Source organism: Paenibacillus sp. V4I5 (assembly GCF_030817255.1).
Classification (GTDB): Bacteria; Bacillota; Bacilli; order Paenibacillales; family NBRC-103111; genus Paenibacillus_E.
Genome location: NZ_JAUSZB010000002.1, coordinates 3,287,155 through 3,344,825, shown reverse-complemented (window position 1 = coordinate 3,344,825; position 57,671 = coordinate 3,287,155). Strand labels below are relative to the sequence as shown.

Genomic DNA, 57,671 nt, shown 5'->3' with positions numbered 1-57,671 from the left:
GAGGTGGATGTGGCTGCCCTGCTGCCTACAGCGGACGCGGCTATCGCGATGGACACTACGAATGCAGCAATCGCAAATACGAACTTTGATACCAAAACGAGTTCAACAACTGGTATATACAACATTTTGTCCAGCCATACAGTCAAAAGACAGGCCTACTATAAATTTAACGTGGCTGCAGTTTCGGACAGTGCATACAAGTATTATTTGCAGGTTTCTGCAAAACGGGGGAGTGGCGCAAATGACGTGGACACACCTTTACAAGTGTTCGCTCAGAACGATATTACATGGCAGGAAGCAGCAATTACTTGGAATACAGCGCCCCAAACGGATCTGTCTCAATTAGCTCAACTCGGGCAAATTATAGTAACTCAGCATAATACGATATCCAAGCCGGCACTATATACGGTAGACGTGACTGACTATGTAAGACAGCACTTATCGGATGGTGCAGTATCCTTCGTTGTTGGTGATTCACAAGGCTTAGGCAGATCGGTTAATGTGTATTCCAAAGAAACGACGGCATCCAATCCTAAGCCGCAGCTGGTGGTGAAGCGAGTGGTTCAAGGCGATAATACACCGCCTACTTGGCCGTCAAACGCTGTCTTAAAGTCTAGTAATTTGGGAACGGACTTTGTCCAATTAACCTGGCCAGCAGCTACAGATGATACCTTGGTAACCAACTATTTGGTCTATCAAAATGACTCCGTAATTTCTACCGTTTATGGCAGTACGTATTATAACGTCGAAGGATTAACGCCAAATACGAGCTATACTTTTAAGATCATCGCAGGAGACGCGGCTGGGAACTATTCCTCAACGCCATTGACCTACAGCGCGACAACGTTAACTTCTCCTGTTACTCCCCTGCAGGTTGTGGAAGTTAATGCTAGCAGCAGCGATGGGAATGTTGAGAGCAATACACTGGATAACAATTTATACAGCCGTTGGTCAGCTTCTGGCGATGGTCAATATGTGATGTTTGACTTAGGACAAACGAAGAGTATTGGGTACGTGGGGATAGCTTTTTATAAAGGAGATCAACGTTCTACCCTAATCGATATTCAAACTTCAAATGACGCTACAACATGGACGAATGTATTTAGTGGCAGCAGCCGCGCGAGTACGGTTAACATGCAGGCATTTGATTTCCCGGACACTAATGCTCGCTTCTTAAGAGTTGTAGGACATGGTAATTCGGATGGCAGTACTTTTACCAGCTTAACGGAAGTGATGATTTATGCACCTTACGTATCAGGAGATACACCGGTTGCGATTGTTCCGAATATTACGCCTACAGCTCCTCCAGGCACAGTTCCTTTCACGAAGGCTGGCTTGACGAAACCAGATGGTTCCGAGCATGCCATGCATACACCTAACGCAGTAACAGGGAATACCATCAATGTGGTAGATTATGGCGCCGACCCAGCGGATAATGAACAAGATGATCGGATAGCTATTCAGAATGCCATCAATGCTGCCGCTTTCGGCGACGAAGTCTTTTTACCGAATGGTGTATATAATTTAAAAACATCGCCTGACGGGTTTATTAACATAAAACTCAAATCCGGAGTGAATGTAAGGGGAGAAAGCCAAACAGGCACCCTTTTGAAATCAAGTATTGACGACGTCAAGAATAGTTCAGTTTTGAAATCATCCAATCAACACGATATTGTCGTTTCGAACCTGACAGTAACCTCAACTTGGAATCGTACATTTTCCTTAGAGCATGCTACGAATAATCCAGAGGCCGGGGGACCCGACAGTATGATTGCCATTGCGAATTATGGCGAGAATCCATCCTATAACGTGACCATTGATCAGGTTACTGTTGAACGGTTTAGACGAATGGCGATTCGGATTGAGAACAGCCATGATATTGTAGTTCGCAGCAGTACATTCCGTAATGCAACCGATCTCGGTGGCGGCGGAGCAGGCTATGGAACATCCATTCAAGGAATGCCGAAGGTCGATAGGCTCGGTTTCGATAATGATACGTATTGGAATGTGGTGGAAGATTCTACGTTTGAAGGGCCGTATTTGCGTCATGGTTCCCTCATCCAAAATGTAGCGCACAATAACGTTCTGAGAAATAATCATTATACCAATACCAAATTGGATGCTATTGATCTTCATGGTGAGCTCGAGTACCTGAATGAAGTTCACGGGAATACGATCGAAAACATTTTCACCGGCGGGGGCATAGGGCTTGGAAACACAGGCGGTACAGCGCCAAGCAACCACAGCAAAACGGGGCCGAATAACTACATTCATGACAATGTCATTCGAAATTCACGTGAAGGCATTGTCGTTACGATGGGGACGCCAGACACATTGATCGAGCACAACACAATTGAAAACACGACAACGGTCAATAACGGCGTTGGGATCAACATTTTAAACGGACCAGGTACTCGGATCATCAATAATCTAATTCGCAATAATACAGCCAATAATTACTGGGGAATTCTGCTCGAACACGACAATGGTGACCAAAATGCCAATAGTGTGGGACAGGGAGATCCTCAAAATGTACAAATTACAGGAAATACGCTAACAGGAAATACGAATGGTATTCAGCTGCAAGCAGGCTCAAATATTACGGTCAGTAAGAACTTTTTAAATAATATCGGGACTAATTATGAAAAAGCAGCTGGTGTGACGGCTACGGAAATATGGCCTTCGAACGACAATACCTTAAGCAATTTAACACTCAGTGCAGGTATATTAAGTCCTGCATTTGATGCAGCTGTAATCGAATATACGTCAAATGTGTCTAATGAGATAGATCAAATCAATATCCATCCAACGGCGGCAGACAGTCAAGCGAAGATAACGGTGAACGGAGCATTAGTCGTTAGCGGAGAGGCTTCCAGTGACATTCAGCTAAATGTGGGCGAAAATAGGATCGATATTGTTGTTACGGCCGAAGATCATTCAACAAAGACATATCAACTGACAGTAACTCGGTTGTTATCAAACAATGCGAATTTAAGCAGCTTGACGATTAGTGAGGGAACATTAAGTCCGGTATTCGGAGCGAATGTAACAGCATACACGACATCGGTGTCAAATGGAACTAGTAAGATCACCGTCACGCCAACAGTCGCAGATAGTCGGGCAAAGGTAACAGTAAACGGAGCATTAGTTGCAAGTGGAGCAGCATCTGATGTTATTCACTTGAAAAAGGGTGAGAACACGATTGAAATTCAAGTGACGGCTGAGGATATCTCGACTAAAGCATACAATCTTATTGTGTTGAGAGGCATCGACAAGGATAAAGACGAAGACAAGGACAAATAAAGCTATTAACTGATAAGAGTCGGTGAGGATTCCCTCCCGACTCTTCTTTTTTAACATTTATTTTCCTGTTAAAAAAGGATAACGCTTACCCTTGCAGAAACATTGAAAGGAATGGATTGAGGGGAGAGCAGAGTAAGCTATGTTAATAGAAAAGTTATTTTTGAACATCCTTATCGTCCTTGCTCCTGTCTTATTACAAAACGTCTTTGGAGAGCGATGGCGCAACGATCCGTCACCGATTGTGATGGGCTTACTTTATGGAACAGCCTCCTCACTTTGCTTATTATTTTCTTACTATGAACTTGATTTGTTTTGGGACTTACGCTATGTTCCCCTTGTCATTTCAAGTATTTATTGGGGGCCCTTAGCAGGTGTTATTAATTATATTATGATATTGCTGATGCGTACGTATCTTGGTGGAGATGCGCTTTTATTTGGCTATATTAGCATGACACTCAGTTTTATCATCCCCTTTATAGCTTCTTACAAAATCAAAGGATTAACTGGAAGCTCACGAATAAAGGCAGCAATATTGGTTTCACTAAGTCCGTTGCTGGTTATGCTGCTCATTTTAATGAGCTATGTGTCTCTTTATAAAGGCTTTGAAACGTTTGATCTTGCTATTATTCCTGCTATAATCTCTTTTGGCCTACTCCTAGTTTTAGGAACCTGGTTATCATCCTTGCTGCAAGAAATACATGAAGAACGATTTAAAATGAAAGTTCAAATTCAAAAAGCGGAAAAAATGAAAACACTAGGCGAGTTAGCTGCATCCATTGCACATGAGGTTCGTAATCCTTTAACGGTTGTTCAAGGGTTTCTGCAGCTTATGCGTCCGAACGAGCAAGGGAAGAATCAACAATACCTGAATATTGCAATGGAGGAATTAGCAAGGGCAGAATCGATTATTAATGATTATTTAAATTTTTCCAAGCCGAAACTAACCAAATTAGAATCTTTTTCATTTTCTGATGTATTAAACAACATTATTGTGCTTCTAACGCCAATGGCGATGAAGAATGGTGTTGAGATTACGGACAGTCTTGAGGATCATATTTATATCTTTTCGGATCGTGGACAATTGCAGCAAGCCTTGGTGAATGTGATTAAAAATGCCATTGAAGCGACGCCCGCCAAAGGAGAGGTGCAGGTAAGCTTAAAAAGATTGGTTGGCCGAGCCGAAATCAAAGTTATTGATAATGGCAAGGGAATGACGAAAGATCAGCTCTCTCGTATCGGTAATTTGTTCTATTCAACGAAAGATGTTGGAACGGGATTAGGGACTGCGGTTAGCATTCGGATTATAGAAACGATGAATGGGGAAATGATCTACGAAAGTGAGGAAGGCGTCGGTACGACTGTCACAATTACTTTGCCTTTGTAAGGGTCATACCTTTTTAAGTGACAGATCTGGGAGTGATGATGATGGAAATTACTATGTATGTAAGCATTGCCGTAAAGTTGGTTGTTGCTTTGGTTGGCTTGCTGATCATGACACACGACTTCTGGGAAAGAAAGAGATATCTCAGCTTACGGCATTTGATTTTGTCTCCTCCTTAATGCTCAGTGAGTTAGTTGGAAATACGATTTATGATGTCAATGTTCATTTTAGCCACCTTGTATTCGCACTTGTGATCTGGACACTGCTTGCGCTTGGCCTCGAGAAGTTTATATGGGCTGTCCCTTGGATTTCACGATATGCATCTGGAACACCAGATTTACTTATCCGTGATGGGGTTATTAACTTCAAGGCGATGAAGCGTAACAATCTGGACTTTGCTCAACTAAGTATGCTGCTGCGGGAAAATAATGTGTTCTCTATGAGGGATGTTGCTTATGCGTTGTTCGAGACGAATGGCAGTATTAGTGTGCTCCGCCAAAATGATGCGGCAAGCCAAAACAATGGAGAAGAAGATTCTCCTAAGAAAAGGGTCTGCCTGCCAGAGAGTATTATTGAGAATGGGAGTATCAATGAAGCAGCGCTGGAGCGTCTCGGCCGTGACCCGGAATGGCTGAAGCAGCTTTTGCAGCTGAGTGGAATCAGCCATCATGAACGAGTTCTTTTTGCAGAATGGTCCGATTCAAACGGACTTTTCTACCAACTTAAATAGATTCAGCAAAAAAAGCCTAACCACTCCCTAATACCCAAGGGACTGATTAAGCTTAATACTTATAATCTGCCAATTAGCGATTATCGATTTTTTCCGGATAAAGATCATGGTTCATCAATCGATGCTCAGCCATCGCTTCGAACTTCGTGCCGGGTTGACCCCAGTTGCAGTAAGGATCGATAGAAATACCGCCGCGCGGGGTAAATTTGCCCCAAACCTCGATATAACGAGGCGCCATCAGCTCGATCAAATCATTCATAATAATATTGACGCAGTCCTCGTGGAAATCACCGTGATTCCGGAAGCTGAACAGGTACAGCTTAAGTGATTTGCTCTCCACCATTTTAATATTCGGTATATATGAGATGTAGAGTGTAGCAAAATCAGGTTGTCCAGTTACTGGACACAAGCTAGTGAATTCAGGGAAATTAAACTTTACAAAGTAATCCCTGTTCGGGTGCTTGTTATCGAATGCTTCTAATAAAGTTGGATCATAGTTAAACACATATTTGGTTCCTTGATTGCCTAGTAAGGTAATCTCTTTCAAATCTTCATTGCTTCTACCTGCTGACATGGGTGGTTCCTCATTTCATAGTTTTTTAGAGAGGGAGTTCGCGAACCTCTTGTTTTTTTCATTAGAAATGTACCATATACGCAAGCAAAATGCATCCTCGTCGCTAATGGAATTTCGTGGAGAGGCCACTTTTTAATACGAAAGTTTCCGTATATTCACGATTGCAGACAGGTAGCCAAAAGGGTCCTATGCGGGTAAAATAGATAAATACATGTGTAACATAGAGATGGAGGTTTGTAAGCTTGAAAGCCTATCAGGAACTATTACAAGATATTCTTACTAATGGTACGAAAAAGGAAGATAGAACGGGAACAGGGACAATTTCAGTATTTGGCAGACAGATGCGCTTCGATCTTGCAGCAGGATTTCCTTTGGTAACGACGAAAAGGGTGCCTTTTCGCTTAATCGCTAGTGAAATGTTGTGGTTTATTAAAGGCGACACGAATATTCGTTATCTGTTACAACATAATAACCACATATGGAATGAATGGGCATTTAAGAAATGGGTGGAGAGCGCAGATTATTCGGGACCGGATATGCGTAATTTCGGGTTACGCTTACAGCAAGACGAGACCTTCAAGCTTCAATACGATGAGCAAATGGATGAGTTTGTGAAAAAGGTGCTCGAGAATGACGAATTTGCCAAGCAATACGGTGAGCTAGGGGATGTCTACGGCAAACAATGGAGGGATTGGACGACAACGCAGGGAGGCACGATTGATCAGCTAAAAGAAGTTATTCATATGATCAAAACGAACCCTGATTCTCGCCGTCTCATCGTATCTGCATGGAATCCGGAGGATGTACCCAGTATGGCGCTTCCGCCTTGTCACACCTTGTTTCAGTTTTATGTGGCGGAGGGCAAGCTGTCCTGCCAATTATATCAACGCAGCGCAGATACGTTCCTCGGCGTACCTTTCAATATCGCTGGCTATGCACTGCTGACGCATCTTATTGCACATGAATGCGGGTTAGGCGTAGGTGAGTTCGTACATACGATCGGAGATGCCCATATTTATTCGAACCATATGGACCAAATTCAAACCCTGCTCAGCCGCGAGCCGCGAGAATTGCCTACGCTCAAGCTGAACAAGGATGTCGCTTCTATATTTGATTTCGACGTTAGTGATATTGAAATGCTGGATTACAATCCGCATCCAACGATTAAAGCACCTGTGGCTGTATAAACAACATGTGACGAAGGGAGGGGCTCCTGCATGAGTATTTCATTTATTTTTGCAATGGATCGCAACCGAGCCATCGGTGTGAATAATACACTGCCTTGGCATTTACCAGGGGATCTGAAGTTTTTCAAAACCGTGACGATGGGTCACCCTATTCTTATGGGGCGGAAGACGTACGACTCCATTGGAAAGCCATTACCGGGCAGACGCAACATCATTCTCACTCAAAATCCACAGTTCCAAGCGGAAGGCTGTGAAGTCATTCACTCTGTGCAAGAAGCGGTGGACGGCTTCCGTGATCAGGAACTGTTCGTCATCGGCGGGGCGGAAATCTTCCGACTGTTTACTTCCACCGTGGACCGCATGTACATTACGCACATCGAGCATGAGTTTGAAGCGGATACGTTTATGACCGAACTAGACTTGTCCGAATGGACGTTGGTATCCAGTGAACAAGGCGAACGGAACGAGAAAAATCCTTACGAGTATTACTTCAGGATCTACCAACGAAAACAAGCTTAATGAAATAAATAAAGGCCCTGAGTTATCTGTTATTATCACAGAGCGCTCAAGGCCTTTTTATTATTTACGCTTTTTTGTTAGCGAAACGATCAGGGACAAAGCTCCAAGTACGACTGCAGCAATGGAGAGGTAGAGAGGCGTGTTGGATGACGTGCCACTGGCTGCAGCACTGCCAGCTATTACCTGTCCGTGGCTATCTGTCGTAGCACCAGCAGCTGTTTTGGCTTTGACTGTCGTTACAGAAGCAGGCTTGTCAGATCCATTAGCGCCGACCCATTCAACCACGCTGCCATCCTTATAAGTTTGATAGGCTTTCCACACGATCTCAGTAGCAGCATCCGCTACCTTGCCTTGCATATTGAATTCTCCGAATTCCGTACTAGCAAGTCCTTCTCCGGTAGCTTTCCAGGTGACACCTGTAATTTTACCAGCGGAATCTTTGGTTAGCTCGTAGGTCCAACCTGCTTTGGGCTCGAAGCGAGAAACCGCTACAGCATCCATAGGGAATTTCACTTCTACTTTCACAGTAGGAATGTCTTTCTCTGAAGGCACACGTACCGTAAATTTCTCGTAGCTGCCTTGTGTGGATTCTTTCGGATATACAGTAACGTGGGCGCTTGCGATACCCGCGAGAAGCATAGAGCCAATCAACATAATACCTGCATGTAACATCAGTTTTTTAAACATAAACGTATTCCCCCTTCAAGTTAACTCTTATCATGTTGTCCATATTACCTGATCGACAAGCATAAGAGTATGACTCGACTGGGCTATTTTTGAGGGTTAGTTTTGTCCTTTTCGTGTCAGTCCGTGCTTAATGGCGAATGCGGTGAGCTGGACACGATTCTCGAGTCCAAGCTTTACCAATATGTTTTTCATGTGGTTTTTAACCGTATGCTCGGATATTAGCAGCTTCTCTGCAATCTGCCGGTTGTTATCCCCTAAGGCAACATAGGCGGTAATTTCCTGTTCCCGAGAGGTCAACATGCTCGGTGTCGGGCCTTCTGTATGCGTACCAATGGGTGCGCGGAACCTTTGGAAAAGCTTATCCGCCATCCCCCTTGCGGCTTCTGAATTATCGTCGAGCAGCGCGCGTAAGTAAGTGAGCCATTCGTCAGGGTCCATGTTTTTTAACAAATAGCCTTGAGCTCCGAATTGCAGCGCTGTAAAGAGGTCCGCTACATCATCGGATACGGTGAGCATGACGATGCGTATAGCCCCGTATGCTTGCTTAATGCGCCGCGTTGCTTCAAGTCCATCCATAGGGGACATATGTATATCCATCAAAACGACATCAGGCGCGACCTCGCCGCAAAGAAGAATAGCTTCTTCACCGCTGTTCGCTTCTCCCACGATATAGAAGTCGGATACAGGCTCCAGCATGCTGCGAATCGCTTTCCTTGCCAGTGGATGATCGTCAACGATGAGTACGCGGAACGGCTGATTGCTCGGCATTAGTTCCTCCTCCTATCTGCTTGTACCAAAAGTGTAGTTCCCGCTGCCATCTCGTCAGGATCCTTCATCTTAAGCTCGAAAGATGCACCAAGTTCGGCCGCACGCTTCTGCATTAACTCAATGCCATAGGTCTTCCCCTTTGAAATTCCGTGATGGAACCCATTTCCGTTATCAGTAATCTGTAGTCGCCATGCCTCAGGTTGGGCTTCCAGAACGATTGAAGTTTGCGTTGCCATCGAATGCTTACGTATATTGGTGAACGCTTCTTGTATAATGCCGAAAAGCTGAACTTCTTCTCCAGAAGAGAAGCTGTTCTCTTCCACGGTTAACTTCTCATGAAGCTCAATACCCGTCACCAATTGCCAATTCTCCAGAAATTTATGGATGCGCTGCTGGAAGTTAGCCCCTTCCTCCGGTGGTGTTCTCAGATTAAAAATGGCTTGTCGCAGCGAGTTATCGATTTCGGACACCGCCGCTTTGGCTTCTTCTAAATCTCCTTGTTTCAACTTCACATTAAGGAAGAAAAGAGTTTGAGCCAAGTCATCATGCAGTTCCCTGGCCAAACGCTCACGTTCTTCATACACAGCTCTGCGGGCTTCACCGATTGTCACTTTCTCATTGCTGCGCTCAATACTTTGAAACATCCACGAAGCAAAGAGATAGGAAAGCAGCAAAGTAATGATGGTAATCGTGAAATTACCAGCTTCCATGGTTAAATAATTAAGTAAAAATTCATGACGTATATACTCAAAGCCGCCGATGATGAGAACAGGCACTATAATCGTAAAAAGCTTGAAAATACGAAGAGACATAAGGGCCGATCCATTCCTTCCGTAGTCCATCTTTGGAACGGTATCTATTATATCAGATATGTGTTAGATTTCTTCACAAAAAAATGAGGTAGGTACTTCTCAAGTCATGCACACGTGTGCTACATTATTATTAAATCGTAACACGAAAAGAAAGGCATGGTGTCAATGATGTGGAAATCAATACTACAGCAGAGAAGAAGCTGGGCTGGATACGTTGGTGTGATCGTCCTCCTACATATACTTGGGCTTATCGGATTATATAGTGTAGCGAAAATGACGCCTGCCTTTTGGGGGATTGGACTTCTCGCCTATACATTAGGAATGCGGCATGCTTTCGATGTTGACCATATTGCGGCGATCGACAATACCGTGCGCAAGCTCCTTCAGCAGAAGAAGAATCCATTAGGTGTTGGTTTCTACTTTTCATTGGGACACTCCTCTGTCGTCTTCATCATGGCCATTGTGACTGCATTCTCTGTGCAATGGGCAGCACGTGAGCTTCCTTGGATGCAGCGTTTTGGGGGAGTTATCGGCGCTTCGGTTTCCGGTCTGTTTCTTGTCATTATTGGTATTTTAAATTTGCTCATTCTTATCAATCTATATAAAATGTTCTTGAAATTTCGTGGCGGCACAAATGACGATAAAGAGTTTGAGGAGCTTCTCGAGTCCCGCGGATTCATTGCTCGAATGATCAAACCTCTTTTTTCTTTCATAGGCAAAAGCTGGCATGTATACCCGTTAGGGTTTCTCTTTGGTTTAGGTTTTGATACAGCGAGCGAAATTGCGCTGCTAGCGATCTCTGCCCATGCGGCGAAGGAGGCTATCCCTTTCATTGGCGTCATTTCACTTCCACTGCTGTTCGCGGCAGGGATGAGCCTCTTCGATACAGCGGACGGGATGTTCATGACCAAAGCCTACAAATGGGCATTTCATACACCGGTACGTAAGCTTTATTACAATTTAACAGTGACCGCACTGGCCGTCATTGCTGCTTTAATTATTGGCGTGATCGAGCTAGGTCAAGTTCTCTCCGAAGAATTCAAATTGGAAGGGACCTTCTGGACGTGGCTGCAGGAGATTGATTTCGGGACATTGGGTTATATCTTAGTTGGTCTGTTCGTGGTGGCGTGGGCGATTTCCATTGCGGTTTGGAAAGGGATGAAGATTGAAGAACGCTGGCGTGCAAAAGTCTAAATCATCGTGATAAAAGTGGTCTCATGCAGCTTATGAGGCCACTTTTTTGTTATGGATAACAATGGAATATGAATATTTTCTAAAGGTTATCAAAGAAAAAAGGATTTTGCCGAAATACGTTGAAAGTAGTCTGTCTGAACTTCAGATAATCTGTAAAAGAAAGTAGGACTTATATGATTGAGTTTAAGCATATTTCCAAAGTATATCCTAACGGAACTGTTGGTTTGAATGATATTAACTTAACTATTCATCCCGGAGAATTCGTTGTTATTGTAGGTCTATCAGGAGCGGGTAAATCCACCTTACTGCGTGCGATTAACCGTTTGCATGAGACGACTGATGGAGAAATATTAATTCATGGCAAATCCATAACAAAGGCGAACGGTGCCGAATTACGCCGCATGCGCAGAGATATCGGAATGATCTTCCAAACCTTTAACCTGGTCAAGCGTTCAACCGTGATTCGAAATGTATTATCCGGACGAGTAGGCTACCATTCCACCCTGCGCACAGTTCTTGGTTTGTTCCCCAAACACGATATCGAGCTTTCCATGAAAGCGCTGGAGAGAGTCAATATTCGGGAAAAAGCTTATTCACGCGCCGATGAATTGTCCGGCGGTCAACAACAGCGTGTATCCATCGCGAGAGCTCTGGCACAAGAAGCGAAAATCATTTTAGCAGATGAACCAGTAGCCTCCCTTGATCCACTAACGACGAGACAAGTTATGGACGACTTGAAGCGGATCAATACAGAGCTCGGCATAACGACTGTCGTTAACCTTCACTTTATTGACCTTGCACGTGAATATGCCACTCGAATTATCGGACTTCGTGCAGGTAAGGTCGTATACGACGGACCCGTTTCGGAAGCAACGGATGATGTATTCTCCGAGATTTATGGCCGTGCGATTAAGAAAGACGAGCTCTTGGGGGTGCTGGAGGAATGAGTGCAGCGACAGTCAAGAAACCTCCTCGTACGAAAATCTATCTCATTGCTCTGATCATGGTGCTTTTCCTGATTGGGAGTATTTATCAGACAGATGCGACGCTGACGAAGCTCGTTACAGGTACTCCGGAGATTCTTAAATTCATAGCCGAGATGTTTCCGCCGGATTGGCTGTTTTTCGCTGATATATGGAAGCCAATGGCACAAACGCTGCAGATGTCCATTATTGGTACAGCAATTGGAGCCATGTTCGCTTTCCCGATGGCACTATTAGCAGCTCGTAATGTTACAACGGCGCCATGGTTGTTCTATCCAGCTAGACTTATCATGAATTTGTTCCGTACAATTCCAGATCTGCTCTACGCAGCACTATTTGCTGTATTGGTAGGCTTTGGCCCAACGGCTGGTACACTTGCACTAATTTTCTTCACCTTTGGTATTATATCTAAGCTTTCTTATGAATCAACGGAAGCTATTGACCCCGGACCACTTGAAGCGATGACAGCTGTTGGCGCTAACAAACTCAAACTCATTCGATTCGGCGTCATTCCTCAGGTTGCGCCTACGTACTTGGCTCATTTATTGTACACATTCGAGGTTAGTATTCGGGCCTCAGCCATTCTCGGATTGGTTGGAGCCGGTGGAATTGGTTTGCTGCTCAAAAATACGCTAGATCTGTTCCGTTACGATCAGTCCTGTGCCATTGTTATCTATACCTTATTAGTTGTTGTTCTTATTGATTTGGTCAGTACACGATTCCGTTCCTATTTGCTAAAAGGCAGCGCGAAACCGATGTCAGCTTCGCGTTCAACTACGTATAAGATAATCGGCGGGGTTGCCGTTGCTGCCTTGTTCATATGGGCATTAACTGGCCTTGAGTTGACGGGCTTCCAACCAACGACTTGGATTCTCACGAAATCCATGTTATCCGGTTTACTGCATCCTGACTGGGCATATGTTTATATTCCAGAAGGTGAAGATTTACTTCGATCCTTGCTTGAAACCCTATCCATTTCCTACTTAGGAAACTTTGTATCAGCTATTGTCTGTCTCCCGTTTGCCTTCTGGGCAGCAGCTAATATGAGTCGATTTCGTGCCGTTTCAAGTACAGGAAAATTGTTCTTGAGTGTCGTACGAACAATACCGGAGATTATTATGGCTTTGATCTTTATTAAAGCAGTAGGTCCTAATGCCTTTGCTGGGGTTATGGCTTTAGGACTTCATTCTGTAGGGATGCTCGGCAAACTTTATGCAGAAGCCATTGAGAATATGGATATGGGACCTACGGAAGCCATGACGGCTGTGGGTGCAAACATCTGGCAGCGGATGGCATTTGCCGTGGTGCCTCAGGTCATTCCCGATTTCATTTCGTATACCTTATATCGTTTTGAGATTAATGTCCGTTCAGCGACATTGCTAGGTGTTATTGGTGCAGGCGGTATCGGTACGCCACTCATCTTCGCGCTCAACGCGAGGCAGTGGCCGCGAGTAGGTATCATCCTCATTGGGATTATTGTCACCGTCTCTGTCATTGACTACATCTCAGGGACACTCCGCAAACGCATTGTATGAGGCAGGGGAAAGTATTTACAAGTGAAATATAGTTGAAAATAAGCCTCCAACTCCAGCTATCATAGTGGGGTTGGAGGCTTATGCGTTTTTATCTAAGCATTAGCTGTAATGCCTTCCTTGGGCTACCAAGCGAAGTGACCTATTTTCACGGTGGGTCTTTGATTGGGTTAATGAATCCAAGACGGGTTCTAACACCTCAATTTGTTCGATCAGCTCTATAGGAATCAAGACGTTATTCAATTTCAAAAGTCGAAAAGTAGGATAGTAATTCGTAATGACACCCCTTATCTCGTCTTTACCGCATCGGATAGAGACTTCTTTTTTGTAACTAATAAGCATTTCGAACATCCAATTTTTCACCTCACTATGATATATGACAGGTCCAGGTAAACGTTTGTCATGCAAAAGTAAAAAAACATTTACGTGGAAGTGCCACATTCATAGTATGCAAGGGAGGTTCGGAGTAGAATGCAAAAAAATACCTCTACATGATTCGAAAAGATCATGTAGAGGTATTTTCAATTTACAGGGAACTAAGCTTATTTCAAGCCCATTTCTTTATTAACGCTGCGAACGATGTCGAATTTGGAATCTTCAGAAGCTACATAGCCTTTGTGTGAGTAAACATCGAAAATGACTTTTTGACCTTCTGGGTCGTTACCGATCGCGATAAACGCGTCCGCGATTTTCTTTTTCCATGCAGCATCCATATCCGAACGAACAGCGATGGTATCATTAGGAATTTTATCAGAGAAGCTAAGAACGCGAGTTTGTTTGAATACATCTGGGTAATCTTTAATCATATTCGTACGAATGTCTTGGAATACGCCTACAGCGTCAACTTGCCCGTTAAGAAGAGCGATAACCGCTTTATCATGGCCTTGGAATTGAACGCCAGTTACATCTTTAACTGGATCTACGCCAGCTTTTTTCAGTACGAATCCTGGGTAAACGTAACCAGCTGCGGATGTAACACCTTGCCAGCCCATTTTCTTGCCTTTCAGATCAGCAACAGTCTTGATTGGGGAATCTGCTTTAACGAGAATCTCTGATTTATAGAAATCAACAAGATCTTTGGTAGGTTGGCCTGTTGTATCGTCAACACCTAGACGTGTTGCTTGTACAAGAAAGGTCTGCAGCTTTACGATTGTCATGAGCAACAACATAGTTACTTGGAGGCAAGAAGCCAACATCAACTTGTTTGGATGCCATTGCTTCGATAACAACGTTATAATCTGTTGATACGGAAACCTTAACAGGGATGCCTAGTTTGTCTCCTAATAGTTTTTCAAGAGGCTTTGCTTTTGCTTCAAGCGTCTCTGCATTTTGGGAAGGAACGAACTGTACTTTAAGCTCTTTAGGTACGAAGCCTGCAGCTGCAGCCGGAGTAGCAGAAGCTTTAGCAGTTGCGGAGGCAGCAGGAGCTGTTTCCTCTTTTTTTGCACAACCTGCAAGAACACCTGCAGCAACGATCATGGACAAGCTAATGATAGTTAATTTTTTTTTCATCTCTTTTTTGACCTCCGTTTAATATATAATTTACATATGTTGTACTATAACATTATCATAAGATATATGGAAGATAGTGTGAAGTTTTTGTTAATCTGACAGTCGTTATGTACAGTGTTACAAAATAATATTTTTGGAGTGGGGAAATTGACTCAACTTAGTAAACTGCAGAAAAGTAGAGTAACTATACTAGAAACGAGTGACCTGCATGGAAATATGCTGCCTATTCACTATGCAAACAATCAACCGAACGATGTGGGTTTATCCAAGGTGGCTGCACTTATAGCTGCAGAACGAAAGAAAGAAGCCCATGTTATTGTGATCGATAATGGGGACCTGATTCAAGGAACGCCGCTTGCTTATCATCATGCTAGATTAGATAACGAGACAATGGACCCGATGGTCCTTGGTCTGAACTATGTGGGTTATGATGCGGCTGTTATTGGCAATCATGAATTTAACTATGGACTTCGTGTTCTGCGTAAAGCGGTTAAGGAATCAAAGTTTCCTTGGTTATGTGCCAACATTGTGGATACGGAAAGCGGAGAACCGTTCCTAGGAAAACCATATTTGATTAAAGAGTTATCGGACGGCGTTCGCATAGGAATTCTAGGATTGACAACTCCCTATATTCCGAATTGGGAAAATCCCGATCATATCAAGGGTCTGCGGTTCGAAGATGCTTTAGAGTCGGCTAAAAAATGGGTAAAGGTACTTAAAGAGCATGAACAAGTGGATGCCGTTGTAGTCTCCTACCATGGCGGTTTTGAAAGACATCTAACGACAGGTGAGCCTACGGAGCCTCTAACGGGAGAGAACCAGGGCTATCAACTATGCATGGAAGTAGAAGGGATAGATGTTCTGCTTACAGGGCATCAACACCGAAGCATTGCGGGAGTAGAAATCAATGGTGTCGTCATTGTTCAACCAGGAACTGCCGGTGTAACACTTGGTAAAGTAGAATTAGAGCTCTCGATGGTAGATGGCAAATGGCTCATCGATGCCAAGAAATCGGAGCTGGTTTCTGTGGCTAATATGGAAGCGGACAAGAAATTGATAGAGCTTGTCAGCGCATATGAAGCGAAGACACAGGAGTGGCTTGACCAACCAATTGGTAAGCTGTCCGGAGATATGCTCGTCAAAGATCCCATGCAAATTCGCTTGAAGGACAATGCGCTAATCGAGTTCATCAATTGTGTTCAGATGGAGCTCTCGGGAGCAGCCATTTCAAATACAGCACTGTTTGATAATGTATCACCTGGGTTTCCAGCCGACATAACAATGAGGGACATCGTGTCAAACTACATTTACCCGAATACTTTGAAAGTGATACGCATTTCCGGACAAGACATCAAGGATGCGTTAGAGCAATCAGCAGAATACTTTGAATTAACAGTAGCTGGTGAAGTTCAAGTGAGCAGCAAGTTTAGAGACCCGAAGCCGTCGCATTATAACTATGATATGTGGGAAGGGATTACCTATAAATTGAACATATCCCGCCCCATTGGCATGCGTGTCGTACAACTGGAATATGAAGGGAAACCGCTGGATCTCGAAGCCTTATATGATGTGGTTATGAATAATTACCGGGCTGCAGGCGGTGGCAATTATGCGATGTTCCAAGATAAACCGGTGATCAAGGATATCCCTACTGATGTGGCTGAACTATTGGCAGGTTACATCATGGAGCGCGGTACCATTGAAGCTAGTGTGAACGAAAATTGGGAAGTCATCTGGGACTAGGTTGTGGTTATAAATAAAGCCGCACATAAGAGAGAGTGTAGTTGTGTACGGCTTTTTTGATGAATGGCGTTAGGATTCGCGAATGTATTCCCGGTCCCCTGATCTAGGATTGTAATACACCCGATAAGTGAATCCATCCTTGGGATCAATGAATACTTCTGACGTTGAGACAAAGCCGTTTGAAGGCTTGCTAGGGTTCGTTGAACCGTTGTTTTTATAGCGTTTGTCATAAATGAGATAGCCCAGAAGAAGGAGAATGATAAAGCCGACGATCCATGTTCCATAAATAAGTAAAATCGGACCGAGTCCACTCATAGCCTTCGTGTCCGGACGGCAGTGCCATAAGCGACGATTTCACTCATATTTTGTCCGATGTCACCGCTATCGAAACGCATCATTACGATGGCATCAGCGCCCATAGCTGCGGCATTTTTGACTAATCGGTCCATGGCTTGCTTTCGTCCGTCTTCTACCATCTGGGTATACTGCGTGACTTCCCCACCGACAAGTCCCTTTAAAGAGGCAAGAATATCGCCGCCGATCCCTCTGGCTCGCACAACGACCCCAAAAGTACTGCCCAACACTTCCGTGACTTCATAGCCTGCGATGTTTTCTGTTGTAGCTACTATCATGAAGAACATCTCCTTTATTTGTAAAATAGACTCTTGCTACTTGATTAAGATTCGATATTATTAACTTAGTACGAAAATGAAAATAGGGGGTTTCACATTGAGTATGATAAAAACGATTGAATTATGGCCCGGAGCATCCAAGGATAGTATAGGTGACGATAACCAAGGATGCCCGAGTTTGACTTTATACCCTGTGTCTAAGGAAGGCTTGAGCTCTGCAGTTATAGTATGTCCCGGAGGAGGCTACGGTAGGCGTGCTGCTCATGAGGGAGAGCCCCTTGCGAAATGGTTAAACGGACTTGGGATCACAGCACTTGTTTTGAATTACCGCGTAGCTCCTTACGAACACCCGGTTCCACTCCAAGATGCACAGCGGGCAATTCGAACAGTAAGGCATCATGCTGAAGAATGGCAAATCGATTCGAACCGCATTGGTATTCTCGGCTTCTCGGCCGGTGGACATTTAGCTTCTACAGCCGGTACACATTACGATGCAGGGGATCAGGAATCCGTCGATCCGATCGAAAGACAAAGCTGTCGTCCCGATGTGATGGTGCTGTGTTACCCCGTTATTACCTTCTCCAGTGAGTATGGACATGAAGGTTCAAAGCTTAATTTACTAGGAAAAACACCGGATGAGAAGTTAGTCAAGCTGCTATCCAACGAGCAACAAGTAACAGCGCATACCCCACCGACTTTTCTGTGGCATACTGCTGATGATGCGGCCGTACCCGTAGAGAACAGTTTGCTTTTTGCAGGAGCGCTTAGCCGTCATAAAGTACCTTTTGACCTGCACGTGTTTGAGAGCGGACGTCATGGTATTGGAATAGCTGTTGATCATCAGGAAGCTTACATTTGGCCTGAACTATGTGCAAATTGGCTCAAAAAGCAACATTTTGCATGACCAAACTATTTTACGAATGCCATATGCTTGGAGATTCGGCTATTGTGATTAGGCTTGGTTCAGATATTGATTTATCGATTCTGAATCGAGTACGTCAATTAACAGCTTACCTAGTGAATAATCGTTTTGAAGGTTTTATCGAAATGGTAACGGCATATACAACAATCACGATATATTATGACAGCTTCCAGGTTTACAGCCACTATTCAGAAGAGGGAACCACCCGAAAAAATGGGCGTGCCAGCTGGACGAATACGTTACTCCCCTATGACATTGTCTTATTACATATACAAAGTCTCTTGGATAATTTTGAGCATACAAATGAGGTTCATATGAATGAGCTTGGGAGAACTATTGATATCCCTGTTTGTTACGGTGAGGATTATGGACCGGATCTTGCGGATGTCGCGGCCTATCATCGTGTTAGCAAGGAAGAGATCGTGCACCTGCACACCTCACAGATCTTTCCAGTATATATGATTGGCTTTGCACCTGGATTTCCTTATTTGGGTGGATTGAACGACCAGCTAGCTACACCAAGGAAACCGGTACCTCGGACGAGGATACCTGTCGGCTCGGTAGGCATTGGCGGCGCTCAAACAGGCATCTACCCCTTTGAAACGCCGGGCGGCTGGAATTTGATTGGTCGTACCCCGTTGGCTTTATTTCGTCCAGAGTCTGATCATCCATCACTACTGAAGGTAGGAGATCAAGTAAGATTTGTATCCATCACGGCAGAGCAGTTTCAATATGAAAAGGAGAGGAACATGGGAAATGGGCTTTGAGGTCATCAAGCCAGGATTATTATCAACCTTGCAGGATGAGGGGCGGTACGGACAACGGAAGTATGGCGTCATTACATCTGGCCCCATGGACCTCTTTGCACATCGAGCAGCCAATATACTCGTTGGGAATGATAGAGGCGCAGCTGTTCTAGAGATCACACTGCTAGGACCAAGCATGGTTGCGCAAAAGGATATGCTGCTATCTCTATGTGGAGCTGATATGGAAGCAGATAGGGATGGTATTCGGGTTCCATTGTGGCGACCATTTATGATCCGTAAAGGAGACCAGTTAAACGTTCATTATGCAGTTAAGGGGTGCAGAGCCTACTTAGCCGTGTATGGTGGTTTCGAGGTGAAACCTGTGATGGGCAGCAGAAGCACCTATTTACGTGCAGGAATAGGCGGCCATCAGGGGAGGGCATTACAAGCTGGAGATGATTTGCCGGTAAGACAAGAGGTGATAGGCGATTATCTTCACCATATAGGGTCAGTGAGTGCCTTTATTCGTCCGGGCTATGAAGAAAATCCTGTTGTAAGAGTCGTAAAAGGGAAGGAAGCTGCTCTTTTCACAGACGCAAGCATACGCAGCTTAATGTCTCAAAGCTATATTGTTACCGCGCAATCAGATCGTATGGGTTATCGCTTGGAAGGGATGAGGCTTGAACTCTCTGATGGCGTACCGAGTGAGATGATCTCAGAAGCTGTCGTCCAAGGGACGATTCAAGTACCCCCAAGTGGACAGCCCATCTTGCTGATGGCGGACTGCCAAACAACCGGAGGCTACCCGCGCATCGCGCATGTCATCACGGCCGATCTTCCTTTAGTAGCTCAGGTGAAACCAGGCGGAAAGCTTCGTTTCCGAGAGGTCAGCTACCGTGAAGCCCAGGAGCAGATCTTGCTGCAGGCGATGGATTTGCGGCTGCTTGAGGCTGGGGTTCGGGCTTGGGTGCGGGATCGTGGGTGAGAATTGAGGGCTGAAGGGCTGAGAGCTGGAGAGCTGAGGACTGAGGACTGAGGGCTGGAGAGTTGGAGAGCTGAAGGACTGAAGGGCTGAAGGACTGAGAGCTGAAGAGATGGAGAGCTGAAGGACTGAAGAGCTGAAGAGCTGAGGGCTGAAGAGATGGAGAGCTCAGAGCTGAGGGCTGAGGGCTGGAAAGCTGGAGAGCTGAAGAGCTGAGAGCTGAGAGCTGAAGGGCTGAGAGCTGAGAGCTGAAGGGCTGAAGAGCTGGAGAGCTGAGGGCTGAAGGACTGAAGAGCTGAGAACTGAGAACTGAAAAACTGAGAGCTGAAGGGCTGGAAAATAGAAGGACTGGGAGTGAGAATTCTGCGTATTGACTTGAATTGTGATATGGGTGAAGGCTTCGGCGCTTATCGCCTTGGGCGGGATGAGGAGCTGCTTGACTTCGTCAGCTCCGCCAACATCGCCTGCGGGTTCCACGCAGGCGATCCCGCAACCATGCGCAGCACTGTGCAGCGGTGCTTGCGCAAGGGCGTTGCGATCGGGGCCCATCCGGGCCTACCCGATCTACAGGGCTTCGGCCGGCGCGAGATCGTGATCACGCCGGCGGAGGCATACGAGCTGACGTTGTATCAGCTCGGTGCGCTGCAGGCGTTCGTCCACGCCGAAGGCGGACGCCTGCAGCACGTCAAGCCGCATGGCGCGCTCTATCACATGGCTGCGAAGCGCCATGATCTCGCCGCAGCCATTGCGGCTGCGACCGCCAGCGTCAGCGCGGAGCTGACGCTGTTCGGCCCGCCCGGCAGCGAGCTGCTGCGGGCGGGTGCCGCCGCGGGGCTGCGGACCGCGAGCGAAGCCTTCGCGGACCGCAGCTACCAGCGGGACGGCACGCTAACGCCCCGCGATCAGCCGGGGGCGCTGCTCTTCAGCGCCGCCGACGCTGCGGCGCAGGTCGTAAGGCTCGTCCGCGAAGGGAAGGTCCTCTCCCAGGAGGGAGAGGATCTGAGCATGCGCGCGGACACGATCTGCATCCACGGCGATGGTGCACACGCCGTGGAGTTCGCGCGGGACATCCGCGCGCTGCTAAACAGCAGCGGCATCGCAGTGATGGCGCTCGGGCATTAGTCAGCTTATTTCCCCACACCGCAACAGGAACTCTAGTCGTCCGAAGATATTCAGAATACGGGAGACCTGTAGGATAAACAATGGAATTCCTCCTGTTAATTTCACTAGGATACCGATGAAAATGCATTAACGGGAAAACCTCCAGCTATATTCAGTGTTAATGCGTCATCTGGATAATCAACCACCTTCACTTCGACTGATACACCGCGGATCCCAGGTTACGATCAGACATCCAATCATTGCCACCTAGGAAAGAATCTTTATAACTATTCTTTCACTTGAGAACAAGCTGGAAATATGAGTAAATATAGAGGTAGCCGGCCGGCTAATTACTTCGGAAAGGAGTGATCAAAGTGATTACAACAACAACAGAGGTGGTCTCTGCGTAAGCAGAGTCCATCGTTCCAAACGGGGGTCGCTAGGCCCCCGCATATTTTTCCTGAATGAGTAGACAGCGAGATGCTTTTTACATATAATGAGAATGTGAACACATAGTGAACACCATTAATTAGGAGAGAATTTGCTCTCCACCCAATTCCAAAAAATTAAACTATCTGGTGAAAGGAGTGCTTTTTAATGAACACAATGACAGTAGCGATGAATGTTGCGGCCGCCGCAGAGGTACTCGTCTCCTAACTGAATATCATTCGTGGAATAACCGTTCACCTGAAGTGTATAATTGCATATACAACCGACAGGCACGATTATGATCGTGTTTTTTTTATTCCATTTTTCGAGAATGGTAGGAGGTTATGGGGCGATGAAGATACTCTCTGCAAATCAGACAAAGTTTAACTTTGCTCGACAATTTGAGGAGGTTTTCATCCATGAGTTACAAGAACGGGAAAGACGTTCTTCCCCCTAACCTATTAAAACAATTACAAGAATATATCCAAGGTGAAATTGTATATATCCCTAAGAAAGAGCAGAAGCGCGCTGGATGGGGAGAAAATAACGGAACACGTATTATCATCGAGCGTAGAAATCGAGAAATTTTCCGGTTGTACCAAACTGGTTCCACCGTAATGGAACTAATCAAAGTCTTTCATTTATCGGAAGACAGCATCCGCAAAATTATCGTGAAAACACGCGAATTAACAGCTAATCAGGCATAGAAGCAGCATCCCTAGAGGTGCTGCTTTTTTTTCGTTAAGCCTGCCTAGTATAGATTGCTGTCAAATTGAAGGAAATGCCCTTTATTTTCTTGAAATTAAAAAGTAAGAAAACGTTAGCAAGCGCCCGATCGCTTTTTGGAGGTGGAGCAAGACAAATGCAAGATGAGCTGGATATCCGCAGTTTTATCGGCACACATGATGCTGATTTTTATGATGATGGATTTCACCGTCATTCGGCCGTTGAAGTCAGTATCGTGCTAGAAGGACGGTGCTTGTTCGAGTGGTCGAGGCGAAGCTGGATGGAAGCAGGGCATATCGTCATTATCCCTTCAGACATGTCACACAGATTTGAAGCTGTTACGAATGTGAGATTTGGGGTTATTTTGCTGCAGGGCGTAACGTCACGTACGATGGAGCTGATCGCGAAGCTCGGAGGCAGCGGATTTACTGGCGACGGAGGCGGTGCAGATAGATCGCCTTTATTCCTTGCTTTATCCCGACTGGACAAAGAACGATTCGAGCGATTGTTTCGGGAGTGGTTGCGGATGAAAGCATCGTTCTTAAAGGAGAAGCAAGCTAATTATTCGGCATGGATGGAAGTGCTGCTGCTTTTTTTGCTTGAACACTCGCAGCAGGATTTGCAGGGAATGACGGTGACGAAAGCGGCTGACTATATGCGTGAAAATGTGCAGGAATCTGTTCACATTTCTGATTTGGCAGAGATGGCCGGTTTTACGGAGCCCGCCTTTCGCCGTGTCTTTGAACAAATGTATGGCGTTAGCCCAAAGCAATATCAGCAGCAGTGCCGTTTGCAGGAGGCAAAATGGCTGCTTAGCTCTACAGAGAAGGATATGCGTGAAATCGCCGAGCAGGTAGGCTTTTTCAGGTTGCATTCTTTTTCACAGTGGTTTAAGGAACAAGAGGGTCTCCCACCTACGGCTTGGCGGAAAAGTCAACGGTTGCAGCACGGTTCGATGTTGGACTAGCCTTCGTTTTGCGTAAATTGCGGTTCGGTTTCCCTAAATACAAGAGCTTTCTGATTCGATATGCTAGTGGAGTAAACGTAAACACATAGGGAGGCCACGACGGATGGAAAAAGTAAGAATCGGATTTATTGGTGTAGGCGGCATGGCAGAGTACCATATGAAAACATTGCAGCAAATCGATGACGCAGTGATTACGGCCGTATGCGACATGAACGCGGATCGGGCGAGGGAGATCGCTGAAACTTTCGGCGCAAACACGTACGAAACTGTGATAGAAATGATGGACGCGGGGGTAATCGATGCGCTTTATATATGCACGCCACCTTTTGCTAGGGAAGGGATTGAAGAAGCGGCTGCAGCACGGGGCATACATCTGTTATCAGAGAAACCAATCGGCTTACATATGGAGGAGGTACGTCGTAAAGAACAGATTATTCGAGAATCGGGTATCATCCATTCGTCAGGCTATTGCCTGCGTTATCTGGATACTGTGCAGAAGGCAAAGCAGTATTTGGCTGATAAGCAAGTAGATATGGTGCTCGCGTACCGAATTGGCGGCATGCCGGAGGTAAGTTGGTGGAGGCTTATGGAACGTTCGGGCGGTCAACTTGTAGAGCAATCGACACATCAAGTGGACTTGATTCGTTATTTGGCCGGTGAGTTTGACTACGTCCAAGCGAATTATGAGCAGAGACACATCCATCGGATCCATCCAGAGGCAACTGTGTATGATGTGGGCATCGTATCTTTCGGGCTGCGCAGTGGGGCGCTAGGCACGATTAGCAATACAAGCTTGTCCCGTAAAATTGGACGCGGGGATGTGGAGTTTTTCGGGCATGACTTCTACGTGTCAATTAGCGGTATGACGGTTCGGATTGTGGATGATACGCAAGACGTGACTTTGACGTCGGAGATGGATTTTTACCTCGAGCAAAATCGGGCGTTTGTCGCAGCAGTGAAAACAGGACGGCAGGAGCTAGTGCTCGGTGATTATAGCGAAGCGGCAGCGACGCTCGAGGTTACACTGGCGGCGAATGATTCGGCCGTTGCGAAGCAAACGATAACGATCACTTCGGCATAAGAGTACGAATGTTTCCATTTTGAAATACATGAAGGAGGTTAAGGCATGTTAAAAGGAGTAAATCAATGGTGCTTCCCTGAAGGGCTGCCGCTGCAGCAGCTATTCTCGATTAGCCGTGAGGCTGGTTATGACGCGGTTGAGCTGAATGTCAATCCATTAGGCGGTGTTGGTTTGACCATGGAGACGACTGCGACGGAGGCAGAGGAGATTGGCCGCATGGCAAAAGAGTACGGTATTCAGCTGCGAAGCTTGTCTACCTCTCTGCTGTGGCACACTCCGCTATCTTCGGCGGACGCGTCTGTACGAGAGCAGGGGCGTCGCGTTGTCGAGAAACAGCTGGAGCTAGCGGAGCTGCTAGGTATCGATACAGTGCTTGTCGTACCTGGAGCCGTCAACGAGGAGACCTCGTATGATGAGTGCTACGACCGCAGCCGTGCTGAACTCGCTTTGCTGGTGAAAGAAGCAGAACGACGTCGCGTTCGCATTGGCATCGAAAACGTGTGGAACAAATTTTTGCTTTCGCCGCTTGAAATGCGTGCTTATGTCGACGATTTTCAATCTTCTTATCTTGGCGTTTATTTTGATGTAGGCAATATTTTGCATAACGGTTATCCGCAGCAGTGGATCAAAATTCTTGGTTCACGTATATTCAAAGTGCATGTCAAGGATTACCGACCAGGTGTAGGCACCGGTCATGGTTTTGTCCCGCTGCTCTCGGGCGATGTCAATTGGACGGCAGTCCGATCGGCGCTAAAGGACATCGGGTATACCGATACAGTGACGGCTGAAGTCGGTCTGTACGCAGAAAGTCCGCTGCAGACAGTGTATGACACTTCTCGGCACTTGGATATTATTCTTGGCGGAGCTCCGCGGTAACGACAGGGAGTGAGTATATGATTTCAGTTTTCGTCTATGGGACACTTCTAGTAGGAGAGAGCAACCACTATGTTGCGGAGCCTTTTGTGCTCTCCGTTCAGCCTGGTGCGGTTCGCGGCCGTTTGTACGATGTTGGTCACTACCCCGCACTTGCTTTGCCTACCGAACATGAGGAATCGCAAGAAAATATCGTTGTCGGTGAATGGTTTGAGGTCACGGAAGCAGGACTGAAGGCCATGGACATTTTGGAAGATTATTACGGACCCGGTCATTCCAATGAGTATGAACGCGTATGGATTACTGACGTGAAAGGCTCACGAGAAGGTTGGGTATATATTTGGCAAGATGTCAGCGGCCTTAGTGAAATAACGAGCGGATCGTGGAAAGCTAAATAAGAAAGGAAGGGCCGACAGGATAGAATTCTGTTGGCTCTTTTTTGTTAACATTTTAAATTTAATCCTTATCTTTCATAGTAAAACTTGGAACATTTTAGTTCCTTGCTTCGACACTAGATGCTATAATTGGTGGTAATTCTACAGGTTGAGGAGAACGCCATGTCTGTTTATAAAATTTTACTTGCAGATGACGAAATCGCGCTACGTTTTCTGCTTACTGAAACTCTTTCTGATGAAGGTTATGCCATCTCGGAAGTTGAAGATGGTCAACAAGCGATGGAGCAATTGCAAAAGGAAACCTACGATCTTATCATACTTGACTATATGATGCCGGAGCGGACGGGTGTTGAAGTCTGTGAATGGCTGCGACATAGCGATAATGCCAATCGGGATATACCGGTTATTTTGCTGACGGCTAAGGCCTTAGAGAAGGACAAAGAAAAAGCCAAAGCAGCAGGCGTAACCACCTATATTGTTAAACCATTCAGCCCTCTTCAATTAATCGATACGGTCGGACAATTATTACAACGTTAGTTCGAACAATATAGAGATTATTTTATATATAAAAAGGGTGAATGGCTGTCATGAATAATACGAATCTAGAGGGGTTGAAGGACTCCAAGTCAGAATCGGATAGAGATGCAAGAATTCTAAGACAAGGCAGAAAGTTGTTTATTCGTGAATTTGAAAAGCAGCTTAGGGAGCTTAACTCGCTGCTTGATACGATTCGGTCAGTGCCTGCAGCCGGTGATTTAAAACAGTTTTACCGCATCGTACATACGCTTAAAGGCAGTGCGCCTATTTTTGGTTATGTCAGGATCGGTAAGCTGGCTGAGGATATGGTTCGAGCCTGGGAATGGACGCAATCCATGGATAATGACGCAGAGGGGCTGCTCTTGGCGATCAACCCGATCATAGAAAGCGCAGAACGAAGTATACATTCGCTTCGTGAAATGAATATGGAATATGATATCGGCGTGACAGAAATCAAGATGGACGAACAGCAGGATCCTAGTGGCGGCTCTTTGCTTAGATCCATGAAGAGTAGATTGCTTCTTGTAGATGACGACGAGGTGCTGCGCTCTTATTTGACACGCCGTCTTCAACTCGATGATTGTATTGTTGATGAAGCAGCAGATGTGGAGAGCGCCATGAAATTATTACGTGAACATACGTATGATTTAGTGACGCTTGATCTCATGATGCATCCTCAGTCTGGGTATGAGCTTTTTGAATTTCTCAAAGAGGATCCTACATTGAAATGGTTACCGCTTATTGTATTGTCGGGACGTAACGATTTGAATGATAAAGTCCGCTGTTTTCACTTGGGAGCCGATGATTATGTGACGAAGCCCTTTCAGTACGAGGAATTGGCCGCAAGAATCTATGGATTGCTCAAAAGAACAAAAAATTTCGAGCAGCTTGCCTTCCGCGATCCGTTAACCGGGGTGTTCAATCGCCGCTATTTCGATCTTCAGATTGGTATGGAATTACAGCGTATTGAGCGCTATCCGGCACCAATCTCGCTCGTTTTTATAGACATTGATTGCTTTAAACGTATCAATGATACTTATGGGCATCACGTCGGAGACTTGGTGCTCCAAGGCTTGGCTCATTTGCTGCAAGTGAACTTGCGTTCGACAGACCTGTTGGCACGTTTTGGCGGCGAAGAGTTCGTTATTGCCCTTCCGAATACAACAGTAGAGCAGGCAGTTGCAACCATGCAATCCATACTTAATAAAGTGCGTTTAAATGCAGTTGCGCAGTACGAGGGTCAAACCTTCTCTGTTACCTTCTCAGCAGGTGTTGCAGAGTGGCATGAGGGGATGACGGTTGCGGATTGGGTGGCCAAGGCTGACGATGCGATGTATCAAGCTAAGCAACAAGGCAAGGATAGGATTGTTAGCGCTTCGGTCGAGGAGGAAGGAACAGAGCTTCGTAAGTTGGCTGCCAGTCCGCAAATTGATAAGAAAAATCTCCTCATTGTGGATGATGATCCGATTTTACGAGCGATTCTCACTTCGCATTTAGAGCATTTACCGATTACAATTACCCATGCTGCCGATGGTGCAGTCGCGCTCGGCTTACTGCTCGCCAATTCCTATGATGCTTGTATTCTCGATGGAATGATGCCGAAGTTAGATGGATTCTCATTGTTGTCGCAGATAAAGAAGGATCCACGTCTAACCGTTCGGGACATGAAGGTACTTATGCTTTCAGGCAAGAAGAAGGAAGATGATCTAGCCAAAGGCTTTCAAATGGGAGCTGACGACTATATGACGAAGCCGTTCTCGCTCGTTGAGTTGGAAGTTCGTGTGAGACAGTTAATGAAATTAGTGTGAAAAAACAAATAAAGAACTCAAAGCTGCTTCTCCCATTTATATGGCGAGCAGCTTTTTTTTCGCTTAATCAAGTGGAGGAGTTGCTTGTCGGCGACTCCTTTTTATTTGTTTGAGGTTTTATCAAATGTAATAAATATCCAATAATCTTTTTGAATAATAAATGCTATAATCAAATTCGTCTACATATAATGGCCGCTAGTAAATGATCCTGTTTGTTCAGTTTGAGTGAAAAAAGGAAGGTTAAGGAAGAAATATATGCATAATTGGTCAAAGGCACTAAATCTTAGAACTCCTTTTAAAATCTCTTTGGTCTATTTGCTTGTGGGAAGTCTATGGATTATCCTGTCGGATAAATTTATAGACATACTTAACTTATCAGGGGTAATCACCATTCATTCAACTAAGGGTTTATTTTATGTTTTTCTCACCGCATTGGTTCTATATTTGTGGGTAAAACGTTTGAAAATGGCTCTTACAGAAAGTGATGAACGATACCGAATTCTTGTGGAACACTCACCAGAACCGTTAGTTGTTCACAGTAAAGGGAAAATAATCTATATCAATCCTGCTGGTGCCGAAATATTTGGGGCAGCTAGCCCAGAGGAACTTATTGATTATCCCGTAATGAAATTGGTGCATCCCGATTATAACGATTTTGCCAAGGAACGAATTAGGATGATTGAAGAGGGGAGGGTATCGATAGCTCCCATTGAGCAGAAATTTCTTCGCTTAGACCATCAAGTAATTGATGTAGAGGTCAGAGCAGTACCTATTATTTACTTAGGTAAACCGGCAGTACAACTTATATGTAGGGATATCACTGAACGTATACGATCCCAACGTTTGCTCGAAGAAAGAGAGCAGAGTTATAAGTCACTTGTTGAGAATAACCCCGATGCCATATTTGTATTAGATTTAAATGGACAAATACTACATATGAATTCTGCTACTGAAAAGATTACGGGCTACCAGCAGGAAGAGCTGCTTCATCAAACCTTTAGTCATTTAATGGTAGACGGTGATCAATCGAAAGTATTGAATCTATTTGAAGAGTCGGCAAAAGGCGAATCAAACAACACAGAAGTCGCCATCACTAATAAAAAAGGCTATAGTATCGATTTAAGCTTAAAGATGGTTCCTATTATCATAAATGATAAGATCGATGGTGTTTATGGCATTGCGAAAGACATGACTGAACGTAAGAGGACAGAAGAGCTGCTGCTTAAATCAGAAAAGCTATCGGTAGTAGGTCAGCTTGCCGCAGGTGTTGCTCATGAGATTCGAAATCCTTTAACTTCTCTTAGAGGATTTGTCCAATTATTACAAACAAAAATGGATAATTATGATGAGTATTTTCAAATCATGTTAGCAGAATTGGATCGAATCAATTATATCGTTAGCGAGTTTTTGGTAATTGCTAAGCCGCAAGCAGTGAGTTTTGAAATGAAGGATCTTCGGAAGATTCTTCAAGATGTGATTTCACTGCTTGATACACAAGCAATTCTTAGTGATGTGCAGATTCATACGACGTTTGATTCGGACATTCCGTTAATCAATTGTGAGGAAAATCAATTAAAACAGGTCGTTATTAATATTCTTAAAAATGCAATTGAAGCAATGACAGATGGCGGTACTATTGAAATTCTTATGAAGGTAGACGACGATACAATCGTTATTCGTTTTATTGATCAGGGGTGTGGAATTTCTGAAGAACGAATAGCGATGTTAGGAGAACCCTTTTATACGACAAAAGAAAAAGGGACCGGATTAGGATTAATGGTGAGCCAAAAAATCATTGAAGCACATCACGGGAGTCTTCATATAAAGAGTCAGATCGGTATAGGAACAACGGTTGATCTAATTTTACCTTTAGATCCGAATAAATAGGCTTGCGATAATGAACTCCTGAAGAGGAGTTTTTTTTTTCTGAAAAATCCGATGACTTGACAAACAAATTACCCTAAAGTTAGCATAGTGTTATTACAATTTGAAGTAGTGAAGAATACGAAAGGATTTACACCAAAGGAGGAACGATCATGTACCAGGGAGACGAACAAAGCCAGCTTGATTTAAGATTATTCCGAATCTGGAGTAAAGCTTCCAAAGCTATTGCTGATAATACCAAACGAGATATCGAAAGTCATGGAATCAGTCCAGACCATTTTATGATTCTAGAGCTCCTCTACAACAAAGGTCCTCATCCTATTCAAAGGATTAGTGAAATATTTAGTATTCCAAGCGGGAGTATTACCTACGTGGTAGATAAACTTGAACAGAAAGATTATGTAAGACGACAATCAAGTCCTACGGATAGAAGAACCTCCAATGTCGCTCTTACTGAGAAGGGTGAAACCCTATTTAATGAGATTTTTCCGAAACATGCAGCCGTTATAACTCAGAATTTCTCCTTTATAAGCAACGAGGAAAAACTTCTGATGATCGATCTATTAAAGAAACTAGGATTTGGAGCACAAGAACTCAGTAAAGATAAATAAGACAATACCAATCGAATTCAAGTTATCCAGTCGTTACTGGATAACTTTTTTTCAATTAAATGCCTATTTGAAAATGGTTGACAAATAAATATCCTAATGTTAGTATTTATTTATAATATTGTTAGGATATCTAGTCATAGGTTACTTATGATTAGGTAAAAAAGGGGAGGAGTTAGATGAATATGGTATCTATTATTATTCAAATCATTTTAGCACTTGGGTTTCTGATGTTTGGAGCCTCTAAGCTCGGTTCAAAGCAAATGGTGGATGAATTTACACGTTACGGGATGCCTCAGTGGTTTAGGGTAATCACTGGCTTGCTCGAAATTGCCGGTGCCGCACTCCTGGTTGCAGGGATTTGGAACGACAGTCTTATTGCTATTGGCGGATTGCTGTTGGCCGTTATTATGGCTGGAGCCGTCATAACCCATCTACGTATTAAGGATCCTGTATCAAAAATAGGTATGCCTATTATTTTATTAATCCTTACGTTGGTTATCGTATTCATAAATTGAGAAGTATTTGTTGTCATGTTTGAACCAATAAATGCCGGGCCCTATTCATTAGGATCCGGCATTTTATTGTTATTTTGCTTATACCCACTCGCCTTTTGCTGTATATATGGTTTTACCGCCGATTTGAATAGAGATGAGATCATCCTTCTGAGATGCCCGATGATAAAGAATGGAAGGACGCATGATTTCAAAGCCTTGCTCAACGCGGATGTCGATGGATTCATTGCCGAAATAGCGGTATTTAATCAAATATCCGGCCAAATCGCCATTGGCACTTCCGGTAGCCGGATCTTCGGGAGCACCAAAATAGTCACCGAACACCCTGGCATTTAAAGAGTTGCATGCCTGATAAGTCTCTGGACAAAAGACTAAAATCATTTTAGCTGAAAGCTTCTCAATAAGATGGAAATATAGATCGCGATTAACGTTACAGCGCTGAACGTCTTTCAAGCTTTTTAGTGGGACAATAAGGGCTGGTAGGCCGGTAGAAACCTCTTGAACCGGGTAGCGTGAATCAATGGACGAAGCTGGAATTCCTAGAACGGCTGCGATCGTATCTAGATCGATAATTTCTCCAAATATAGGCGGCTTCTGCTGCATCCAAGCCATGCCGGGATTCTTTTCATCAAAAGTGACCGGTATTTGACCGATTTTTAAGTTAAGCACAATTTGCTGGACAGGGTGTCCTATGATATCTTTTTGAATGATGTACGCTGTGCCTAGAGTCGGATGACCAGCAAACGATACCTCCTCTTTCGGGGTGAAGATACGCACATCATATCCACCATTATTAGGCTCTTCCGACAGGATAAACGTTGTTTCGGAGAAGTTCATCTCGCGAGTAATGGAAAGCATTTCCTCTGTGGATAGGTGGGCAGCATGACGAAATACGGCGAGCTGATTGCCTTCATATTTATGCTCGGCAAATACATCAACGATCGAAAAAGATAATGGCTGTATGGACATGATTCCCACTCCTTTGAATGAATGTATAGATGAATACACCTTATCATATTGTGATTATTTTGCGAATTCGCGCCGGGTAAGGTTTGCGACAGAGCTGCTTTCTGCTAGAGTAAGGGTATAGGAAATGTTACACGAAAAGGAGTGGGCGGATGTCTGACAAAGAAAATCTGGTGCGCTTCGGTATCTCCATGCCGCAATCTCTCATTGAGCAATATGACCGGCTCATTGCCTTGCAGGGCTATGATAATCGATCTGAAGCTATACGTGATCTTACGCGCAAAGCGCTGTTAACGTCTAGCAGCATGCAACCCGACGAAACCGTTGCCGGTACGATCGTGATGGTGTATGACCATCATATTCGCGATTTGCCGATTACCTTGATGGAACTTCAACATGATTACCACCATGCGATTATTTCAACGATGCATATCCATTTAAACCATCAACAATGCTTAGAAATATTAGTTGTTCGCGGTAAGGTACAGAAGCTTAGAGAGCTTCAACAGCGAATTCAAGTACTCAAAGGTGTAGGATATGCGGAGTTATCTGTTACTCATGTGGACGAGCAGGGGCACTCGCATGAGCATCCTGATTCCCATTTGTAGAATTCGTAGACGTCTTGTTTTTTTGATAAAATTAAGGCACGGAGGTGCGATATGTCGGTTAAAAAGTGGTTCAGTTTAGAAGAGGCTAATGAAATGCTCCCGTTTGTTAATCAGGAATTGAAGAAAATGCAAGCATTGAAGATCCAGTTTGAGGAAAAATATACAGAGCTTCGTATCAAGAAAAACGAGCATGCGGAGAAACCCGGCGCTGAGAAGGATCCGTTTTTCGTCATGGAAGCAGAGCTGGAATTCCTTCAAATCGAAGCGCGCGGGCTTATTCAAAATTTTCAGCTTACGGGTGTAGAACTCAAGGATATAGATACAGGTCTTGTCGATTTTCCGGCGTTGATGGAAGGACAGGAAGTACTGCTTTGTTGGAAACAGGGAGAGGATAGAATTCGTTATTACCATGGCAAACAGGATGGATTTGCTGGACGTAAACCGATTTCGGAATAGAGGACATACGTATGCAAAGATCTTTACGTTACACAGCCAAACGCTTTTTGCCCTTATTGTTTGTATGCATGTTCGCCTTAATTCTCTTGAACGCAGTTGTTGTTCCCCAGACAGCTTCTGCTCATGCGTCATTAGTGCAGGCTCAACCTGAAGCGGGCACCAAGCTTCAAAGCTCACCGCCTCAAATATCCGTTACTTTTAATGAACAGTTAGATGCAGGACTCTTCTATATCAAAGTATTGGATCATAATGGTGACGAGATTACGAGTAATAAAGCTTATATGAACAAAGAGCAGACAGGTATATTTCTTGATCTGCCGAAGTTAACTGAGGGCTTTTATTTGATCAACTATCACGTCATTTCCGCAGACGGGCACCCCGTTGCAGGGAGTTATCCGATAACGATTGGCAATCCACCGCAAGAAGAAGCTCTCGATCTGCCTTCTGTATATGGGGGGCACAATCATGGAACGGGTCAGTTAACAACAAAAGATTTACTACAATATGCGTCTCGCGGACTGTGGTACTTGATGATGTTGGCGCTGACTGGGTGGGTTATCTGGTTAAGGATGTTGGGAGCAAGCGGGAAAGATTCCCGAAAATCACTTTCAAATTGGACTCTCAATCTCCAGCGTGCACAACTAGTAGCCCTATTGCTGCTCATTTTCACACATATCGAAGCTCTACTCGGTGGCGGTGGGGCCCAAGAGATATGGAAACTATTTAGTGCAACCTCAATCGGTATTTCCTGGGCGCTTTTGCTAGTGTTATCCTTCCTTGGATTTGTACTTATAGGTAGGGGGAAGTGGCTAGATTTATTATGGCCATTGTGTTTACTAGCGGTGAAAAGCTTTAGCGGTCACGCGGCTTCATTTACTCCCTTATGGGCAACAATCGGGCTAGATTTTATTCACCTGGTCGGAGCAGCATGTTGGGTTGGGGGATTAGTGCTGCTCTATGCAAAATGGCGTCAGAAAAGCGATGATGTCAGTTCCTATATGCAACGATTTTCGAAAATGGCTTTGATCTCCATCCTTGTACTTACGCTATCCGGATCCTTATCCGTCTTGTTGTTCCTGCCAAACTTAAGTTACTTGCTATACACTTCGTGGGGAATATTGCTGCTTGTGAAAATTGGTGCTGTTGCCCTTGTTGTACTCATTGGTTTTATTATTCGGCTTAATTTGCGCAAACAGAAGTCCAAACAATCCGTTCTCTGGATAAAGGTTGATCTTACCTTTATGGTCATTATCGTACTGCTGGTAGGGCTCATCACTTATATGGCGCCAATTCCTGTCAACGAGCCGCTGCAATGGCATCAGATGGGTGAAAAGGTCCATGTATCTGCCGATATTACGCCTAAAATCCAGGGAACCAATACCTTTGTAGGGAAAGTATGGCTCCCGGAAAAAGCAGGGAAACCGAAGCAGGTGCTCATGCTGCTTCATTATTTAGACGATAAAGAAATGGCGCCTATTTCTGTGCCAATAACCATGTACGAGGATAGCACTCAAGAAGAATCTTACGGCTTTGTGAAGTTCAGCTACAAAGCTCAGGGGGCATACTTGCCGTTCCGAGGCAATTGGGAATTAGAGATGCGTGTCATGGATGCGGATGATAATGAAACGGTGTACACCAAAGAATTCATGGTGTATTAAATTGTTTGAAATTATGACGGTTGAAAGTGGGTGGCGGTAATGGCATGGATTCAAGTACTCTATAAAGAAAATTTGTCGGTCAAATTTGATGACAAGGATGAGGTGGCATTGCTGGAGATTAACGATGGCGGCATCTCGCCTAATTATGTAACCATTCGTTTAAATGAAACAGAGATTGATGATCTGATCGAGGCTTTACAACGTATTAAACAAGCCATCCAATAGTGATGGATTATGTAGGGAGGGGCACATTGTGCCCCTTTTTTGCGTTGATTATTGCCGCGCCATTCGCTTTGGCTAGATAAACCCGCCATTGACGCGGATCGTTTGACCTGTTATCCACTGGGATTCTTCACTTGCCAAAAATAAGACAACGCCTGAAATATCATCAGGCTCACCTATACGCCCGAAAGAGTTCATTTTGCGGATACCTTCAATTTGCTCTTCCGTTTTTCCAACTGTAAAGAGTTCTGTATTTACTGGACCGGGGGCTACTGCGTTAATCGTAATTCCTTTCGGGCCAAATTCCTTCGCAAGTTGGCGAGTGAACTGTTCAACTGCTCCTTTTGTACCGGCATAAACGCTGTATGTCGGGAACATACTACCGAGGACAGAAGTTGAGAAGTTAATGATTCGGCCATTATCGCTTAAGTATTTGGCTGCTTGTTGGCAAGCGAAGAAGGTACCTTTGACATTGACATTAAACTGCTTGTCGAAATCTTCTTCTGTGATATTAGCTATAGGCTTAGTGATCATGAGGCCTGCATTATTGACAAGAATATCTACTTTGCCATAGGCTTCAATTGTTTTCTGGAACATGAGCTCAATGTCAGATACGCGGCTAATATCAGCATGAATGGCTGTTGCGATTCCACCGTTCTGTTCAATCCCATGAACGACCTCTGCAGCTTTCGCTGGATTACTGGCGTAGTTTACAACAACCTTGGCTCCGTTTCGAGCCAACTCCTCTGCGATCTCACGTCCCATTCCTCTAGACGCTCCTGTGACTAACGCTACTTTACCTTCTAATTTTTTCTCCATTGTAGTTCCTCCTCATATTGGTTCATACAGATCCGTTGATTTAAACTTGATTGATATTGATTTGATTATAACAGGTTAGAAACGAAAATCAAGTGACAATATTGTATTTTTGTCATTAAGTTCCGGACTCTATCCAAAATGCGTATATCATGATATATTAATGGTATCGTATGATATAGCATTTGGTTGGGTGCAGGGGGTAGGTAGCATTGTCAACGGATTCGAGACCCATTTACGAGCGAATATTCGAAACGCTGCGTGAAGAAATTATACAACGTAAATATAACGTTGGAGACCGCGTTCCTTCCGAGAAGGAACTGGCGGATGAATATAATGTGAGCCGTATTACGAGTAAAAAGGCACTAGAGATGCTGGCAGAAGAACGTCTCATCGTGCGTAAGCCAGGGAGAGGCTCCTTTGTCATGGAAGGAGGGGGAATTGCGTCTGAAGGACCGTCTTTGGGTGAGAGAACCAAGCATACTTTGATTGGCTTAGTCATAACGGATTTCGGCAATACCTTCGGTACGGAGATGATTTATGGCATGGAGCAGGCTTCCGCTGAGCACGATAGCTTCCTAGTATTGCGCAGATCGTTTGGTGTGCCTGAGAATGAAGTAAAAGCCATACGATCGTTTCTTGAATTAGGCGTGGATGGCATTATTGTGTTTCCTGCACAGGGGGAATTCTATAATGATGAACTTCTTAAGTTGGTCATACAGCAATTTCCCTTAGTTCTTGTTGACCGTCATCTCAAAGGGGTAGCCGCAGCCTCGATTAGTACAGATAACATAACCGCTGCTCGCACGGGTGCTGACTATTTACTTGATTTGGGACATAAGCAGATTTGCTTGCTTACGCCGCCGCCTATGGATACAACAGCTATTGAGGACCGCATTGAAGGCTTCGTGCGAGCTCATGCGGAACGCGGAGTCATGGTTGACCGGTCGCTCTGGTTAGATGACATCACCTCTACGCTGCCAAATTCATTTCATTCACCTAATATGGATAAAGATATCGATATGATTAAAGAGCACCTGCGAAGCAATCCGCAAATTACCGCCTTGTTCGCCATGGAATACAACATTGCTCTATTAGCCAAGGCTGCTGTGGAACAAATGGGACTTCAGGTACCTGAGGATATTTCAATTATTTGTTTTGATAGCCCTCCTACGACGCTTGGCAGCGGCTATCGCTTTACCCATCTGATCCAAGCGGAAGAAGAAATCGGCAAGCTCGCTGTAGAGAATGTGCTAAAGCTGAAGCGAGGCGAGAAGGTTGCCAATAAAATAAGTCTGGACGCCAAACTAATCATTGGAGAGTCAACAGGACCCTCCAAATGATACGGTGAATAAATCATCATGGATATCGAAACTTGAGACTGCTAATCTAGTAGTCTCTTTTTAATTGGTATATCATATGATTTAAATGGTATATAAATAGTATGATAAATATATATTGACATACTGTATTCATACCAATATAATCGTAAATGTAAGCGGTTTATTTATCGGAATAGAGAGGAGCGAACTCGATGACGAATGAGGCTAAGTTGCCTGCATCGATGAGTAAACTCATTGAGCAGGTAAGTAACGAATTACGGAAGGAACAACGGCCGATGCTAGCTGCCATGTTCCGCGATTGCTTCTCCAACACGTATCAAACAACGATTCAAAACCTAGAAGATGGATCAACTTTCGTAATCACCGGTGATATACCAGCCATGTGGCTCCGTGACTCATCGGCTCAGGTTCGAGCTTATCTGCTTCTGGCGAATGAGGATTCCAGCTTGGCGGATATGATTGAAGGTGTGGTTAAGCGGCAAATGCAATATATTCAACTTGACCCGTATGCCAATGCATTCAATATGGAGCCAACCAACGCTGGTCATCAGCAGGACTTGACCCAAATGAGCCCTTGGATCTGGGAGCGTAAATACGAAATCGATTCGCTATGTTATCCTATTCAGCTCAGTTATTTACTATGGAAAGCAACGGGAAGAACCGCACATTTTAATGATGCCTACAAATCCGCTGTTCATACGATACTGAATCTTTGGCGCGTTGAACAAGACCATGAGACGAAGTCTACTTATCGCTTCCAGCGATTGCATTGTCCTCCGACAGACACGTTAACGAGAGATGGAAAGGGGAGTCCAGTTAGCTATACAGGGATGACTTGGTCAGGTTTTCGCCCTAGCGACGATGCTTGTTCGTACGGATATTTGGTTCCCGCAAACATGTTTGCCGTTGTGGTGCTGGGTTATATCGCTGAAATCGCAGAGCAGGTGTGGCAGGATGCCAGTCTCAGCCATGAATCGCTTAAGATGGCCGCTGAGATTAAACAGGGAATAGAATCATTCGGAACGATCGAGCATCCCAAGCTCGGTACGATGTTCGCTTATGAGACGGACGGACTTGGCAACTACAATCTGATGGATGACGCCAACGTACCCAGTTTGCTCTCCATTCCTTACTTGGGATATGCTGCTGAATCCGATCCCATGTATCAGCATACACGCAGCTTTATACTTAGTAATGAAAACCCTTACTTTTATTCGGGCAAAGCGGCTCAGGGAATCGGCAGTCCGCATACGCCGGATCGTTACATTTGGCATATATCCCTTGCGGTTCAAGGTCTTACGGCTTCAAGCAGGGAGGAGAAGCTTCGTATCCTTGATTTATTGGCCGACACTGATGCAGGAACGGGATTGATGCATGAGGGCTTCCACGTGGACGATCCGTCGCAATATACGCGGCCATGGTTCTCTTGGGCGAACTCCATGTTCAGTGAGTTGGTATTAGACGTATGTGGCTTATCGTTTAAGAAGCTGCTGAAAGATCGCGTGAACGCATCGCACTCATCCTAGGTTATTCAGGGGGTGGAACCCCTTTTAACATAGCAACTGCACTCGTAACGTTTACTTAAAAAGGGAGGAAGAAACATGAAAAAATGGATGACCGTTTTAACTGCTCTCTCGCTCACGTTCAGTTTGGCAGCATGCAGTACAAAAACTGGCGGGGAACAAACGGCTGAAAGCAAAAAGCCTGAGACCACGACAGCACCGGCAGCATCGACAGCCGCCACCAAAGCACCGGTAGAAATTACGTTCTGGGGAGACTGGGGCGGTGAAGGCGAAAAGCAGTTTGTGATGATGGCAGATGCTTTTAATAAATCGCAAGACAAGATCAAAGTTAAATATGTTTTGCAGGAAGATATGATCACGAAGTTTCTAACAGCGGCTACATCAGGGGGCTCACCAGATATTATGTTCTGGGACAGATGGCGTACTTCGCTGTATGCATCCAAGAACGTGCTTCACCCAATCGACGATTATTTGAAGAAAGACAATATTAACCGTGGCGATTATTACGATGAAGCCTTGAAGGAACTTTCCTCTGGCGGTAAGCTGTATGGTCTTCCTTTGACGGTTGATGCACGCGCCCTGTTTTATAATAAGAAATTGTTCGCTGAGAAAGGTCTGGCGCCGCCGAAAACCTGGGATGAGCTGCAAAACGCAGCTAAGCAGTTAACGGTATGGGAAGGCGATAAGCTGATTCGCTCCGGTATGTCGATGCAGGATAATGGCCTGTTCAATATGTGGCTGCAGCAAGCAGGCGGCTCTATGCTGACCAGCGATCTGAAGAAAACGAATTTCAATAATGAACAAGGCAAACAAGTGTTGGATTTCTGGGATAAGCTGATCAATAAAGATAAGGTGTATAAGGTTGGGTTTGAAAAAGGTCTTGGCGAAGGCACCGATGCTTTTGTGACCGGAAAAGTAGCTATGACCTATACAGGTCCATGGATGCTATCGACTTATAAGAAATACGGCAAGGATCTTGATTTCGGTGTTGTGCCTCCACCAACTGGACCTGGCGGCGCTAAAGGAAGCGTAATGGGCGGCTTCGGTCTCGTTATTCCAGCGGGCTCTAAGCATAAAGACGAGGCATGGGAATTCGAGAAGTGGTGGTTAGCGAATAAAGACAACACGCTGCTATGGGCGAAAACAAGCTTAAACCTGCCAGGCTTTAAACCGGCGCTGCAGGATCCGTTCTTCAAGGACGATCCGAACTGGAAGCCATTCATGGATACCCTGGAATTCGCGAAGATTCGTCCACAGCATCCAGGATACTCGGTTATGGAAGGCGACGGTCTGATGCCGAATATTGAACTGTTTATTCAAGGCAAGCAGGATGCAGCCACGACGCTCAAGAAGGGGCAAGAGCAAGGTGATAAGCTGCTGGATCAGAACGCTGCAGGGAAGTAATTAGAAATGTGGGGAGGGCTAACCCTCCCTTTTTGTGGAAGGGGGAATTCTCTTGGCATCGATAACCAAGCTGGGTCGACATCAAGCTAGGATGGGTTATCTCTTTATTACGCCAACGATTTTGCTATTTATTATTTTTACAATCATTCCGGTCATCATGGCGTTCTATTTAAGCTTCACGAATTATGACATTGTGAGTAAAAACGATTTTGTTGGATTGGATAACTATAAACGCTTGGTAGAGGATAACATCTTTTGGACGACTCTGAAGAACGTTTTGTTTTACTCTGTCCTCTATATTCCGCTGAATATTGCCATCTCTTTATCGATGGCCTTGCTGTTTATGCGCAGCCACTTCGGCGTAAAGCTGTTTCGTACAGCTGGGTATTTGCCAACGTTAACTTCTGGTGTTGCTGCGGCGACGGTATGGATATGGCTGCTAAACCCCGAGTTCGGAATCGTGAATGATATTTTAAGCAAGTTTGGAATCACAGGACCTTCATGGTTGGCTGAAATGCCTTACGCCATGCTGTCCATTGTGTTCGTGACCTTGTGGCAATCGGTTGGAGCGAACATGATCATTTATTTAGCGGGACTTAACGGTGTTCCCGATCATCTGTATGAATCCGCAAAGCTGGACGGAGCTAATGCTTGGCAGTCCTTTCGCTATATTACTTGGCCTGTGCTGAGGCCGACGACCTTTTTCGTAAGTACAATGGCCATCATAGGCGCGCTGCAGTTGTTTGATCAGGCGTTCGTATTGACCAAGGGCGGTCCCGCCAACTCGACGAAAACAACGGTGTATCACATTTATCAGCAAGGCTTCAATCAGCTGCAGATGGGCTATGCCGATGCCATGGCGTTTGCGCTGTCAATTATTATTTTAGTATTTTCGCTCATTAATATGAGACTAAACAAAGAGGAATCCGTGATCTAGGAGGGATGGAAAGTGAAACAACAAACCTATTGGCAAACGACAATCATGTATATCGTTTCCATCGCTGTCTGCATCGTCATGGTCGTCCCGTTTGTATGGAGTCTTATCACTTCCATCCGTCCGGATGAAGAGATTTTCATGCTGCCAATTCAATGGATTCCTTCCAGCATAACGTTTGAGCATTATCGTAAGGCGTTTGAGCTCGTTCCATTTGCTCTGTATTTTTGGAATTCCTTTTACCTTGCGTTCATGGGAGTGTTATTCAACTTGCTGTTCGGCTCTTTAAGCGGATATGCCTTCGCTAAGCTTCATTTCCGCGGAAGAGATACATTGTTTAAAATTCTGCTCGCTGCCATGATGATACCTGGTGTTGTAACGATGATCCCGCAATTTTTCGTGCTGAAGCATATTCCTTTCATGGGAGGAAATGATTGGTTAGGCGGTGGCGGCAATGGTTTGCTCAATACATTTTGGGCAATTATTTTGCCCGGTGCGTCGGGATCCTTTGCGGTATTTTTTATGAGGCAATTTTTCGTTTCTTTACCTAGTGATTTGCAGGAAGTGGCTCGAATTGAAGGCAGCGGGGAGCTTCGTATCTTTTGGAACATTTATATTCCGCTTGCGAAGCCGGCGTTGGCTACACTCGGCATATTCACCTTTCAAGCAGGCTGGAACAGCTTTCTCGGCCCGCTCATAATGCTTAACGATCCTGCCAAGAAAACGATTCAGCTAGGCTTAGCTGCTTTTACTTATAACAAACAGGTCGACTTCGGCCCGTTGATGGCAGGTGCTTTAATTGCGGTAGTGCCGATTCTGATCTTGTTCCTGCTGCTGCAGAAGTATTTTGTGCAAGGAATCGCTTTTACAGGAACAAAAGGATAGTACGCAAGTCGGACCTATAGGTGAAGCGATTTGACAATTCGATTAAGAATGATTATAGCCTTGATGGTTGTTGGGATAGGCATCATCATTGCTGCTAGCTGGGGAGTGGAGACAATGGACAAAAACAATAAGATAACCGATGTGCAAGTGAGTACAAATAGAGAAACCTGGGAGCAGCGTGCGGATCAAGCGCAAGCCGGGCTGCTTAAGCAATATTGGAATGAAAAGCGGAACTTATTCGATAATTTGTCGCCTTGCAACGATTTATGCAATGAGAAGTTCCATTATTGGTGGCAAGCGCATGGTGTAGATACGTTAGTGGACGCCTATGCGAGAACGGGCGATGCTGCGTATAAGGGCTACCTAGCGAACATGTTTCAGGGAATTTTGGACCGCAATGGCGGCGTATTGCCGAATGATTTTTACGATGATATGGAATGGTTGGCTCTAGCTTATCTCCGTGCTTATAACGCTACCGGGGAAGAGAAATACAAGGAAGCCGCGCTTGAGCTATGGGAGGATATTAAGACGGGCTGGAACGAAGAGCAAGGCGGGGGCATTGCATGGCGCAAGCCGCAGCTTGAGTATAAGAATACGCCGGCGAATGCTCCAGCAGTCATTCTAGCTGCTAGATTGTATAAACAGTTCGGCAAGTCGGAGGATCTAGCTTGGGCGAAAAAGATTTACGATTGGCAGAAGGTCAATCTGGTTGATCCGGACACGGGCTTCGTTTGGGATGGGAAAAACCGCGAGGGAGACGGCAAGATTGATAAGAGTTGGGAATTCTCCTATTGTCAAGGTGTTTACATCGGAGCAGGGGTAGCGCTGTATCAGGCGACTGGGGACAAGAGCTATCTGGCGGATGCGGCTCGGACTGCCCAAGCATCGAAGCTCAGGCTGACAAGTCCGGCAACAGGCATGCTGCCTAGTGAAAGCGATGGAGACGGCGGCTTGTTCAAAGGGATCTATGTCCGTTATTTGGCGGAGCTTGTTCTTGCGGACCCTAGTCAGAAGGAGTCGCTTGAGCTTCTTGTAACGAATGCGGATAGTCTCTGGAAGTACGGGAGAGATGAGCAGCGCGTAATGTTCAGTAAATCATGGGCGGCAACACCTGAGCCTGCTGAGGATTTGAGCGTGAATTTGAGCGGTGTTATGCTGCTGGAGCGTATGGCTGAGCTGGAGAAGCAGGGATTGCTAAAATAGAACTGAGAACAGGGGGCAGCCGAAAATCTGCCCCTTTATTTTTAGGCACAGAGGAGTCGAGGGATAGATGAATGCGGCAGCGATGGCAGAACAACTGCAAACGACTTTGCACAAGCTTTATTGGAATCCGGATACACAGATTATGAATCAATGGGACGACAGTTTAACTGTCAAACGCCCCGACGAAAATTACTATTATTGGTGGCAAGCACATGCTGCGGATGTCATCCTTGACGGCTATGCGCGAACCGGCAATGAGGCATATTCGAACCGATTAGAGCAGCTGTTCCACGGCATTCTTCGCTCTAACGGAGGAACGTTTCGCCATCACTATTATGATGACATGCAGTGGATGGCGCTGGCTTGGCTAAGGGCTTACGACATGACAGGTGCCCAGATGTACCGGGAAAGCGTTGCCGACTTGTGGGAAGACATCCGAGACGGATGGAATGAGCATATGGGTGGAGGGATTGCATGGCGAAAAAATCAACTGGATTACAAAAACACACCTGCTAATGCTCCAGCCGCTATCCTAGCTGCACGCCTATTTCAACGATTTGGCGATGAGGCAGATCTGGCTTGGGCACAAAAAATCTATGATTGGAACAAAAGGACATTAACCGATTCCGTTGACGGATTCGTGTGGGATGGCATCAATCGACTCGGCGATGAGAATATAGATATGGACTGGCAGTTTACTTATTGTCAGGGCGTCTTCATCGGAGCCGGACTCGAACTATACATCTGCACAGGGGATTCAGCTTATCTGGAGGATGCATGCCGCACGGCAACCGCGGTGAAGAACCGATTGTGTGATACTGCTGCGGGGATGCTGCCTGATGAGGGGATTGACGATACAGGTTTATTCAAAGGGATACTAATCCGGTACCTGCTGAAGTTGGTGGAGACTTACCCCGAATTTGAGCTGCCGGCAGAGCTTATTGAGCAAAATGCAATCACACTTATGGAGCATGGAATAGACGACAAAGGACGCGTTGGCACAGACTGGAGAATGCCTCCTGAGGGCTCAATTCAGTTAAGTGTTATGCTAAGCGGCGTTATGTTACTGGAGGCGTATGTATCACTTCGAACGAAATAGAGACAAATTAAAGCTAAAAGGAGGTGAAAATCATAGAAGTGGAAGCGCATTCATAATGACTAATTCAATGTGGACCAACTATATGGCTTGTAGAGGCTCGGATAAAGCGACTGCGAACATTTTTCTAACAACCTAAAAGGCCAAAGAACCTTCCCAACAAATGGGAGGGTTCATTTTATGCATATAAGAAATTGTACAACGTACAGCTCTAAAATAAGCTCCAATCAAATTCCTTCGACAGCGTACCCAAAAGGTGAACACCAGCGGTGCTGTTGCCTTTGCGGTTCAACGCCGGGCCGACCAAACCGATCCCATATTGTCCGGGCACCATCGTCAAAATGCTGCCAGACACGCCGCTTTTGGCAGGCAGCCCAACGTTCATGGCGAATTCACCAGAGGCATTGTACATACCACAGGTAAACATGAACGTCTTTGCGATCTGCACGAATCGCCGCGGAATAAGGCGTTGATTACGAATCGGATCTACGCCATTGTGCGCCAGAACGAGGGCCATTCTAGCCAAATCGGTACAATTCACCTCGATGGAACAATGGCTGAAATAGACGTAGAGAACGTCGTCAACCTCACTATCCAGCACACCGTTATCTTTCAGGAAGTAAGCTAACGAACGATTCCGATGGGCTGTATCCGACTCAGATCGAAACACATTTTGATTGATTTCAAGTGAAGGATTATGAGCGATATCACGGAAGAAATGGAGAATCCGTTCGACCTGCTCCTTAGGATCACTACCTGCAATCAAGGATGATATCGCAATTGCCCCGGCATTGATAAGCGGGTTGAAGGGGATGCCGGGCTCGACGAGTTCGAGCTTCAGCATCGAGTTGAAATCGTCTCCGGTAGGCTCCATCCCCACCTTGGAGAAAACAATCTCTTCACCGTTATCCATCAACGCCAAAATTAGCGTAAATACTTTTGAAATACTTTGTAAGGTAAAACGGAAATCAGATTCGCCGGCCACAGAGATATTTCCTTCAGTATCCATAATACAGATACCTAGAACATCGGCCGGAGCGTTAGCAAGTTCAGGAATGTAGGAAGCAACCTGTCCGTCTGATGTATGTGCCTTGCTTTCCGTAACCCACTGAGGCAAGTGCGCCTTGAGATGCTTCCATGTTTCTGCGTGTTGTGTATGACTCATTCAGAAGTCATTCCTTCCTCATTCTCTTAAGCCTTCCAAGCCTGTGGGTGGTTATCACTGATAAGCTCCGTTGCGCTTGCATTCGAAATAACCTGTTCAGGATTTTTGCAGCCTGGAATAACCGTTGTAACGGCATCATGCTTCAAACACCAAGCTAATGCCCATTTGGCCATATCCATGCCTTCAGGAACTTCTTCTTTTTGGATGCGCTGCACGTCCTCAAGCTTCTGTTTCACGCTCTCGGCATCATGACGATGGCGTACATCCGTGTTGCCGAACACCGCACCAGGCTTATACTTACCGCTCAAATAGCCGCTAGCCAAAGGGACACGAGCCAGAACGCCAAGATCTTGATTCACACAGGAAGGGAAAACAAGCTCTTCTGGAGCTCGATCCAAGCGATTATACACGACTTGAATGGCTTTGGAATTAACCTTGCTGGAGGCTTCTGTTTGATGAATATTAGCATTACTGCCAATGGATGTTCCCAAATGACGGATTTTCCCGGCTTGAACTTGCTTGTCCAAAGTTGTCCAAAGCACATCATTATCAAATAAATCATCAGGTCCGGAATGGAATTGATATAAGTCAATATAGTCCGTTTGCAAAGCTTTCAGAGAATCGTCCAGTTGTTTGATAACGCCTTCGGAACTGAAGTCATCTGTTCGGGTGAACAGATCATGGAAATGGTGGCCAAATTTCGTAGCTACGATCCAGTTCTCGCGATTGCGGCGGGATAAGTAATTACCGATAAGAGATTCCGAAAGATGATCACCATAGCATTCTGCTGTATCGATCAGATTTATACCAAGATCGGCTGCTTGATCGAGAATAGCATCTGCTTCAGCTTGCGTGTAGGTAAGTCCCCACTCTCCGCCGAACTGCCAAGTCCCAACACCCACAATGGAAACTTTCAAATCCGTTTTACCAAGTCTGCGATATTTCATGGCGAGCACTCTCCTTTTTAAGGTATCCAAGTTTATTAAACGCTATAGCTTGCTCCGTGTCAAAAAGAAAAAGACTCTTTCCTCTCCATGAAGAGAAAAGAGCCTTTGTGTATTATGCGAGTTCTGGTGAAAGTTCTTTTTCGGTTTCCTTTTTGCCATCTGATTTCTTTGATTTACGATCAGATACTTTAATGTTACCGATAAACAGTGTCAGAACAGCCCCAAGTAAAACGAACACTAAGCCTACAATAAACACTTGGTGAAGCGATGTAACCAGGGCATTTTTTAGAATTGGCAGCATGTGCTCCACGAATTCTTTTGGCATTTTGGCCAAGGATTCAGGATTAAGAAGGGAAGAATATAAAGCTTGTGGATTCGTATGAATCATGTCAGTCATTGAAGTAGCAAGTCCGCTTGCTTTCGCGGGAAGCTGCTTCACGACAGGGGTTAGGTCTTGCTCTAACAGCACAGATGATTTGTGATTCATAATGGCACCCAGAATCGTCATACCAAAGGTACCGCCAATTTGACGGAAAAACTGGCTGGAAGACGTGACGACACCGAGCTCCGATTTCGGAAAGCTTTCTTGTAAGGCTAGTGTAAGGATAGGCATGACTAGACCCATACCGAGACCTAACAGAAGCATATAGCTGGAAGCAAGTAATTTTGTTGTATCAATACCCATAGTACTCAGAAGATAGAAGCCTACTGCCATAATGACCATTCCGGTAAGCATTTGTTTGCGAATTCCAATTTTATGGATGAATTGACCGGAAATAACGCTGGCCGCTATCATTGTGATCATGAGCGGCGTCATCACTGTACCGGAAGCCGAAGCACTGATACCGACGATGCCTTGCATGAAAAGCGGAACGAACATAATGGCTCCGAACATACCAACTGCCATAAGGAATCCTACGCCGTTAATTGTTGTAAAAGTTCTATTTTTAAACAAACGAACAGGGAGAATCGGCTCTTGTGCTTTACTCTCAATAATAACGAAGGATACCAAAGATACAATGGCTAGTACGAAAAGACCAATGATTTGCCAAGACAACCAAGCATATTCATTACCGCCAAATGTCAAAGCAAGCAGTAAGCTGACGACCCCAGTAATCATGGTAACTATACCGGGAATATCGAACTTTACTTTACCGATTGCTTTATGCTTCGGTAATGCGATAGAAATTAAGACAACTGCAAGGATACCGACTGGTAGGTTGATGTAAAATACCCAACGCCAGTCTAATGCGTCAACGATCCAGCCACCGACTTGGGGTCCGACTACTGACGATAAACCGAAAATCGCGCCGAATACGCCCTGCCATTTGGCACGCTGCTTACCAGTGAACAAATCCCCGATAATAATCATTGCCATAGGCATCATAATACCGCCGCCAATACCTTGTAAGCCACGGAACAAGATAAGCTCGGTCATATTCTGAGCCATCCCGCAAAGAGCTGAAGCCCCAATGAAGATAATAAGACCTGTTACATAGATAACGCGGCGGCCCATCAAGTCAGCCAATTTACCGGCAATAGGCACGACCACGGTTGAAGTCAGCATGTAAGCTGTCGTTAGCCAAGCCATCAACCCAAGTCCGCCGAGCTCACCGACGATACGCGGCATAGCTGTTCCGACAATGGTACCGTCTAATGCGCCAAATAGCATGGCAATAATAAGCCCTGTAAGCAGGAGACCTCGATTTTTGAGTTCTGGTGCTGCATTTGCTTCTATAGAATTCTCTGAAGCTGTTTTTTGTATGATTTCCACTTATACCACTCCTTGAATAAGATGAATTAATAAAAATCAGTAAGCTTTTCAAAGGCACTCACAAGAATGCGCATTTCTTCAGGTGGAAGCTGGGATAGTCCGCGTGCAATCACTTCTTTCTGGACATCTTCCGCCTGTTTGAGTATGGCCTTTCCGGTTTCGGTTATTTCAACCAACACAATACGTCGATCAGTTTCATGGTGTTTACGAATGACATGCCCACTTTGGACAAGTCGGTCAATCATAACGGTGATCGCACTTGGTTTAACGCCCAGCTTCTCAGCGAGATGAGTTTGTTTCGGCGTACCTTCTTTAGATATCATGAAGAGCATGAATAATTGTGGCCCCGTTAACTCTGAATCTAACTGGGTAAGTACGGTGTGGCTAATTTTTCGATGAGCCGTTTCAAATGTTGTTCGGAAACGATTGGTATAAGCTATTAATTCATCTTCCATATCCAAATCCTCCTTACATCTTAATTAAAGTATGAAATTATTAAACAATAAAATGTTTATATGAATTAATGTTTAAACTATTTAAATAAAATATACGCCGCTGATCATTCGAAGTCAACTGGGAAATTCATACCTGGGGGCTAGTTCACTTGCATATCAGGCATATCTTGCATATAATAATTGGTACATATATGTGAAAATGCTTTGACGGAGAAGAGTATGCAGTGCTTCTTGACAGGGAGGGAAAGCCAACGATTGAGAGCTATCCCCGAGAATCAGGCTGCAGAAGTTCGCTCCCGAGCAGTCCTTTGAACAGAAGCTTACTAACAGCTTCTCATTAGAGGGAACCGGACACATCGTCCGTTATCTGAAATGAAGTGAGAATCGTTTATTTGGCCTATCTGCCAATGAACGAATCTAATTAGGGTGGTACCACGGCTTTTCGTCCCTTGTAAGGGAGCGGAAAGTCTTTTTTGTGTTTTCATTTAGGGTGATACAGGGGCCTAATTCAGGAGGGATTTCGATGAAAGAGCGGTTAGAAGCTTTGAAGCAGGAAGCGCTGCAGGAGCTAAGCGGCGTACAAAGTCAGCAGGAGCTTAATGATCTACGTATTAAATATTTGGGTAAAAAAGGTCCACTAACCGAGGTGCTACGCGGTATGGGCGCATTAAGTGCGGAAGAAAGACCGGTTATCGGCCAAGTAGCGAACGACGTTCGTGCAGCTATCGAAACCGTCATTGAAGAAAAGCAAGCAGCTTACCAACAGCAAGAAACCGAGAACAGATTGCGAGCGGAAATGATTGACGTAACGCTGCCGGGTCGCCCTTCACAGCAAGGGGCCGTGCATCCTTTAAGCAAAGTTATCCAAGAAATTGAAGACATCTTCATTGGAATGGGCTACACAGTAGCAGAAGGTCCAGAGGTAGAGCAGGATTACTACAACTTTGAGGCGCTTAATCTGCCGAAGGATCACCCAGCTCGCGATATGCAGGACTCGTTCTATATCACGGATGAAATTCTAATGCGTACACAAACCTCCCCTGTTCAAGTTAGAACGATGGAGAAACGCAAAGGGGAAGTTCCGATCAAAATCATTTGTCCGGGGAAAGTATACCGCCGCGATGATGACGATGCGACACATTCCCACATGTTTACCCAAATCGAGGGGCTCGTCATTGACCGTAATGTACGGATGAGTGATCTGAAAGGAACGTTGCTTCAATTCGTTCAAGAGATGTATGGCAAAGAGACGAGAATTCGTTTGCGTCCAAGCTTCTTCCCATTCACAGAGCCAAGCGTTGAAGTTGATGTGAGCTGCGCAATGTGTGGCGGCGTTGGCTGCCGTACTTGTAAACAAACGGGCTGGTTAGAAATCCTCGGAGCGGGCATGGTACATCCGCGCGTTCTGGAGATGGGTGGATATGACCCGAAGGAATACACAGGTTTTGCATTCGGTATGGGCGTTGAGCGCATTGCGATGCTGAAATACGGGATTGAAGATATTCGTCATTTCTACACGAACGATTTGCGGTTCTTAAAGCAATTCTTACACTTGTAAGCATCAGGAAAAGGAGGGGTTAAGCATGAAGGTTTCTTATCAATGGTTATCGGAATATGTAGATGTATCAGGCTTCACAGCCGAGGATTTAGCAGAAAAACTTACCCGAAGCGGCATCGAAGTGGATATCGTGGAAGATCGCAATAAGGGTGTAACGAACGTAGTCGTTGGGTTTGTAAAATCACGCGAAAAACACCCAGACGCAGATAAATTAAGCGTGTGTATCATTGATGCCGGACAAGGCGAAGACTTGCAAATCGTTTGCGGGGCTAAAAATATCGATGCAGGACAAAAGGTTCCTGTCGCCATGATTGGAGCCGTGCTGCCTGGCGGACTGCAAATCAAACGCGCTAAGCTGCGCGGCGTGGAGTCACAAGGCATGATTTGTTCAGCCAAAGAGCTTGGTCTGAACGACAAGCTGCTGCCGAAGGAAATTCAAGAAGGCATCCTGGTTCTGCCTGAAGATACCGAAATCGGCAGTTCAATTCTGGATGTCCTTGCAATCAGCGACAAGGTATTAGAGCTTGATCTGACACCAAACCGCTCCGATTGCTTGAGCATGCTCGGAGCTGCTTATGAGATCGCAGCGATCCTCGGACGCAGCGTCAAACTGCCTGATGCGGAAGCAGCGCGCGGGGCGGCCGGAACCGCCGCAGCGAAAGCTGCTGATCGCATTAGTGTGAAGATCACAGCAACGGAGCAGTGCTCGCACTACGCGGCTCGCCTTATTGAAGGCGTGCGCGTCGGCACTTCTCCGCTATGGATGCAGAACCGTTTAATGGCGGCCGGTATCCGCCCAATCAACAACATCGTAGACATTACGAATTTCGTGATGCTTGAATACGGCCAACCGCTACACGCTTTCGATGCTGAGCAGTTGAACAATGGCCACATCGATGTACGCCTCGCTGAGGCCGGCGAGAAACTCGTCACGCTCGATGATGTGGAGCGTACTCTAGAGCCGCACATGCTGCTCATCACGGACGGCACGAAACCGGTAGGGATTGCAGGTGTTATGGGCGGTGCTAACTCCGAAGTGACAGAAGGCACAACACGGATTCTGCTTGAATCCGCCAAGTTCGCAGGCAGCTCTGTGCGCCGAACGTCGCGCCAGCTAGGGCTCCGCTCTGAAGCGAGTCTTCGCTTCGAGAAAGAAGTGAACCCGGAAGCGGTGCTTCCGGCATTAAATCGTGCTGCTGCGTTAATAGCTCAATACGCAGCAGGTCAAGTCGCTGACGGCATCGTAGAAGCCGTAGCGGGCTTACACAAGCCGGTCAGCATCGAGCTTGCTGCTGACCGTGTGAACAATTATCTCGGCACTGAACTTTCCTTGGTCGAGATGGGTCAAATCATAGAGCGCCTGCACTTCACATTCGAGCAGGCAGGCGAAGGCAAGCTGCTCGTGCATGTGCCGAGCCGCCGAGGAGACATTACACGGGATGTCGATTTGATCGAAGAAGTAGCTCGCCTTTTCGGCTACGACAACATCCCGACAACGTTAATGACCGGCGTGACGACACCCGGATCCTTGACCAAAGAGCAGTCGATCCGTCGTATCACACGGAATCTCCTGACTCAAAGCGGACTGCATGAAGTCATCACTTATTCCTTCACACAGCCGGATCAAACCGTGTCGCTGCCGGGTCTATACCCAGCGGCTAAGCCAATCTCGCTCGCTATGCCAATGAGCGAGGATCGCAGCCAACTGCGTACTAGCTTGCTGCCGCATCTGCTAGACGTAGTAAGCTACAATCGTAACCGTACGATGGATGACGTGGCTATTTTCGAAATCGGCAAAGTATTTATTACAGATGAATCTTCGCTAACAGATTTGCCGCAAGAGAAGCTTCTCCTCTCCATTGTATTGACAGGCAAACGCCGTCAAGCACATTGGGCACAAAAGTCCGAGGCTGTCGACTTTTATGATATCAAAGGTGTTTTTGACCGTCTTGTAAGCTACTTAGGCGTTAAAGGACTCACCTATAAATCTGCATCACCAGATGGTTTCCATCCGGGGCGAACAGCTGAGCTCCTCTTAAACACAGCTGAAGGTGAACAAGCAATAGGTCGAATCGGTCAACTGCATCCTACAGTGCAGCAGCAGCGTGATCTTGATGACACTTACGTACTTGAGGTTGAGCTTTCCCCAATCTTGGAAGCTGCTGGAGATGCAATTGTATATAAATTGCTGCCGCGTTATCCGTCAATTGGACGCGATCTTGCTGTAGTAGTGAATGCTAGTGTACCAGTAGGTCTAATGGAACAAACCATCACTGAAGTTGCCGGAGACTTGTTAGAATCCATTCAAGTATTCGATATCTATACTGGAGAACGTTTAGGCGCAAATCGCAAAAGCGTAGCCATTGCCTTCGTATACCGACACGCAGAGAGAACACTGCTGGATGAAGAAGTAACAGAGCTCCATGCCAAAGTTGTTCAAACCCTTGAACAACAATATGAGGCAGAGTTAAGAAAATAGTGTAACTTTCATTTAAGTTGCAGGAAAACAGGCTGGTCTTATCGAAATTACACTCGATAGGGCCAGCCTTTCATCTAAGGGAGGATATAAAAAAGTGAACGCTGAAGATAAAACGAGGATTACCGTTGATATATATGGACACCAATACAAATTAAAAGCTAGCACCAGCACCAATTACATGAAGCGAGTAGCTGAATACGTGAACGACCAAATGTTTCGTATTGCAAAAGGTTATCCGCGGCTAGATTCACAGAAAATCGCCGTTTTGGCTGCCGTGAACATGGCAGATGAGTGCTTCCGTATGAACGAAATCATGGAAGAACTGACCAAAGCCCAAAAGGACCAAGTAGCAACCAAAGCCGCCTATGATAAATTAATCGTAAACTTTAACGAATTGAAACAAGAATATGAGCAACAACAGACATCCATAAGTGAACAAAATGCTAAGCTAGTACAAGGTAACCAAACGCAAGAGCAAATGAAACAAGAAGTGCAGAAAGCAAAACAAGAACAAGAGCAGTTGAGGCAACAACTACAACAAGCAAAACAACTACAAGAGCAAGCTAAACAACAACAACAAGAACAAACTAAACAACAGCAAGAACAAGCTAAACAGCAGCAAGAGCAAGTCAAGCAACAACTTGAACAAGTCAAACAACAGCTAGAGCAAGAAAAACGTCAACAAATACAAGTAAGACAACTGCTAGACCAAGAAAAACAACAACACCAACAAACAAAGCAACAATTCGAACAAGAGAAACAACAAAAAGCACTTCAGCTTCAAAAGCTGAACGAACAACACAGAGTCGAAAAACAATCTCTCTCAGAAATACACTTGCAAGACAAAGAAATGTTACATCAGCAATATCAACAAGACAAAGAAGCACTAATGCAGCTACATCTGCAGGATAAAGAAATCATAAACATGCAACATCAAGAAGAGATCTTTAAACTTTCGAACCAGTATCTAGTGGAAAAGGAAACACTCGTTAATCAACATCAAGAGGAACTAGAAAACATCACAATCCAACATCAAACGGAACTTGAAACTATCACAAACCAACTTCAAGAGGAAATTGAAACTCTTACAATCAAGCACCAAGAGGAACTAGAAACGCTAACCGCCCTTTACCAAGACGAGGCTGATGCTAAGATTCTTCGTTTTGAGCAAGATAAAGGCAATCTAGTTGGGGAATTCCAAGAACGACAAACAAACATTATTCAACAGCTTGAGGACCAAAAATCAACCATTATTACCCAATATCAAGCGCAAATTGATGCCTTACTAGAGCAGCAGCAATTAGAACGAAGTACCCTTGCTCAACATTTTGAAGAAGAAAAAGAACGGATTTTAGCACAGGCCCGCAGAGAAAAAGAAGAGCTAATGCGCCAAAGCTTGAACGATGAAGCTCAGCAAAAAGAACTTCAAAATATCAAAGAAGAGTATAGAGAACTGCGCGAGGAATATGCTAAGCTGCAGAATGAATACAATGAGTGGATCGAGCTTGTAGAAACAGACAGCCCTGGCAGGTAATCCACAGTGACAATGAATACATTAGACTATGTCATGTTGTCGATAGTAGCTTTGGGTCTGCTGCTAGGTTACTTTAGAGGTTTTATTGCCCAGATTGTTTCGCTCTCAGGTTTTGTTCTCGCCTACCTCGTTGCATTTTATTTTTACAGGGATTTTGCCCCTCTGCTTCGAAACGCAGTTTCACTGCCTACCTATCAAAATTACCAAAAATACGAATTTATCGTAAAAGGCCTTAATTTGGATACCTATATCCTGAATGCTTTAGCCTTTGCAATATTGTTTTTTGGCGTAAAATTTGCACTAGTCATCGTAGGCAGAGCACTTAATATTCTAGCAAAAACCCCAGGCCTGAACTTCATCAACCGTTGGAGCGGCGCATTGTTGGGCTTAGCAGAAGCACTTTTGATCATCATTATAGCCGTCAATGTTATCACCATCATGCCCTCAGACGGACTTCAAAAGCTGCTATCAAGCTCAACCATAGCTCCATATTTAATTAACGAATTACCCAATATTGCAGGAAAACTCCAAGAACTCTGGAAACAAGGAATCCCCCTATAGAAGCTGCCTACATTTCTAATACAGAATGGGCAGCTTTTATCAGTTTTCACCAAATCGTACGAGTACCAGCACTAGCAATCCCGACTTACATCCACTTAACATTTGAGTTCTGTAGTATCTACAAGTCACGAAATACAAAACCACTCCCCCACCAGCAACCAGATCCACAGCCCCAGTCCCAGCCACCCCCCAGCCCCAGCCACCCCCACCCTCAGCCCCAACCATACCCGCACCCGCACCCGCACCCGCACCCGCACCCGCACCCGCACCCGCACCCGCACCCGCACCCGCACCCGCACCCGCACCCGCACCCGCACCCGCACCCGCACCCGCACCCGCACCCGCACCCGCACCCGCACCCGCACCCGCACCCAGACCCACAACATCTAACGAGTTTCGCAATCATTACTCCATTAATTGAAGCCAGGAAGTCTAAAAAACAGTGAAATCAAGGACAATAACCTTCGCAACATAGCAATAACAGCTGACCCGATAATTGCGAAAATGCCTTCACTCGAACCTTATACTCTAAAATTATGTATTCTGTGGTATCTACAATCATCAAAAAACCTTACCGAAGCCTCAAAACATTCCATGTCCCTGTCGAAACGAGACCGGTACTTTTGCTTACAAAGGTTCAAAACTATAGCTTCAAATTTTTGATATTGATTAGTCGATTCATGATTTTTACATTGTAGATACTATAGAATATGAATAACCCATGATACTAATCTTGGATACATAAAATTCTTTACATACAAACAAATGTTCTATATAATACAAATATAGGGAATTATTTTCGCGTTATAATTGAGAGGGGTCAATTCATGGATGCTTATTTATTTGAATCGTTGGATGACACTTTCAAGACAGAGGAAGATTGTGTAAGACTTTTGACGAAAAGACGGTGGGCGGGTGGGTTTTGTTGTCCGAGTTGTGATTATCATTTATTTTATATTGTGAAGACTCGTAATTTATTGGAGTGTAAAGAATGCCGTACGCAAATTTCATTAACGGCTGGAACGGTTATGCATAAATCTAAGCTTTCCTTAATGATTTGGTTCAAAGCTATTCGAGCATTGATCCAGGAACAACAAACTTATTCGATTGCATCGTTTGCGAGCTTGCTTGGAGTAAATTATCGAACTGCTAAGTTGATGCTGGAGAAGCTGCAACTAGCTCTTTATAAGCAATACTCACGCATGGGTTCAGGTGCGGACAGAATTCGTGAACAAAAAGTAGAGTCCAGCCCAAATAAAAGAAAGCGTACAACTGTTAACTCTCGAAAGATCAACACCAACTTTTGTACGTATATATTTACAAATTCCAAGAAAATAAAGTATGTTGAGGGTGTTTTGTTTAGAAAGTGGATGGATGCTTTCTTATCCGTTTATTTGTTTCCTGTCTATTTAAGGTATTGTCAAGTGCTTTGACTTAACGTTAATTACCGTTTAGATTCCCTAGTTTTAGCCTATTCCATCGTCCATTGTTGTTGATTTATGGAAGCAATGTTATACCATCAAATTAATGCAAAATCCAAATACAAAAAAGCCTTACCGCTTTGTTGCCGCGATAAGGACTTATGAACTGATGACTTAAACTATTCAACAATCAATGTTGATTTCATATTAGCGTGACCACTGCCACACATGATGGAACAGTTAATTGGGAAAGAGCCCGCTTTATCTGGTGTAAAGGTAACTGTTTTGTTGCTATTATCGATGTTTATTTTGAATTCTTTAATGGAAGCACCATGAATGCCTTGAGCATTATCAAGCGTAATTGTAACGGGCTCTCCTTTTTTGACACGATATTCGGATTGGTCAAATTTGAAGTTTGTCGCTTTCAATAAAACTTGCTGGCCTGCTGCTTGTGTGGTAGCGGCGGGGGATGTAGAGGATTGTGCTGATTTCGTATCTTTGTTTCCACAAGCTGCTATCGCAATGACTATGACTATTCCCATTAAAAGAACGAATAATTTCTTCATATATATCCCTCCGGAATTGTATTGGTTTCCCTCATCATTGTACACGACCTCTTCCGAAAAAACAGTGACAAACTCGTGAAAGAAATTGTTATCATAGAAAAGATCGGTCCGGCGAGTGAATACGCGGCAGACCGATCTTTTTTGGGCTTTAGCATGGATATCAGTTATCGAAACTGATAGGTTTTTACCGACGATCCTGTCTTCCTGTGATCCCATGTTCAAAGGGGGTTTTCACAGGGATGAACAGGTCGATGATTCCGATGACTAAAGCAGCTAAAACGGCACCTATTATGCTCGTAGATACATTACCCACTACAAACTGGGCGGCCCAAATAACAAGCGCGCTTACCAGAAAGCCTACGATTCCTCTGCCAAAGGGAGTGATTTGTTTGCCGAAGATCCCTTCAATGATCCAAGCAGCAACAGCAATGACCAAAGCTAGAAAAAATGCGCTCCAGAAACCACCGACTTGAAACCCTGGAACTAACCAGCTGACAAACATTAAAACCAAAGCAGAAACAATAAACCTTACCAGATGTCCGAGAAGATGCATCTCGTGAACCTCCTTCTTTTTGTGATGAGAATAAGTTCTCATAACAAGAAGTGATTTTTTGCAAACTATGCTTGGTGTGTCTAAGTCTTGCAATCCTTTTGGCAGGAGGATAGGTGCACAGCTTAGTGTATCCAATTCGAGTGAATATTATGGTAGGCAGCATCTTCCATATAACGATTGTCTCCGTAGCTAATCAGGCTTGATTTGGTTTATAATATAGGGTAGAGAAAAGAGGTTGGGATCGTTGAATAAGAAAATAATTAAAACATTAGATTATCAGAAGATTTTACATAAACTAGCTCATCATGCATCAACTTCGCTTGGTAAGGATGCCGTGGAAAAGCTTGAGCCTAAAGGTGATTTTGAACTCGTCAAGCTTCGGCTGCAAGCAACCGATGAGGCTGTTAATGTAG

At 45.0% G+C, this 57,671-nt stretch carries 56 protein-coding genes, 1 pseudogene, 1 riboswitch and 1 other annotated feature (2 of these 59 only partly in view); of the genes and pseudogenes, 40 read left to right on the top strand and 17 right to left on the bottom strand.

Annotation, left to right across the window (positions count from 1 at the left end; genetic code table 11):
- The 3 genes from QFZ78_RS17150 to QFZ78_RS17140 form a co-directional block, all read left to right on the top strand.
- A protein-coding gene (locus tag QFZ78_RS17150; protein WP_307549337.1) for a cadherin-like beta sandwich domain-containing protein crosses the window boundary here: on the top strand, positions 1–3,303 show its 3' portion. The gene continues 102 nt to the left of window position 1, outside the view; 3,303 of the gene's 3,405 nt are visible here — the last part of the coding sequence; its start codon lies off the left edge, out of view; it ends in the stop codon at positions 3,301–3,303.
- Positions 3,304–3,442: 139 nt separating this feature from the next.
- Entirely contained in the window at positions 3,443–4,687 is a 1,245-nt protein-coding gene (locus QFZ78_RS17145; RefSeq protein ID WP_307549335.1) for an ATP-binding protein, read from the top strand.
- Positions 4,641–5,414, top strand: coding sequence for a DUF421 domain-containing protein (locus QFZ78_RS17140; RefSeq protein ID WP_373461039.1), 774 nt, complete (start codon positions 4,641–4,643; stop codon positions 5,412–5,414). The genes QFZ78_RS17145 and QFZ78_RS17140 overlap by 47 nt, the downstream gene beginning before the upstream one ends.
- A 73-nt stretch (positions 5,415–5,487) precedes the next feature.
- Here QFZ78_RS17140 and queF read toward each other — a convergent pair whose 3' ends face one another.
- Positions 5,488–5,988: a preQ(1) synthase gene (gene queF / locus QFZ78_RS17135; protein ID WP_029198588.1), complete on the bottom strand. Its 501-nt coding sequence runs from the start codon at positions 5,986–5,988 to the stop codon at positions 5,488–5,490.
- Positions 5,989–5,999: 11 nt separating this feature from the next.
- A riboswitch (PreQ1 riboswitch) is annotated at positions 6,000–6,043 on the bottom strand.
- A 187-nt stretch (positions 6,044–6,230) separates the two neighbouring features.
- Here queF and QFZ78_RS17130 point away from each other — a divergent pair.
- Positions 6,231–7,175, top strand: a complete 945-nt coding sequence (locus tag QFZ78_RS17130) for a thymidylate synthase (RefSeq protein ID WP_307549331.1) — start codon at positions 6,231–6,233, stop codon at positions 7,173–7,175.
- A gap of 30 nt (positions 7,176–7,205) precedes the next feature.
- Positions 7,206–7,694 carry a dihydrofolate reductase gene (locus tag QFZ78_RS17125; RefSeq protein WP_307549328.1) on the top strand — a complete coding sequence of 163 codons (489 nt, stop codon included), beginning with the start codon at positions 7,206–7,208 and terminating at the stop codon, positions 7,692–7,694.
- Positions 7,695–7,754: 60 nt separating this feature from the next.
- On the opposite strand, the gene QFZ78_RS17120 is transcribed toward QFZ78_RS17125, so the two are convergent.
- The 3 genes from QFZ78_RS17120 to QFZ78_RS17110 form a co-directional block, all read right to left on the bottom strand.
- Positions 7,755–8,381 (bottom strand): YcnI family copper-binding membrane protein, encoded by a 627-nt coding sequence (locus QFZ78_RS17120; RefSeq protein ID WP_307549326.1) that lies wholly within the window; start codon positions 8,379–8,381, stop codon positions 7,755–7,757.
- Between the two features lie 96 nt (positions 8,382–8,477).
- A complete protein-coding gene (locus tag QFZ78_RS17115) occupies positions 8,478–9,149 on the bottom strand; it encodes a response regulator (protein ID WP_307549324.1) in 672 nt (223 codons plus the stop codon).
- Complete coding sequence (locus tag QFZ78_RS17110) at positions 9,149–9,961, bottom strand: sensor histidine kinase (RefSeq protein WP_307549322.1); 813 nt, start codon at positions 9,959–9,961, stop codon at positions 9,149–9,151. Before QFZ78_RS17110 ends, QFZ78_RS17115 begins: the two co-directional genes overlap by 1 nt.
- Positions 9,962–10,126: 165 nt before the next feature.
- Between QFZ78_RS17110 and QFZ78_RS17105 the strand changes: the two genes are divergently transcribed.
- The 3 genes from QFZ78_RS17105 to phnE all read left to right on the top strand — a co-directional run bounded on the left by QFZ78_RS17105 (position 10,127) and on the right by phnE (position 13,673).
- On the top strand, positions 10,127–11,155 hold the full coding sequence (locus QFZ78_RS17105) for a HoxN/HupN/NixA family nickel/cobalt transporter (protein WP_307549320.1): 1,029 nt from the start codon (positions 10,127–10,129) through the stop codon (positions 11,153–11,155).
- A gap of 173 nt (positions 11,156–11,328) precedes the next feature.
- The gene (gene phnC / locus QFZ78_RS17100; RefSeq protein ID WP_307549318.1) at positions 11,329–12,102 is read left to right on the top strand and encodes a phosphonate ABC transporter ATP-binding protein; all 774 of its coding nucleotides are present in this window, start codon (positions 11,329–11,331) and stop codon (positions 12,100–12,102) included.
- Positions 12,099–13,673: a phosphonate ABC transporter, permease protein PhnE gene (gene phnE, locus QFZ78_RS38575; protein WP_373459992.1), complete on the top strand. Its 1,575-nt coding sequence runs from the start codon at positions 12,099–12,101 to the stop codon at positions 13,671–13,673. The genes phnC and phnE overlap by 4 nt, the downstream gene beginning before the upstream one ends.
- 99 nt (positions 13,674–13,772) lie before the next feature.
- Here the strand turns inward: phnE and QFZ78_RS17085 are convergent, their stop codons facing one another.
- The gene (locus tag QFZ78_RS17085; RefSeq protein WP_307549316.1) at positions 13,773–14,021 is read right to left on the bottom strand and encodes a hypothetical protein; all 249 of its coding nucleotides are present in this window, start codon (positions 14,019–14,021) and stop codon (positions 13,773–13,775) included.
- Positions 14,022–14,212: 191 nt separating this feature from the next.
- Positions 14,213–15,182, bottom strand: a pseudogene (locus QFZ78_RS17080) (phosphate/phosphite/phosphonate ABC transporter substrate-binding protein).
- 165 nt (positions 15,183–15,347) lie between these two features.
- Between QFZ78_RS17080 and QFZ78_RS17075 the strand changes: the two are divergent.
- A complete protein-coding gene (locus QFZ78_RS17075; protein ID WP_483874841.1) occupies positions 15,348–16,925 on the top strand; it encodes a bifunctional metallophosphatase/5'-nucleotidase in 1,578 nt (525 codons plus the stop codon).
- Positions 16,926–16,994: 69 nt separating this feature from the next.
- On the opposite strand, the gene QFZ78_RS17070 is transcribed toward QFZ78_RS17075, so the two are convergent.
- A complete protein-coding gene (locus QFZ78_RS17070; protein WP_307549312.1) occupies positions 16,995–17,240 on the bottom strand; it encodes an HD family phosphohydrolase in 246 nt (81 codons plus the stop codon).
- Complete coding sequence (locus QFZ78_RS17065) at positions 17,237–17,557, bottom strand: heavy metal-binding domain-containing protein (protein ID WP_029194039.1); 321 nt, start codon at positions 17,555–17,557, stop codon at positions 17,237–17,239. Before QFZ78_RS17065 ends, QFZ78_RS17070 begins: the two co-directional genes overlap by 4 nt.
- Before the next feature lie 103 nt (positions 17,558–17,660).
- Here QFZ78_RS17065 and QFZ78_RS17060 point away from each other — a divergent pair, with 103 nt between their 5' ends.
- The 14 genes from QFZ78_RS17060 (at position 17,661) to QFZ78_RS16995 (ending at position 31,134) form a co-directional block, all read left to right on the top strand.
- Positions 17,661–18,461, top strand: a complete 801-nt coding sequence (locus QFZ78_RS17060; protein WP_307555744.1) for an alpha/beta hydrolase — start codon at positions 17,661–17,663, stop codon at positions 18,459–18,461.
- Entirely contained in the window at positions 18,458–19,246 is a 789-nt protein-coding gene (pxpB, locus tag QFZ78_RS17055) for a 5-oxoprolinase subunit PxpB (protein ID WP_307549309.1), read from the top strand. The genes QFZ78_RS17060 and pxpB overlap by 4 nt, the downstream gene beginning before the upstream one ends.
- Positions 19,236–20,210: a 5-oxoprolinase subunit C family protein gene (locus tag QFZ78_RS17050; protein ID WP_307549307.1), complete on the top strand. Its 975-nt coding sequence runs from the start codon at positions 19,236–19,238 to the stop codon at positions 20,208–20,210. The genes pxpB and QFZ78_RS17050 overlap by 11 nt, the downstream gene beginning before the upstream one ends.
- A 357-nt stretch (positions 20,211–20,567) precedes the next feature.
- A complete protein-coding gene (locus QFZ78_RS17045) occupies positions 20,568–21,329 on the top strand; it encodes a LamB/YcsF family protein (protein WP_307555742.1) in 762 nt (253 codons plus the stop codon).
- A gap of 827 nt (positions 21,330–22,156) precedes the next feature.
- Entirely contained in the window at positions 22,157–22,444 is a 288-nt protein-coding gene (locus tag QFZ78_RS17040) for a CD3324 family protein (protein WP_029194044.1), read from the top strand.
- 155 nt (positions 22,445–22,599) lie between these two features.
- A complete protein-coding gene (locus QFZ78_RS17035; RefSeq protein WP_307549305.1) occupies positions 22,600–23,430 on the top strand; it encodes an AraC family transcriptional regulator in 831 nt (276 codons plus the stop codon).
- Between the two features lie 103 nt (positions 23,431–23,533).
- Positions 23,534–24,511, top strand: a complete 978-nt coding sequence (locus tag QFZ78_RS17030; RefSeq protein WP_307549304.1) for a Gfo/Idh/MocA family protein — start codon at positions 23,534–23,536, stop codon at positions 24,509–24,511.
- A gap of 45 nt (positions 24,512–24,556) precedes the next feature.
- A complete protein-coding gene (locus tag QFZ78_RS17025) occupies positions 24,557–25,387 on the top strand; it encodes a sugar phosphate isomerase/epimerase family protein (protein ID WP_307549303.1) in 831 nt (276 codons plus the stop codon).
- Positions 25,388–25,404: 17 nt separating this feature from the next.
- The gene (locus tag QFZ78_RS17020) at positions 25,405–25,782 is read left to right on the top strand and encodes a gamma-glutamylcyclotransferase family protein (protein WP_307549301.1); all 378 of its coding nucleotides are present in this window, start codon (positions 25,405–25,407) and stop codon (positions 25,780–25,782) included.
- Between the two features lie 159 nt (positions 25,783–25,941).
- Positions 25,942–26,316 carry a response regulator gene (locus QFZ78_RS17015; RefSeq protein ID WP_307549298.1) on the top strand — a complete coding sequence of 125 codons (375 nt, stop codon included), beginning with the start codon at positions 25,942–25,944 and terminating at the stop codon, positions 26,314–26,316.
- Positions 26,317–26,366: 50 nt separating this feature from the next.
- The gene (locus QFZ78_RS17010; protein WP_307549296.1) at positions 26,367–28,124 is read left to right on the top strand and encodes a response regulator; all 1,758 of its coding nucleotides are present in this window, start codon (positions 26,367–26,369) and stop codon (positions 28,122–28,124) included.
- A gap of 255 nt (positions 28,125–28,379) precedes the next feature.
- Positions 28,380–30,011, top strand: a complete 1,632-nt coding sequence (locus QFZ78_RS17005; protein WP_307549294.1) for a PAS domain-containing sensor histidine kinase — start codon at positions 28,380–28,382, stop codon at positions 30,009–30,011.
- Positions 30,012–30,160: 149 nt separating this feature from the next.
- Positions 30,161–30,619: a MarR family winged helix-turn-helix transcriptional regulator gene (locus tag QFZ78_RS17000; RefSeq protein WP_307549293.1), complete on the top strand. Its 459-nt coding sequence runs from the start codon at positions 30,161–30,163 to the stop codon at positions 30,617–30,619.
- Between the two features lie 176 nt (positions 30,620–30,795).
- The gene (locus tag QFZ78_RS16995) at positions 30,796–31,134 is read left to right on the top strand and encodes a DoxX family protein (protein WP_307549291.1); all 339 of its coding nucleotides are present in this window, start codon (positions 30,796–30,798) and stop codon (positions 31,132–31,134) included.
- Positions 31,135–31,212: 78 nt separating this feature from the next.
- On the opposite strand, the gene QFZ78_RS16990 is transcribed toward QFZ78_RS16995, so the two are convergent.
- Positions 31,213–32,094 carry a PhzF family phenazine biosynthesis protein gene (locus QFZ78_RS16990; protein WP_307555741.1) on the bottom strand — a complete coding sequence of 294 codons (882 nt, stop codon included), beginning with the start codon at positions 32,092–32,094 and terminating at the stop codon, positions 31,213–31,215.
- Between the two features lie 155 nt (positions 32,095–32,249).
- On the opposite strand from QFZ78_RS16990, the gene nikR reads away from it, so the two are divergent.
- The 4 genes from nikR to QFZ78_RS16970 are packed head-to-tail and all read left to right on the top strand — an operon-like array spanning position 32,250 to position 35,044.
- Positions 32,250–32,705 (top strand): nickel-responsive transcriptional regulator NikR, encoded by a 456-nt coding sequence (gene nikR / locus QFZ78_RS16985; protein WP_307549290.1) that lies wholly within the window; start codon positions 32,250–32,252, stop codon positions 32,703–32,705.
- Between the two features lie 51 nt (positions 32,706–32,756).
- Positions 32,757–33,161 (top strand): DUF2203 domain-containing protein, encoded by a 405-nt coding sequence (locus QFZ78_RS16980; RefSeq protein ID WP_307549288.1) that lies wholly within the window; start codon positions 32,757–32,759, stop codon positions 33,159–33,161.
- An 11-nt stretch (positions 33,162–33,172) separates the two neighbouring features.
- Positions 33,173–34,819: a copper resistance CopC/CopD family protein gene (locus QFZ78_RS16975; RefSeq protein WP_307549287.1), complete on the top strand. Its 1,647-nt coding sequence runs from the start codon at positions 33,173–33,175 to the stop codon at positions 34,817–34,819.
- A gap of 39 nt (positions 34,820–34,858) precedes the next feature.
- Entirely contained in the window at positions 34,859–35,044 is a 186-nt protein-coding gene (locus QFZ78_RS16970) for a hypothetical protein (protein WP_307549285.1), read from the top strand.
- Between the two features lie 72 nt (positions 35,045–35,116).
- On the opposite strand, the gene QFZ78_RS16965 is transcribed toward QFZ78_RS16970, so the two are convergent.
- Complete coding sequence (locus QFZ78_RS16965; protein ID WP_307549284.1) at positions 35,117–35,860, bottom strand: SDR family oxidoreductase; 744 nt, start codon at positions 35,858–35,860, stop codon at positions 35,117–35,119.
- Between the two features lie 209 nt (positions 35,861–36,069).
- Between QFZ78_RS16965 and QFZ78_RS16960 the strand changes: the two genes are divergently transcribed.
- The 7 genes from QFZ78_RS16960 to QFZ78_RS16930 all read left to right on the top strand — a co-directional run bounded on the left by QFZ78_RS16960 (position 36,070) and on the right by QFZ78_RS16930 (position 44,248).
- Positions 36,070–37,200, top strand: a complete 1,131-nt coding sequence (locus QFZ78_RS16960; RefSeq protein WP_307549282.1) for a GntR family transcriptional regulator — start codon at positions 36,070–36,072, stop codon at positions 37,198–37,200.
- 191 nt (positions 37,201–37,391) lie between these two features.
- Entirely contained in the window at positions 37,392–38,726 is a 1,335-nt protein-coding gene (locus QFZ78_RS16955) for a glycoside hydrolase family 125 protein (RefSeq protein ID WP_307549280.1), read from the top strand.
- A 75-nt stretch (positions 38,727–38,801) separates the two neighbouring features.
- Complete coding sequence (locus QFZ78_RS16950) at positions 38,802–40,127, top strand: ABC transporter substrate-binding protein (protein WP_307549278.1); 1,326 nt, start codon at positions 38,802–38,804, stop codon at positions 40,125–40,127.
- Between the two features lie 91 nt (positions 40,128–40,218).
- A complete protein-coding gene (locus QFZ78_RS16945; RefSeq protein ID WP_307555739.1) occupies positions 40,219–41,064 on the top strand; it encodes a carbohydrate ABC transporter permease in 846 nt (281 codons plus the stop codon).
- Between the two features lie 45 nt (positions 41,065–41,109).
- Positions 41,110–41,946: a carbohydrate ABC transporter permease gene (locus tag QFZ78_RS16940; protein WP_307555737.1), complete on the top strand. Its 837-nt coding sequence runs from the start codon at positions 41,110–41,112 to the stop codon at positions 41,944–41,946.
- Between the two features lie 30 nt (positions 41,947–41,976).
- On the top strand, positions 41,977–43,149 hold the full coding sequence (locus QFZ78_RS16935) for a glycoside hydrolase family 76 protein (protein ID WP_307549276.1): 1,173 nt from the start codon (positions 41,977–41,979) through the stop codon (positions 43,147–43,149).
- Between the two features lie 67 nt (positions 43,150–43,216).
- Positions 43,217–44,248: a glycoside hydrolase family 76 protein gene (locus tag QFZ78_RS16930; protein ID WP_307549274.1), complete on the top strand. Its 1,032-nt coding sequence runs from the start codon at positions 43,217–43,219 to the stop codon at positions 44,246–44,248.
- 208 nt (positions 44,249–44,456) lie between these two features.
- Here QFZ78_RS16930 and glsA read toward each other — a convergent pair whose 3' ends face one another.
- From glsA to QFZ78_RS16910, 4 genes are all read right to left on the bottom strand, one after another.
- On the bottom strand, positions 44,457–45,410 hold the full coding sequence (gene glsA / locus QFZ78_RS16925; RefSeq protein WP_307549272.1) for a glutaminase A: 954 nt from the start codon (positions 45,408–45,410) through the stop codon (positions 44,457–44,459).
- A gap of 26 nt (positions 45,411–45,436) precedes the next feature.
- Positions 45,437–46,357, bottom strand: coding sequence for an aldo/keto reductase (locus tag QFZ78_RS16920; RefSeq protein WP_307549270.1), 921 nt, complete (start codon positions 46,355–46,357; stop codon positions 45,437–45,439).
- A 112-nt stretch (positions 46,358–46,469) separates the two neighbouring features.
- Entirely contained in the window at positions 46,470–48,095 is a 1,626-nt protein-coding gene (locus QFZ78_RS16915) for an MDR family MFS transporter (protein ID WP_307555735.1), read from the bottom strand.
- A gap of 62 nt (positions 48,096–48,157) precedes the next feature.
- Positions 48,158–48,586, bottom strand: coding sequence for a MarR family winged helix-turn-helix transcriptional regulator (locus QFZ78_RS16910; RefSeq protein ID WP_307549268.1), 429 nt, complete (start codon positions 48,584–48,586; stop codon positions 48,158–48,160).
- 195 nt (positions 48,587–48,781) lie between these two features.
- Positions 48,782–49,039 (top strand) — a binding site (T-box leader).
- 70 nt (positions 49,040–49,109) lie between these two features.
- Here QFZ78_RS16910 and pheS point away from each other — a divergent pair.
- The 4 genes from pheS to QFZ78_RS16890 all read left to right on the top strand — a co-directional run bounded on the left by pheS (position 49,110) and on the right by QFZ78_RS16890 (position 54,718).
- The gene (gene pheS / locus QFZ78_RS16905; protein ID WP_029194068.1) at positions 49,110–50,144 is read left to right on the top strand and encodes a phenylalanine--tRNA ligase subunit alpha; all 1,035 of its coding nucleotides are present in this window, start codon (positions 49,110–49,112) and stop codon (positions 50,142–50,144) included.
- Positions 50,145–50,169: 25 nt separating this feature from the next.
- Complete coding sequence (gene pheT / locus QFZ78_RS16900; protein ID WP_307549266.1) at positions 50,170–52,623, top strand: phenylalanine--tRNA ligase subunit beta; 2,454 nt, start codon at positions 50,170–50,172, stop codon at positions 52,621–52,623.
- Between the two features lie 94 nt (positions 52,624–52,717).
- Positions 52,718–54,157, top strand: coding sequence for a cell division protein ZapA (locus tag QFZ78_RS16895; RefSeq protein ID WP_307549263.1), 1,440 nt, complete (start codon positions 52,718–52,720; stop codon positions 54,155–54,157).
- A 12-nt stretch (positions 54,158–54,169) separates the two neighbouring features.
- Complete coding sequence (locus tag QFZ78_RS16890; protein ID WP_173185386.1) at positions 54,170–54,718, top strand: CvpA family protein; 549 nt, start codon at positions 54,170–54,172, stop codon at positions 54,716–54,718.
- Between the two features lie 39 nt (positions 54,719–54,757).
- Here QFZ78_RS16890 and QFZ78_RS16885 read toward each other — a convergent pair whose 3' ends face one another.
- Positions 54,758–55,120: a hypothetical protein gene (locus QFZ78_RS16885; RefSeq protein ID WP_307549261.1), complete on the bottom strand. Its 363-nt coding sequence runs from the start codon at positions 55,118–55,120 to the stop codon at positions 54,758–54,760.
- 425 nt (positions 55,121–55,545) lie between these two features.
- Between QFZ78_RS16885 and QFZ78_RS16880 the strand changes: the two genes are divergently transcribed.
- Complete coding sequence (locus QFZ78_RS16880) at positions 55,546–56,151, top strand: IS1595 family transposase (protein ID WP_307549259.1); 606 nt, start codon at positions 55,546–55,548, stop codon at positions 56,149–56,151.
- Between the two features lie 167 nt (positions 56,152–56,318).
- Here QFZ78_RS16880 and QFZ78_RS16875 read toward each other — a convergent pair whose 3' ends face one another.
- Both QFZ78_RS16875 and QFZ78_RS16870 read right to left on the bottom strand, forming a co-directional pair.
- On the bottom strand, positions 56,319–56,705 hold the full coding sequence (locus tag QFZ78_RS16875; protein ID WP_307549258.1) for a cupredoxin domain-containing protein: 387 nt from the start codon (positions 56,703–56,705) through the stop codon (positions 56,319–56,321).
- A 184-nt stretch (positions 56,706–56,889) separates the two neighbouring features.
- Positions 56,890–57,258 (bottom strand): phage holin family protein, encoded by a 369-nt coding sequence (locus tag QFZ78_RS16870; protein WP_307549256.1) that lies wholly within the window; start codon positions 57,256–57,258, stop codon positions 56,890–56,892.
- Positions 57,259–57,502: 244 nt separating this feature from the next.
- Here QFZ78_RS16870 and QFZ78_RS16865 point away from each other — a divergent pair, with 244 nt between their 5' ends.
- Positions 57,503–57,671, top strand: the start of a protein-coding gene (locus tag QFZ78_RS16865) for an endonuclease MutS2 (protein ID WP_307549254.1). Its footprint extends 2,192 nt past the window's final position; 169 of the gene's 2,361 nt are visible here — the first part of the coding sequence; its start codon is at positions 57,503–57,505; its stop codon lies beyond the right edge, outside the window.

Bases quoted from the DNA above. Each gene is read 5' to 3' on its own strand.
- QFZ78_RS17115 (WP_307549324.1), bottom strand. From the start codon at position 9,149: ATGCCGAGCAATCAGCCGTTCCGCGTACTCATCGTTGACGATCATCCA.
- QFZ78_RS17120 (WP_307549326.1), bottom strand. From the start codon at position 8,381: ATGTTTAAAAAACTGATGTTACATGCAGGTATTATGTTGATTGGCTCT.
- QFZ78_RS16930 (WP_307549274.1), top strand. From the start codon at position 43,217: ATGAATGCGGCAGCGATGGCAGAACAACTGCAAACGACTTTGCACAAG.
- QFZ78_RS16940 (WP_307555737.1), top strand. From the start codon at position 41,110: ATGTATATCGTTTCCATCGCTGTCTGCATCGTCATGGTCGTCCCGTTT.
- QFZ78_RS17035 (WP_307549305.1), top strand. From the start codon at position 22,600: ATGCAAGATGAGCTGGATATCCGCAGTTTTATCGGCACACATGATGCT.
- QFZ78_RS17145 (WP_307549335.1), top strand. From the start codon at position 3,443: ATGTTAATAGAAAAGTTATTTTTGAACATCCTTATCGTCCTTGCTCCT.
- QFZ78_RS17050 (WP_307549307.1), top strand. From the start codon at position 19,236: ATGGGCTTTGAGGTCATCAAGCCAGGATTATTATCAACCTTGCAGGAT.
- QFZ78_RS17030 (WP_307549304.1), top strand. From the start codon at position 23,534: ATGGAAAAAGTAAGAATCGGATTTATTGGTGTAGGCGGCATGGCAGAG.
- queF (WP_029198588.1), bottom strand. From the start codon at position 5,988: ATGTCAGCAGGTAGAAGCAATGAAGATTTGAAAGAGATTACCTTACTA.
- QFZ78_RS16995 (WP_307549291.1), top strand. From the start codon at position 30,796: ATGAATATGGTATCTATTATTATTCAAATCATTTTAGCACTTGGGTTT.
- QFZ78_RS17005 (WP_307549294.1), top strand. From the start codon at position 28,380: ATGCATAATTGGTCAAAGGCACTAAATCTTAGAACTCCTTTTAAAATC.
- QFZ78_RS17010 (WP_307549296.1), top strand. From the start codon at position 26,367: ATGAATAATACGAATCTAGAGGGGTTGAAGGACTCCAAGTCAGAATCG.
- QFZ78_RS17060 (WP_307555744.1), top strand. From the start codon at position 17,661: ATGATAAAAACGATTGAATTATGGCCCGGAGCATCCAAGGATAGTATA.
- QFZ78_RS17025 (WP_307549303.1), top strand. From the start codon at position 24,557: ATGTTAAAAGGAGTAAATCAATGGTGCTTCCCTGAAGGGCTGCCGCTG.
- QFZ78_RS17040 (WP_029194044.1), top strand. From the start codon at position 22,157: ATGAGTTACAAGAACGGGAAAGACGTTCTTCCCCCTAACCTATTAAAA.
- QFZ78_RS17110 (WP_307549322.1), bottom strand. From the start codon at position 9,961: ATGTCTCTTCGTATTTTCAAGCTTTTTACGATTATAGTGCCTGTTCTC.
- QFZ78_RS16880 (WP_307549259.1), top strand. From the start codon at position 55,546: ATGGATGCTTATTTATTTGAATCGTTGGATGACACTTTCAAGACAGAG.
- pheS (WP_029194068.1), top strand. From the start codon at position 49,110: ATGAAAGAGCGGTTAGAAGCTTTGAAGCAGGAAGCGCTGCAGGAGCTA.
- nikR (WP_307549290.1), top strand. From the start codon at position 32,250: ATGTCTGACAAAGAAAATCTGGTGCGCTTCGGTATCTCCATGCCGCAA.
- QFZ78_RS16970 (WP_307549285.1), top strand. From the start codon at position 34,859: ATGGCATGGATTCAAGTACTCTATAAAGAAAATTTGTCGGTCAAATTT.
- QFZ78_RS17015 (WP_307549298.1), top strand. From the start codon at position 25,942: ATGTCTGTTTATAAAATTTTACTTGCAGATGACGAAATCGCGCTACGT.
- QFZ78_RS16980 (WP_307549288.1), top strand. From the start codon at position 32,757: ATGTCGGTTAAAAAGTGGTTCAGTTTAGAAGAGGCTAATGAAATGCTC.
- QFZ78_RS16965 (WP_307549284.1), bottom strand. From the start codon at position 35,860: ATGGAGAAAAAATTAGAAGGTAAAGTAGCGTTAGTCACAGGAGCGTCT.
- QFZ78_RS16950 (WP_307549278.1), top strand. From the start codon at position 38,802: ATGAAAAAATGGATGACCGTTTTAACTGCTCTCTCGCTCACGTTCAGT.
- QFZ78_RS16955 (WP_307549280.1), top strand. From the start codon at position 37,392: ATGACGAATGAGGCTAAGTTGCCTGCATCGATGAGTAAACTCATTGAG.
- pxpB (WP_307549309.1), top strand. From the start codon at position 18,458: ATGACCAAACTATTTTACGAATGCCATATGCTTGGAGATTCGGCTATT.
- glsA (WP_307549272.1), bottom strand. From the start codon at position 45,410: ATGAGTCATACACAACACGCAGAAACATGGAAGCATCTCAAGGCGCAC.
- QFZ78_RS17000 (WP_307549293.1), top strand. From the start codon at position 30,161: ATGTACCAGGGAGACGAACAAAGCCAGCTTGATTTAAGATTATTCCGA.
- QFZ78_RS17065 (WP_029194039.1), bottom strand. From the start codon at position 17,557: ATGATAGTAGCTACAACAGAAAACATCGCAGGCTATGAAGTCACGGAA.
- QFZ78_RS17070 (WP_307549312.1), bottom strand. From the start codon at position 17,240: ATGAGTGGACTCGGTCCGATTTTACTTATTTATGGAACATGGATCGTC.
- QFZ78_RS16945 (WP_307555739.1), top strand. From the start codon at position 40,219: ATGGGTTATCTCTTTATTACGCCAACGATTTTGCTATTTATTATTTTT.
- phnE (WP_373459992.1), top strand. From the start codon at position 12,099: ATGAGTGCAGCGACAGTCAAGAAACCTCCTCGTACGAAAATCTATCTC.
- QFZ78_RS17125 (WP_307549328.1), top strand. From the start codon at position 7,206: ATGAGTATTTCATTTATTTTTGCAATGGATCGCAACCGAGCCATCGGT.
- QFZ78_RS17085 (WP_307549316.1), bottom strand. From the start codon at position 14,021: ATGTTCGAAATGCTTATTAGTTACAAAAAAGAAGTCTCTATCCGATGC.
- phnC (WP_307549318.1), top strand. From the start codon at position 11,329: ATGATTGAGTTTAAGCATATTTCCAAAGTATATCCTAACGGAACTGTT.
- QFZ78_RS17105 (WP_307549320.1), top strand. From the start codon at position 10,127: ATGATGTGGAAATCAATACTACAGCAGAGAAGAAGCTGGGCTGGATAC.
- QFZ78_RS16875 (WP_307549258.1), bottom strand. From the start codon at position 56,705: ATGAAGAAATTATTCGTTCTTTTAATGGGAATAGTCATAGTCATTGCG.
- QFZ78_RS16910 (WP_307549268.1), bottom strand. From the start codon at position 48,586: ATGGAAGATGAATTAATAGCTTATACCAATCGTTTCCGAACAACATTT.
- QFZ78_RS17020 (WP_307549301.1), top strand. From the start codon at position 25,405: ATGATTTCAGTTTTCGTCTATGGGACACTTCTAGTAGGAGAGAGCAAC.
- QFZ78_RS16890 (WP_173185386.1), top strand. From the start codon at position 54,170: ATGAATACATTAGACTATGTCATGTTGTCGATAGTAGCTTTGGGTCTG.
- QFZ78_RS16870 (WP_307549256.1), bottom strand. From the start codon at position 57,258: ATGCATCTTCTCGGACATCTGGTAAGGTTTATTGTTTCTGCTTTGGTT.
- QFZ78_RS16975 (WP_307549287.1), top strand. From the start codon at position 33,173: ATGCAAAGATCTTTACGTTACACAGCCAAACGCTTTTTGCCCTTATTG.
- QFZ78_RS16920 (WP_307549270.1), bottom strand. From the start codon at position 46,357: ATGAAATATCGCAGACTTGGTAAAACGGATTTGAAAGTTTCCATTGTG.
- pheT (WP_307549266.1), top strand. From the start codon at position 50,170: ATGAAGGTTTCTTATCAATGGTTATCGGAATATGTAGATGTATCAGGC.